Raw genomic sequence first — 57,671 nt, 5'->3', positions numbered from 1 at the left:
CCGCCACGCCCAATGGCCGCCATGCCTGGACTGCGCTTTCCGACGGTTCTTCCGCTTCGCACGGCGCGGACAAGAATGGCCCCACCGCAGTGCTGCTTTCCAACTACCATTCCAAGAACTACGGCATGACCAACCGCGCTTCCCGCCTGCTGAACATCAAGCTGTCGCCCAAGTGCGTTTCCGGCGATGAAGGCACCGAGAAGATCGTGAACCTTATCCGCACATGGTGCGACCTCAAGCTGTGGCACCTGCAGTTCAACATCGTGAACAGGCAGACCCTGCTCAACGCCCAGAAAGAACCCGACAACTACCGCAGCCTGCTGGTGCGTATTGCAGGGTACAGCGCGTACTTCTGCGATCTTTCCCGCGACTTGCAGAACGACATCATCGACCGTACCGAACACGCCCAGTTCTAACATATCGTCGCGAGGGGCTTTTGCCGGACTGCGTCAAGTTTCTTGCCGGATACCAAGGGCCCCTCGCAACGATACTCTCCAAAACCCTTAAAAGAACAGACCGTCTGGGGAGGGGGCAGCCCCCTCCCGCAAATTTTCAGCGCGGAAATCAGCCGTTTAACAGAGCGCAAGCCCGCCATCTGTTCCTGATTTCTGACCGCGTTGACCGTGCCAACGCTCCGGGGGGAGGGGAGCAATCCCTTCCCCCTTTGAATTTCCTCCAACGGCGCGCCAGGGCTGGCCGCACACCAAGGATGACCCCATGACTGACGCACAAGCACAAGGTGTTGTTTTTAATATACAGAAGTTCAGCGTGCACGATGGCGAAGGTATCCGCACCCTGGTTTTCCTCAAGGGTTGCCCTCTGCGTTGCCGCTGGTGCAGCAACCCCGAATCGCAGAATCTTCATCCCGAGCATGCCTTCAATCCCTCGCGCTGTCTTACTGCCCAGGTTTGCGGGCGTTGCCTCAACTCCTGTACATCTGGCGCGCTCAGCCTTGTGGATGGCCTGATCGTGCACGACCGCAGCAAGTGCAGCGAATGTTTTGCCTGTGTTCAGGCCTGCCCCTCAGGCGCGCAGAGCGTATACGGCGAGACCATGTCTGTGCGGCAGGTACTTGATAAAGTTGAAGAAGACGGCGTGTTTTATCACCGCTCCGGCGGCGGCATGACCCTCTCTGGCGGCGAAGCCCTCATGCAGCACGAATTTGCCAATGCCCTGCTGCGCGAGGCCCGCAAGCACCACATCAATACCACCATCGAAACCTGCGGCTGCTATCCCTACGAGCATCTGCATGAGGCTTGCAAGCACCTGAACAAGCTGATTTTTGATATAAAGAGCCTTGATCCTGTGCAGCACAAAAAACATACGGGCGTGGATAATATGCTGATTTTGCGCAATTTTGCACGAGTCTGCGAGGATTTTCCCCAATTGCCCATACTTGCGCGCACCCCGGTGGTACCCGGATTCAATGACACAGAGGACGATATCCTTGCTATCCGCGAGTCGATCCCCCGGCGGCCCAATATCCAGTACGAGCTGTTGGGCTACCACCGCATGGGGCAACCCAAGTATGGCTACCTTGGCCGCCAGTATGAACTGGAAGGCGCAAAGCTTGATGAAGAAAAGATGGAGCGCTTGAGAAAGATTGCTTCTTAGTGCTGAATTTATTGTGTTTTTATGGAATCACGCGCCAGGGCTGCAAGGCTCTGGCGCTCTGTTTTTAGGTGAATATTTGTGGTTGTGTAAAAATGCACAGCCAGCTATTGCGTGTGTGTTTTTTTGCACAGGTTGGCGATTTAATCTTTAGATAACATGCTTATTTGTAATGATAAAATATTGTTTTTTGGCTTGTTGCAATTTTGCAACAAGTGGATATGCGTGAGAGGCTTTGATAAACAATTCCTATTCCTGATTAAAATATATAATTATTTAAGTGTGTTATAAAATTATTTACGTCTCTTTTTGCCATTTGCAATCAAGGTGAGGGCAGTGTGCAGCTCTATTTGTGAGAGCAGTCAACAGGCACAGGTTGTCAGAAATATATTTTCCCGCAGTATTTTTTATAAAACATTGATATTATACATATTTTTTAATAATATCAATTGTTAACACTATTAGCTCCCCTGTTTTTGCACTCAATTTCACAATAGGCACGCTTCTTGCCTTTAGGGATGCATAGCCGCGAGGCACAATTTTTATTCCTAAAGGAATGTTTCATGAACATCATTGATTTCCGTTTTCGCCCCAGCACCCCTGACGCCGTTAAGGGAATGCTTTCCAACAAAGTGTTCGGCGGTATGTTTGAACTTTTCAAATACGCTGACCGGGCCAAGCCAGAGCCCATTGAAAAGATCGTTGCCGACATGGAAAAGCAGGGCGTGGTCAAAGGGGTTGTGACAGGGCGTGACGCTGAAACCACCTATGGTCTTGGATCTGCCAATCCCGGCATTCTTGAGCTCATGCGCCAGTACCCGGACAAGTTCATCGGTTTTGCTGGCCTTGATCCCCACAAGGGCATGGACGCCACAGCCGAGCTTACAAACATGGTGAACAAAGGCATGCGTGGCGCGGCCATTGACCCGTACCTTGCGCGCATCCCTGCCAGCCATGCCAAGTATTATCCCATCTACGCCAAATGCTGCGAACTTGACGTGCCCATCGTCATCACAACCGGCCCCGCCACACGGGTGGACGGCGCTGTGATGGACGATGCCCACCCCCGGCATATCGACCGCATCGCCGCCGATTTTCCCAAGCTCAAGATTGTTATCAGCCACGGCTGCTACCCCTGGGTGAGCGAGGTCATCATGACCGTGCACCGCAACCGCAACGTGTACATCGACCTTGCGGAATACGAGGAACAGCCTTTCTCCGAGGGTTACATCAAGGCCGCCAATACTCTCATCGGCGACAAGGTGCTCTTTGCCAGCGCCGCGCCCTTTATGGATTTTCAGGAGCAGATCGAGCTGTACAAGCGGCTCCCCTTTACGCCGGAAACGCTTGAAAACGTCATGTACAACAACGCGGCGCGACTGCTCAATCTTTAATGACTGCAGGCGCAAGCCGTGAGGCTGCGCATCTGCCCAGCGAGCTTTGACCGGGAGCGGAATCGGTTTCGTGTCCAGGTAATGAATATACGAAGTGGCTCAGGGAATGTTCCCCCCGGGCGCTAGCGCTTTGGCGCAAAGGCCAGTATGAACATCCAGGCAAAAGGATCAAAGGAAAACCATGCATAGCGAACAAATGACTCACGACCAGAAGAAGAATCTGCGCCGCGTTGTGGCTTCGTCCATCATCGGCGCCGTCATCGAATGGTACGACTTCTTCCTGTACGGCGTTGTGGCCGGGCTTTTCTTCAACAAGCTGTACTTCCCCGATTTTGACGCGCGTATAGGCACTATGCTTGCTTTTGCCACATTTGCGGTCGGCTTTGTGGCGCGGCCTTTGGGCGGCGTGATTTTTGGTCACTTCGGCGACAAGCTTGGCCGTAAAAAAATGCTCATCCTGACCCTGGAAATCATGGGTATCGCCACGGTCTGCATCGGCCTTATCCCCACCTACCACACCATTGGCATCTGGGCGCCTATCCTGCTGATCGTCTGCCGTCTTGCCCAGGGCATTGGCCTTGGCGGCGAGTGGGGCGGCGCGGTGCTCATGTCTTACGAATCCGCACCGGCAGACAAGCGCGCCTTTTACGCCAGCTTGCCGCAGATCGGCATGTCGCTTGGCCTGCTGCTTGCCTCGGGCATCGTGGGCTTTTTCTCCGTTACCCTTTCTGACGAAGCCTTCCTTAACTGGGGCTGGCGCGTGGCCTTCCTGCTTTCTGCCGTGCTGCTTGCCGTTGGCGGCTACATGCGCAGCACCGTTCAGGAAACCAAGGACTTTTCTGAAGCCAAGGAGAAGATGCCTGAAGCCAAGTATCCCCTGCTGGATGCCTTCAAGCGTTATCCCAAGATGATGCTGGCCTGCATGGGCGCACGCTTCATCGACGGCGTGTCCTTCAACGTCTTTGGCGTGTATTCGCTCACCTATCTTACCCAGCAGCACGGCATTAGCCGCTCCGCAGCCCTGACCGCCGTGATGATTTCCTCCCTCGTCATGTCCTGCTTCATCCCCTTCTGGGGCCATATGGCCGACAAGCACGGCAAGGCCAAAATTTACGGCGTGTGCGCTGTGCTGCTTGGCATTTCCAGCTTCCCGGCCTTCTGGGTGCTGCATAATTTCTCCGGCAACTACCTGTTCGTCGTGCTCTCCTTGGCGCTGCCCTTCGGCATCCTGCACGCCGCCGTGTTCGGCACCATGTCCAGCGTGTTTTCTGAAAGCTTCGACGCCTCGGTGCGTTACTCCGGCATCTCCTTTGTTTATCAGTTCACCGCCATCTTCGCCTCCGGTATGACCCCCATGGTTGCCACCATGCTCACCGGCATGGCCGACGGCGCGCCCTGGTACCTCTGCGGTTATCTGGCCGGCATCGGCGTGCTCAGCGCGCTTTCCACCCTGTGGCTCAGCCGCATGGCCCGCGCCCGCCGCAATGCCCAGGCCAGCAATACTGTTACCCAAACCCCTAAGACCGCAATGGTAGAAGCCACCAGCGCCGAAGGGTTCTAACAATGGAACACGCTGTCGGCTTTTGCCGGACGGCAGCGCCTTTCATTTGCTCCCATGCCCCTAAACCGGGCGTGGGAGCATACTTGCGCCCTGGGAGATAATGCATGTACAATCCCCACATGCTAGCAGACTATGTAGAACAACTTTGCGATACCTTCCGGGACGCCATCTGCGTTACTGACCGGGAGGGCATCGTTACGCTCGTGAACAAGCGCCATGCGGAACTGACCGGTATTTCCCGTGAAAAGATGATGGGGAGCCGCATTCAGGACATGGTGCAGAACGGCATTTTTGACGTTGTGCTTAATCCGCGCATTGTGGAAACAGGGCAAAAGGTCTCAAGTGTACAGAATCTCTACAACGGGCGCACCCTGCTGCTTGACGGGCATCCTGTAAAGGACGCCTCGGGCAATGTCGCCTACGTGGTGACGGTTATCCGCGACATCACGGCCCTGACCGAACTGCGCGAGGAAATCACCGCGCAGCGCGAACTGCTTGAAACTTTTCAGAATCTCAGCAGTGAAGGCGCCACGGGCAACCAGTACCCGCGCGTGGTGCAAAGCCCTGTCATGCAGCGTCTGTACGCCGAAGCCTCCGCCATTGCGGAAACGGACGCAACCGTGTTGCTGCTGGGTGAAACCGGCGTGGGCAAGGACGTTGTGGCCCGGCATATCCACCGCAACAGCCTGCGGGCCGATGCCCCTTTTATCAAGGTGGACTGCGGCAGCATCCCTGAAAACCTGATCGAAACGGAACTGTTCGGCTATGTTCCCGGCAGTTTTTCCGGCGCAAGCAAGCACGGCAAGGCCGGGCTTGTGGAGGCGGCCTCGGGCGGCACGCTCTTTCTTGATGAAATCGGCGAGCTGCCCATGACCATGCAGTCGCGCCTGCTGCGAGTGCTGCAGGACTGGGAAGTGCTGCGCGTGGGCGCCACAGTGCCCAAAAAGGTGGATGTGCGCGTTGTGGCCGCCACCAACAAGGAACTGGAGCGCGAGGTAGCCAAAGGCACGTTCCGCTCGGACCTTTATTACCGACTCAAGGTGGCGGTGCTGAACATCCCGCCCCTGCGCTCGCGCCGTGTGGACATTTTGCCGCTGGCGCAGAGCTTTTTTACTTTTTACGGCAAGAAGTACCGCAAGGCCGTGAACCTCTCTGACGAGGCCAAGCAGGTGCTGCAAAACCACACATGGCCGGGCAATGTGCGCGAACTGGAAAACCTCGTGCAGGGGCTGGTGGTAACGTGCAAGCACGGGCTTGTGGGCGTGCGCGATCTGGCGGGCATCCGCCCCTTGCCGCCGTGCGAATCCGGCGAAGGGCATTACGCCTTGCCCTCCATTGAAGGCCGCTCGCTCAAAAGCATCATGAAGGAAGTGGAAACTGCGGTCATTGAAAAAGGCATGCAGCGCTATGGCTCCATCAGCGAGCTTTCGCGTCAGTTCCAGATGGACCGCAGCACCATCTTTCGCAAAGTTAAGGAAATTGAAGCCATCAAGCATGGTTAGCGGCCGCGCCTGCCAGATCAATACATCTGGCGGCATGGTTTGCCGCAGGTTTTCGCAGTGGTGGCTGTTGCAATCTGCGCCATTGCAGCGCGACTGAATATTCTGGAGTATGCATGAAGGGTCTGAACCTTGCGCGTGAATTTTATGCGGCCTGCCTTCCCGCCTTGCGGGCGGAGATTCCCGACATTATGGACGTGGCCGCCGCTGGTCTGGTGGGGGAAGGCTCGGAATGCTTTGGCTGCGACGATGCGGAATCCCAGGATCACGATTTTGGCCCGGCCTTTTGCCTCTGGCTGCCGCGCCAGGTTCTGCGAGCAGAACTGCCGCGCATAGAGGCTGCCTTTGCCTGCTTGCCCCGCGAGTTTCAGGGCTTTGCAAGCAGGCTTGCGCCTGAACGCAGGCAGGGCAGGGTGGGGCCGCTGCCCATCGAAGATTTTTACGCCTTTTTTACCGGGCTGGATGATGTGCCCGCCACCTGGCAGCAGTGGCTTGCCATCCCCGAACATCAGCTTGCAGCCTGCACCAACGGTCAGGTGTTTGAAGACCGGGGCGGTGAATTTACACGGCGGCGCGAGGCCCTGCTGGCGTGTTATCCGCGTGATGTGCTGCTCAAAAAGATTGCGGCCCGCTGCATGATCATGGCTCAGGCCGGGCAATACAATCTGCCCCGCAGCCTCAAGCGTAATGATTCTGTGGCGGCCATGCTGGCAACGGCGCGCTTTGCCGAGGCGGCGCTTTCCTTCGTCTTTTTGTGCAACCGCCGTTACATGCCCTTTTACAAATGGGCGGGAAAGCTGGCCGCAACCTTGCCCGTGCTCGGCCCGCAACTGGCGCGGGCGTTGAGCCTTGTGGCGCAGACCCCGGCCAATCAGGAGCACGGAGCGCAGATTGTTGCGGCGGTGGAAGAATTTTGCGGCATGGCGGCGGCGCATCTGCGCGCTGTGGATTTGAGCCGCGCATCCGGCAACTGGCTCTGGGAGCATGGCCCGCAGATTCTGCGGCATGTGGAAGAGCCAGCCCTGCTGCATATGGATATGCTGCAAGGCTGATCCTGCCCCATGCCTTTTTGCCCTCTGGCTATGTTAGGATGCCTTTTTTACTCTGATTGAGTGATCTATTCCACGAGGAGTTGCCGATGGCCGCACAACGCCAATGGCTTGATGAACTGCGCCCCGCCCTTGATCTGATGAAGCAGGGCCAGCCGCAAAAGTGCATCGAAGCGCTTGAAGCGCTTGTTGCGCGCTATCCCGGCGATGACCTCTGCCGCGCGCTGGCTCTGGACGGCATGGGCCGCGCCAATTTTACCCTGCAACGCCCGGATGCCGCCGTTTTGGCTCTGCAGGAAAGCCTTGCCCTGCTGCGCGCCACCATGGGCCCCACTGCGCCCATGACCCTCGGGGCCATGCAGAACCTTGCCCATGCACTGCTTGGGCTTGAAAAGGTTGAAGAAAGCCTTGATCTTGGGCGCGAAGCCCTGCGCCTTACCATTGAGGCCTGTGGGTCGGATTCCCCACAGGTGGCGGAAGCGCAGTTGCGTCTTTCTTCCGCCTATTATCGCAAGCGCGATTTTGACCGGGCGGAATCCCTCATGCTCAGCGCCAAGGAAATATGGGAAAAGCAGGGCTTTTGCGTGCCGCAACTGGGCGTTTGCCTCAATAACCTTGGGCGCATCTGCGAAGAACGCGGCCAACTCGCCGAGGGCATCGCCCTGCACCGTCAGGCCGTGGCTTTGCGGCGGGAACTGCTGGGCGAGCACGAGGAAACAGCCTTTTCTCTGGGCAATCTTGGCGTGGCGCTGGCTTCTGCCGGGCAATGGGACGAGGCCGCCGCGACCTTGCAGGACTCCGTGAGCATGTATGACCGCCTTGGTCTTGGTATGGGCGCAGAAGCGCAGGGCTACAAAAAAAATCTTGAGATCTGCCATCAGGCCAGAGCGGCTGCGGCCCCCACGGTCTGAGCAGAAGGAGTCTAGGCTATGCAGGAAAATTTTGATCGGGAAGCAGCGCTTGCCGAGATCATTGAGCGCGAGCTTGCCATGTTTCTGGCCACCAACAACGAGGGCGGCGTTTCAGAATGCCAGACCCGGCCAGACACCTTTCGCGCCATGCGTAAAATGGCCCATTCCGCGCACGAAGACGCCGTGCTGGACTCGTACCTTGCCGATTTGCGGCAGGCGGAAGTGAACAGCCGCAATCTTATGGTTGAAAAATACGCCCGCATGGACGACCGACTGCCGCCCCTGAGCACAAGCCCGCTGCTGGATGAAATCGCCGATGCCGAAGAGGTTTTTCTGCATGAGGCGCAGGCGCGCTATCCGCACGTCATAAAAAGCAATGGTCAGGGAATGTTTCGCCGTTACCTGCGCTGCGAGCTTGAAACGCTTTCGGACAGAACGCTGGAACTCTACGCCGCGCAGGTGCGCCGGGCACAACAGCAGGGCCGCAACCTTGTGGTGGAGAGGCATGATTTTTTGATGCGCCTGCTGGGCAAGGGCGGCATTGACGCTTGCGAAGCCGCAGCGCAGGGTAAATAGCGGGGGCACGAGATATGGAATTTGGTTTTATCGGCGTAGGCGCGATGGGCGGGCCGCTGGCGCGCAATCTTATCCGCGCGGGCAAGACCGTGCACGTGTACAACCGCAGCGCCGAAGGGAGGGATAAAACCCTTGCCGCCGGAACGAGCGGAGTACCCGCCATGAGCATGGCGGACATGGCCTCCTGCAAGGTGGTTTTCACATGTCTGGCCCTGCCGGAACATCTGACGGAAAAAGCGCTCGGTTCGGATGGCCTGTACGCGCACATGCAGCCCGGTTCCGTGCATGTGGAACTCTCGACAATCGATTCCCAGACAGCCGTAGCCCTTGCCGAGGCCGCAGACAGGCAGGGCATTGCCTACATTCAATGCACCCTTGGCAAAACGCCTGCCCATGCGGAACGCGGCGAAGCTCCGCTCTTTGTGGGTGGCGACCAGCAGGCCATTGCCGGGCTGGCCGAAGTCTGGCCCGTTCTTGGCGTGTTCAACAATGTGGGCACGGTGGAAGCTGCCTGCGCGGTCAAGCTGGTCAGCAATCTTGTGGGTATGGCAAATCTTGCTGTTTTGAGCGAGGGGCTGCGCATAGGCGAGGCCGCAGGTGTGGAAAAAAATCTACTGCTGCAACTGCTTGGAGAAACTGGCGCGCACAGTTTTCAGCTTGATGCCAGGGGAAAATCCATGGCCCAAGGGGAGTATGATCCCCCAAGGTTCGCGCTGGATCTCGCCCTCAAGGATCTGCGCCTTGGCTGCGGCATGGCCCATGGCATGAATGTGGATGTGCCCCTGCTGGATCTGGTTTTTGCCCGCTTTGGGCGTGGCGCGGCTGCGGGGTTGGGCAAGAAGGACTGCGCGGCGGTGCACGAAGTTTAGGGGCTGACTCTTCATCATTCTCTTGTCGGGCTGGCAAGTATTTTCAGCTCGCACAAACGCGCTGGCAAACAGCGAGACGTACAATAGTAAAACCCCCATCAGGCGGGCAGAGTATACCGGAAGGAGTACCTGTTTTTGCCTGATGGGGGTTGTTTTTTTGGGGGGGGCCGTGCAGGGGTTCTGTGCGGCAACCTCCTGAATATTCAGGTTATAGGGCGTGTTGCCTCTGTGTTGGCTTACTTGAGCGCTGCTGCGCCAGCCTTGGAAACGGCGGTGTCTTCAGCCACGCTGCCGCCGCTCACGCCGATGGCCCCAACAATGACGCCGTTGCGGATCAGCAATTCGCCGCCGCCAAAGATCACAAGACCCCTGTTGGTGACTTCAATGCCATAAAGTTCCTTGCCCGGCTGGGAGGCAGCGCCAAGCTGGGCGGTGGACATGTTGAAATAGCGGGCCGTTATGGCCTTTTTTTGCGAAATATCGATGCTGCCAATAAAGGCTCCGTCCTCACGGACAAAGGCTTTGAGGTTGCCCCCGGCATCGACCACGGCAATGTTCATGGGAATGCCCTGTTTTACAGAGAAAGCCAGCGCGGTGTTGAGCACTGTCTGCGCTTCGGCCAGGGTAAGATCGCCAGGAAGCTGTTTGGCGGGTGCCGCAGCGTATGCGTTGAAGGCGACAAGTAAAAGGACAAGAAAAAGAGGCAGGATACGGCGCACGGTGCTACTCCTTAGTTGATGTTAAGGAAACAGAATTTCAACCGTGGGGGGGGGCGAAGCCGTCTTTGCGGATTCAGCTCCTGATGCTTGAGAGTAGACCTTTGTGTAAAAAAGAACAATATCGTTTTTCTGACTAACCGTGCTGCCGGATTGCCTGTCTGTGTTTGTCTTGATAGGGCAGTGCCGCCCGACACACCGAAAGTGCTGCTGTGTTTCTGATTGGAGGTGACGGCGCAGCTATCTGCTCCAGAGAACAAGCTCGCCGTCTTCCACATCTATGGTTTTGCCGCAGGGCGTAAAGCCGTTCTTTTCAAGTACGCACTGCGAGGCCCGGTTGTTAGTGGCTGTTTTGGCAATATAGCGCATTGCGGAATCGTGGGCCTGCGCCTCTGCCAGCATCAATGCAAGTCCGCGTGAGGCAATCCCCATTCCCTGAAATTCTGTTGCTGTGCCATAACCGATCTCAAAAACAGCAGGATCGTTTGTGGCCAGAAACGATGCGGTTCCCAAGGTTTGCCCTGTAGTGGCATCTATAAAAAGCCTCGGCGCGCACCAAAACCATTCAGTTCCCTGTGTATGGGCATCAAGTGCCGCTTGAAGAACAATACGTGGAAGTAGATATTCGGCACAGTCTATCTGCTTTAACGAAATCTTGCCTTCGAGCAGTGAATGAACGTCATGAAGGCAAAGTGACCTTACTATAAATTTTGTCATTGTAATCCTTACTCATTGCGCAGCATGTCAGGACAATGGAGATTGGTTACAAGCGCTCGGCCAGAATCTAGTCCTCATGTTTTTCATTGCTGCCGTGCGTATCACTTACTTCTTCAATGCCGATTTCAGATTTGCCCTTTTTATACTTCTTTAACTCTGCTCTCAAATCTTCAATTTCCAAGTCAAGACAGAGGTTTATTCGCTTTAGTTCAGAAATTGTTTTTAGGTTTAACCTGTACTTGCGGATAAACTGTACGGCGTAAAATCCCAAAACAGCGCCAAAAAGTATTGTTGCAGCTCTTATTATAAGCATATTATCCATCCTGATTTTTTGCTTTTGATATATAATAATTGTTTCTATATCAATGTATGATTCTAGCGCGTTAGTCCGCATTTTTCCCCGCAACATTAAGATTTGCCGACAAAGATTGTCCGCTTCCGTTGCAAGTCAGAATTTCAGAGCAGAAGTCGAAGTCAAAAAAGCAAAAAATTCATTAACATTATGTTATAATTGGATATTTATGCAGTTTGTGTGTGTAAATATCTCTTATGTGATTTTGAATAGTCAATTTTCATTAATTTTTTTATTTGTACTGGTTCGTATTTGGTTTCAACTATCTATAGTAAACCAACCAATCAACTAATATTTATATATAGTTGCATCTATTATCGGGTACTAGTATATCCTCGCGATGCAAAAAATAGCTGCATGCCTCACGGTGATTTTGTTGCTTATGCATAATGTGCATGTTGCCGCGTCCATGCCGCCTTTTTTCCTGATCGCGTTATCAAGTTACACGATCCGCGTCTGCGAAAACTGGATGGTAACCAGCGCCGCAAGATGCTTCTAAACCCGCCCGAAGAGTCGCAAGGCCAATCCAGGCCAGCGCTTAAGGAAACAGGCCCTTGCGCGCCCCATTGAAACAATCAGTGGGGAAGGAGCCGCGTTGCTTCCCTCGTATCTGGGCGGACAATCACGCAGGTTCATGAGGGGCAGTGTTTTACGCTGGGCACCATAATACGGTGCTGCAAGAACTCATCAATGCTATGTCCAGAAAGGCTATGTGCGTTCCTGGGCAGTGTTTGAGCCATAGGATTTTTCTATTCTCCATCAGCAGACTCAATTCGCTGCATGAAGTAGCGACTAGCCCGAGCGGTTTTTTAGCGGATATTTTGGGGCTTGGCAGGTGGCGATAAAAAGAAGGACAAAGCCAAGGGCAGCGGTGGGGCTGTCTGTGCCAGAAAACAAAGAAACAGCATCGTAACAGGTCTGACGAGATATTGGCACCACCCCTGGGGGGGCCAAACCGCCTTGAATGATAGATATGTTTTCATCCCCACCCACAAACAAAAAGTGATGCACTAGAGTTGTCCACAGTATGTTGTTTCAATACTGAAAAGTGAGAATTTCCATGTACAAAAACATTGCACTCCTCTGCCTGTTCACACTGCTCTGTGCCTGTGGCCCTTCGCCATCAAGAAACCAGAGCGGCCTGTTTGGCCGGTATCCTGAAAATTTTGTTGATACGGACGGCTTCACTCTCTGGATGCCAGATAATATGCATGCCCGCCAAGGTATGTACGCATTTGTTGTGCAGAAATATATCAACTACTGCGTAAACGGGGATTATAATGGCGGAAAGTTTGAATCAAAAGAGGTTTATAAAGAACTTCCAGACGGTTCCCGTGTGTATGCTTATTACTACTATTACAATCAAGATGAGTCTATTGGCGTTGATGCCCCTGCGTTCAATCTTTCCCCAATGTATATTAATGTTAAATATTATACTGTAATGAACTTTATAGTTAATAAAGACGGCATAATTACAAATTGTAAATACATGAGATTTAATTAAAAAAGTTGGCCAGGAAATTGTCAACAATTGCCTGCCGAAGCGGATTGCAGCAGTGCAATTTTAGCTGGAGTGCTTTTTTCAATTTTTTGCAGAACTGACTGAGGCTCAGCGGATGTGTGCGCATGGGGTGGGCGCGATGCGTAATGACAGGCAGCAACGACGATCTGCAAAGCTCCAGATGTCAACGGCGGCGGAGCAAACTTTTGTGCGCACGGGCAGGCCTCTTTGCAGTTGTGCAAAACGTGAGCGGGGCAGAGGCATGTTGGTAATAATGGCCCCAAAGCATTGCTCTGAACGGTTTGCCACTTTCAGGCAGTTATCTGATAAATGAGAAATTCCATGTACAAAAATATTGCCCTGTTTTGCCTGTTTGCCCTGCTCTGCGCCTGTGGCCCTCTGCCAGACAGAAGCCAAAGCGGTTTGTTTGGGCGCTATCCGGAAGATTATGCTGATGGAAAAGGCTCCTGGCTTTGGATGCCAAAGAATATGCACGCCCGCCAAGGCATGTATGAATTTGTTGTGCGGAAATATATGAACTATTGTGCCAATGGAGACTATAATGGGGGAAAGTTTAAGTCAGATGAAGTTTATAAAGAGCTTCCTGACGGTGGCCGTGTATATGCATATTACTACTACTACAATCAAGAGGAGAGTGCTGGAATTGATAACCCAACATTCAATACAAAAGCAATTAGATTTAAAGTCGATTATTATACTGTAATGAACTTTATAGTTAATAAGGATGGCATAATAACACGCTGCAAATACTTGCATTTTCATTAAAAGATGCAGCAAGTTATTTGCGAATAATCACCTGAATGAGAACTTCCATGTACAAAAACATTGCACTCTTCTGCTTGTTCACACTGCTCTGTGCCTGTGGCCCATCGCCATCGAGAAACCAGAGCGGCCTTTTTGGCCGGTATCCAGAAAATTATGATAACGGAAAGGGTTTTACGCTTTGGATGCCAAAAAACATGCATGCAGAGCAAGGAATGTATGCTTTTGTCGTGCAAAAACATATGGACCACTGCGCTAATGGCGACTTTGATGGAGGGAAATATAATTCTGACGATGTTTACAAAGAACTCCCTGACGGTGGCCGTGTATATGCATACTACTATTACTACAATCAAGATGAATCTATTGGCGTTGATGCGCCAGCGTTCAATCTTACACCAATGCATATTAATGTTGATTATTATGTTGTTATGAATTTTATAGTTAATAAGGACGGCATAATAACACGCTGCAAATACTTGCATTTTTATTAAAAAATGCAGAAAGTTATTTGCGAATAATCATCTGTTGGAGCGAATAGCATCGGTGAAATTTAAGCTAGCATGCATTCCCGCAATCTTTTTTGCTGGGCAGTCTGAAACGGACCAAATGTGCGCATGGGGTGGGCGCGATGCGTAATGACAGGCAGTAACGACGATTCGCAAAGTCCTAGACGCCAAAGGCTGCGGAGCAGCTTTTGTGCGCGCGGGCAGGCCTCTTTGCAGTTGTGCAAAACGTGAGCGGGGCAGAGGCATGTTGGTAATAATGGCCCCAAAGCATTGCTCTGAACGGTTTGCTACTTTCAGGCAGTTATCTGATAAATGAGAAACTCCATGTACAAAAACATTGCCCTGTTTTGTCTGTTTGCCCTGCTCTGCGCCTGTGGCCCTCTGCCAGACAGAAGCCAAAGTGGTCTGTTTGGGGAGTATCCAGAAAACTATGACAATGGAAAAGGCTTCACGCTCTGGATGCCCAAAAACATGCATGCTCGCCAGGGCATGTACGCATTTGTTGTGCAGAAGTATATAAATTATTGTGTAAGTGGCGACTATAATGGAGGAAAATTTAAGTCAGATGAGGTGTATAAAGAACTTCCTGACGGTGAACGGGTATATGCATATTACTACTACTACAATCAAGATGAGTCTATTGGCGTTGATGCCCCTGCGTTCAATCTTTCCCCAATGTATATTAATGTTGATTATTATACCGTGATGAATTTCATAGTTAATAAAGATGGCATAATAACACAGTGCAAGTACAAAAGATTTCAATAAATAATGGGCAGACAATTCCAGTTTTTGCCTATAGGAACGAATAACAACAATGGAATTTGAGCCAGCGTGCTTTCCCTCAATTATTGGGTTGCATGGTTGTAGGGGCATGTTGCGGCATGGGGCTAGCACGCCGCCGGGGCAATGAGGCGCAGGCGGATGGCAAAAGCCTTGATGAGCTTGGAAATCACGTCGCTGCCAGCACCAATACCATGAGTTTCCCTGTGCTCCCTTGATGGGAAACTCGCTCGTATCCCACACAAATCAACAAGTAGAGGGGCGCACAATTAATTAATCTTGCCTAACTTTATTTGACTATAATAACTTTTTGCGCCACTGTCGGGGCATGTCGCAATCATTGCCCGTCACAACGTGGGAAGTCCTGAAGCTCACCGTTCCTCAGATGGGCCTTATGCTGTGCCATCTGGCGGTTTCCATGACCGATCTTTGGGTATGCGGGCAGATCGACGGCCAAATCCTCGCGGTGCTTGGCGGCATCTCTCAGGTTTTCGCCTTTCTCATGCTTGTCACATCCATGGTTGCCAGCGGATGTATGGCTACTGTCAGCCGCGCTGTGGGGGCTGGGCTTTTTTTGCGTGCTCGGCGATATGCCGGGCTGGTCCTCTGCATATCGCTGCTTGCCGGAAGCAGTGTTGCCGCTCTGGCCCTTATGGTGCTGCGGCTCGTGCCTCTTCATGGTTTGTCTTCTCCGGAGCTTGCCCCTGCCGCCACCCTGTTTGCCCAAGCCTATGCCCTGCAATTGCCGTTTTATTACAGCATGATAATTCTCAATTCCACATTCCGTGCGCACAAAATGGTATGGCTGCCTTTTGCCACGTTGTGTCTGGTGGCGCTGGTCAATTATGTGGGCAGCGTGGGCTACGGGCTGGGCCGCTGGGACCTGCCCCAATTGGGCTATGCAGGGGTGGCGTGGGCAACCGTTGCCTCGTCTGCGCTGGGCTTTGCCTGCAATATTGCTCTGGCGGTGCGGCGGGGAATCATCAGCCGGTCATCCTTTGCAAGCTGGCGGTGGAACAGGGCCGCACTGCCGAGGTTGTGGCGCATTGGCATCCCCGCCGCCTTGGGCAGCCTGGCAGGGCAGAGCGGCAGCATGGCCCTGCTGGCCTGTGTTGCAAACATGCCCGGCAATGCTGCGGAAACACTGGCGGGCATGACGCTCGGCATGCGGATTGTCAGTATGCTGTATTTTCCTGTGGCGGCGATGGGTATGACCCTTGCCATCATGACAGGGCATTTGCTGGGCGCACGGCGCAAGGCTGAATGCTACGACATGGCCCTGCACTATGCCCGGCAGGTGGCTCTGATTGCCATTGTGGCGGCAGCGGCACTGTTTTTGAGCCGACACGCCGTTGCGCGCTGGTTCACCCACGACCAGGCCGCCGTAACGGTGGCGGGGATTTTTCTGCTGGTCGCCTGCGCAAAACTGCCGCTGGAAGTAGTGGGCATGCTGTTGCAGGCAGTGCTGGACGGCGCAGGGGCCACGCGGCTTACCAGCCGCATCACAGCCCTGACCCGCTGGGGCATCTGCGTACCCCTGGCCTATGCCCTGACCTATCTGTTGCATTGTGGGGCCACTGGCATCTTTGTGTCCATGGCCTGCGCCGAAGCAACCGGAACCCTGTGTCTGCTATACCTGTACAGGCAAAAAAAATGGCTTGGTAGCCTGTGATCTCTTTGATATACCCTACAAGTTAACAGCATTCAAAGAATGTTAGACAGAGGTATATCAAGGAGCCGCCCCCAATGCCCGAAGACGAAAAGCAGCTTTCGCCAGCGCTGGAAAATTATCTCGCCATTATTTTCAGGCAGGAATTTGCCGCCGGGGCCTGTAGGCCCAGCGACATTGCCGATGCCGCCGGAGTTGCCCGCCCCTCTGTAACCAACGCCCTGCGCGAGCTGGCAAAGCGCGGCTACGTGACCTACGCCCCATACAGCCTTGTAAATCTGACCGAAAAAGGGCTTCGTGCCGGGCAGGAACTGGCGCACCGCAACATGGTGCTGAAAGACTTTTTTCAGAATGTACTGCAACTTTCAGAGGAAAGAGCCGCAAGCGTGGCCTGTGAGCTGGAGCACGTCATTCCTGAGGATGTGATGCTGCGCTGGCGGCAGTTTGTGCTGTACATGCACCATACACAGAGCGAGTGGGAGCATTGGCAGCAAAAAACCGAAGCCCTGCGCGAAGAGCACGCCACAAAGCAACATGCGGCAAGCCCCAAGGCTCCGCCAGCAATCGTGCATCGCAAAGAGTTTGTAAAAGACTGACCGGCAGCCCAAAATCGGTGCGCCGTACAGGCATCCTGCAAGCGTCTGCAGGGCGGATTTTCGCACCATCAGCGCATGCTGGGGCACTCTCGGTCAACCCGCTCTAGTGGAGCGAGTATTCCACCGGCACCCGCACGCTAAAGCTGCTGCCGCGAACTCCGGTATCCAGACCTGCAAGCCTTGTACCCAACTGCTCCGTAGCCGAATCCAGCACGCCGTGGCCGCTGCCCTTGTGCAGCGAGGAACCAGTGACCTTGCCATCGTTGCCCACCTGCACCAGCAGAATGGCTGTGCCCTCGGCTCCGGTGCGCCGTGCGTGCTTGGGGTAGTTTTTATACTGTTCTATGGCCCCCAGCAATTTGTGCAGCACGCTTGGGCTGGCTGCGCCGCCTGATTCCGCGCCGTTTTTTCCATGCCCTGCGGTTCCCTTGCCGCCTGCAACGCCCCTGGCCTGCGCCTCAGCACCTGCACCGGGGGCAGCCTCTGCGGCGTTTTGCTGCGGCGTCTGCACGGCGGTGGTATGTACAGGTTTGACCGATGCGGCCCGCTGTACATCCCGCTGTATGGCCTGTTGCGGGGGCTTGCTCGTGCTGGTCTTCTTTTTGACTGGCGAAATAATTTTTTCAGACGCCTGCGCCATGGTGTTCACAGGCTGCGGCGGCTGAAGCTGCTTTTCCTGCGGCTTTATCACCTCTTGCGGCGTGATAGCCCTCGCCGGAGCTGCCGCGCCCCCATCCGGCAGGCCCGGGGCCGCAGCGGGGCGAACGCTGGCTGCCATCTGCGCAAGCGACACCTGATAGACCTTTTCCTGCGGCAAGGAGGCCTGCCCACCCAGCAGCAGGGCAAGGGCGATAAGGCCGCCGTGCAACGTCAGCGAAGCCATGGTTGATCCTGAACAACGACCGGGCAAGACTGAGAGTTTTTTCATGATGTTGGCCTCCATGCGGGCAAGGTCGCCTGCGGCAGGGCTTTGCGGCACCGCCGCAGGCGGGCCTGTTCTGTTATACCGTGGCAGCAAGGGCCGTGATGTATTCCCGCGCCTGTCGGCAGTCTTCCTCATCGGGATGCCTGGCGGCTTCTTCAAGGCGGGCGCGGCGTTCGTCCGTCATGGGGTGCGCGTTGTCGGCCATTTTCTGCATCATGGCCACCACCGCCGGGTCAACGCGGCCCTGACACAGGAAGGATCCAAGTACCCTGTTGCCGCGTTGCGGCTCGTTGAGCAGGTCTTCTCCCTTTTTTTTGCAATCTGCGGCGTGTTCCGAGTCCGGCCAGGCCCCAAGGGTGCCGAACAGGGCCACAGTGCTGTTTTCGATGCTCTCAAGATACCGTTTGGCATCGGCATCGGGCATACCTTTGTCCACCCAGTAGCCCACGGCCACAAAGTCATAGCCGCTGGGGTTCGGGGCATCCTTTACAGGGTAAATATCGCAGTTGTGCAGGCCCTCAGCCACGGCACGGGCCACTGTTTCCGTATTGCCAGTGCGGGAGGAGTAGACCACCAGAGTTTTCATTGCACATTCTCCTTGCCCAGCGCCGCGCGCAGCGCCAGAAAGCGTTCTTTGACCGAGGGGATGAGCGCGCGGTTTTCGCGCCCCACATAGATGGAAAACACAACCGCGCCCGCTGCATCAAAAAACTGGATGCTGTGACTTTCCAGCCCCATGAAGGGCAGGGACAAAAAAGCCATGCGGGCAATGTTGCTGCTGCAAATGTGCCCGCCCAGAGGGCAGCCGTGATCAAGGTTGAAATAGCCGCCTCCGTGCTTGCCCGCAGGAATCTGCCCCTTGATCTCCACAACGCTGCCGCCATGGCGCATGATGAACGTGGCGGATTCCCAGGCTGTAATGTCGGCCCATATGGCGTCAAAGTCCGCCGCTGCGGCAAAGGCCCGCATGGGTTGGGGCAGAGCTTCTGCCGCCTGAAGTTCGCTGACGCCGCAGGTCTGCGCCAGCGTGTCCAGCATGACCATTTTTTTCTCGGTCAGCAGGGCCGCTACCTTGTCTGCCAGTGTATTGCCGTTTGCCGTTGTCATGGCAGCTTCCTTTACACCGCCTGAGCGGTGGAGTTTTTGTGTTGGGCGGTGATATCCGTGATCTTGCCGCTCTGCTCGTGGGCGGGAATCTCCGTCTGCGGGGTTTCGATGTGCCGGGGGCTGACCAGCGGCAAGCGCAGCGCCTGCCGCCCCATGCCCGCCAGCAGCTCCAGATCGTGCGTGATGAGCAGCACGCTGCGTTCCTGATGGGCCTGTCGTTCAATGGCGGCTGCAAGCCTGTTCATGTTGGCCCCGTCAAGGCCGCTGGTGGGTTCGTCCAGAATGAGCAGGGAAGGGCGTTTTGCCAGAGCGCAGGCAACGACCAGACGCTGTTTCTCCCCGCCGGAAAGCGACTGAGGATGCCGCCCAGCCAGTTTTAGCAGGCCGAATTCTTCAAGCAGCATGCGCACATGGTCGGGATCTTTTTGCCCTGCCAGTTCCAGACAGGTCTGCACCTCCTGCTCCACGGTGCGCATGTGCAGTTGATGATCGGCATTCTGCAACACCAGGCCGCTATGGCGCATACGCTGTTTTGCATCGCACGGTTGGTCGCGAATGAGGATTTGGCCGTTCTGCTGCTGGTCGAGGCCAGCAAGAATCCGGGCCAAAGTGGTTTTGCCCGCGCCATTGTGCCCGATGATGGCAGTGACGCCGCCGGGCAGGTCAAAATTGACGCCTTCGTAGAGGGGCTTGCGTCCCTTGTGCGCATAGGTGAGGTCGCGGGCCTGTATCAGCCCGTGCGCGCTGGTGCAGCCGGGCAGGGTGCGGCGCGCATCGGGAACGCGGGCCTCGCGCAGGCCGAAGCGCCGCCGCAGTTCCGCATCGTGCAGCATGGCAAAGTCCCCCTCCGCCTCAATGCGCCCCTCGCGCATCACAACAACCCTGTCCACCACATCGGCCAGCCAGTAGAGCCTGTGGTCAACCACCAGAATCGCCATGCCGCGCTCCTTGAGCTGGGCCAGCTTGAGGGCCAGTTCGGCCGTGGATTCCGGATCGAGGTTGGCTGTGGGTTCGTCCAGCACAAGAGCCTGCGGGCGCTGGGTCCACAGGGAGGCAAGGCCGACCTTCTGCTTTTGGCCTTCAGAGAGCTGATGTATGGATGACCGGCAAATTTCCTCCAGGCCAAACTGCCTGACGGCCCCGGCAACGGCATGACGCATGCTTTCAATGCCAAGGCCTTGCCATTCCAGGGCAAACGAGAGTTCGTCTTCAACATTGAGGGCAAAAAACTGCTGCTCTGGATCCTGAAACAGGGTTCCGGCCTGCCGGGCAAGCTGGGGCGGGGTCTGCTCCGTGGTTGGCGAGCCGTTGACCAGCACCCGGCCTTGCAGCGTACCGCTGAAGTAATGGGGGCACAGGCCGTTGAGCAGCCGGATAAGCGTGGATTTGCCGCATCCGCTTGCGCCGGTGCAGAGCACAAGTTCACCCGGCTTTACGCTCAGGCTGAGGTCGCGCACGGCAGGGCTTTGCTGGTGCGGATAGGTGTAGGTGACGTTTTCACAACGCAGCATCAGCGCATTCCTCCAAGGCTGGTTCCGCCCAGATGCATTTGCAGCGCCAGAGCCGCCGCCAGCGCCGCACAGGCCGCAATCAGCAGCAGGGTGTCGCGCAGGGCCCAATGGCAGGTCTTATAGGGGGTCATGGTTTTGCCGTAGCCCAGTCCCTTGAGTTCTGCCGCGATGCCAAGGTCTTCTGATGTGCGCAGCGAGCGGAACAGCAGGGGAGTGAACAGCAAGCGCATGCTCTGCACCGGATGGCGGGTAATACCCCATGGTGAAAGTCTGTAGCCCCGAAGCCGCAGCGATTCCGTGACCTGCTGCACATCGGCCAGAAAGGTGGGGATAAAGCGCACCACAACCGCCGCGGGCAGATAGATGCAGAATGGCAGCCGCATGCCGCGCAAGGCGTTGAGCAGATCCTGCACACGGGTGGAGAGCGCCATGGGCAAAACCACGTGCAGCATGGTGAGCATGCGCAAAAAGGGAACAACAAGCCCTGTAAATCCGGCTTTGTTGAGCGACGGCATGAACTGCCCCATGATCCACATGCAGCCCATTGCCATGCCGCACATGAGGGTAAAGAAAGCATATGCCCAGAGCAGCGCCTTGGGCCTGCGCAGAGAAAGCGCGTAGCACATGGAAAATCCGCAGAGCAGCAACTGCCCCTGAATGTTTGAAACAACCAGGGAGCCGATTGCCGCCACCACGCTCAGGGCCAGCTTTGCGCGCGCGTCCACCTTGGGCAGCCAGCCTGCGGGGTCTGCCGCGTTACTGTCGAACAATGCCCGCATGGCGCAGCTCCTTTACAGCGTTGTACCCGGTAAACAGGCCCGCCGCCGCCCCCAGATAACCCAGTATGACCACCGGCACCGCCGCCATGAGCAGGGAAGGGTTTTCACGCATGAACAACCAGGAAATCCCCAGCGAACAGACCCTGCTCGCAATGTCGAACATGCCCACCGCCAGCACCGGCCCCCATGCCCGGCCGTAACCGCCGCAAAGGGCGACAATGGCCTCGGCCATGAGAGCGCCCAGCAAGATCGCGGGCAGCAGGGTGATGCTGGCCCCCAGCAGCAGGGCGCTCACGAGCATGCTCACCAGAGAGAACAGCAGCAAGGTTCCTGCCTTGCGCACCCTGTAGAGCATTACCACCAGCAGGGTCGTGTAGATCAGGTTTTTCAGCAGCAGCGAAACCGGATTCATGCCACCCCCGGCCAGAGCTACCAGCAGCGTGGAAACCTTGGCCGCAGCTGCAAAAACCCCAATGACAACGAGCTCGTGGGCACTCCAGTATCGATGGACCAGTTCACTCATGATGTAACTCCAATATCTGCCCTTGTATAGAAAATGAATACGAAATTCAATATCAATACAAGGGCAGATACCTGATTTAAAATTCCACACTCACCTTGATGTTGGCGTGAACCCCTGGTTCGTAAATGGCGGCATTGGGTTCAAGACTGTATTTTTGGTTAAAAATGTTAAGCACTTCGCCCACAACCATGTACTGCTTTTCTTTGCCGAATTTTACGCCCAGCATGGCGTTGGCCGTTGTCCACGCATCGTTTTTGTATTCAATACGGCTGGAGCCGCTTTCGGTCTGGGTCTGGCTGGCAAAGCGGGCGTAAACATCGCCGATGATGTCCACGTCGTCGGTGACGGAGTGGAGCGAGCGCACGCCTGCCCGGCCTGTCCATTCCGGCACGCCGGTTTTCCACGTGGTGTAGTCGCCGTTGTCATACTGGCGTTTCATCCATGTGGCGGAAACGTAGGGGGTGAAGCCGAAGGGCAGGTCATAGCTGCCGCTCAGTTCCATGCCGTGGGTTTTGGCCGTGCTGACGTTGCGGTAGCGGTAGGTATTGTTGCCGATCTGTTCGGTGGCAATGTAGTCCGTAGCCACGGTGTAGAAAAGCGACGCATCAAGGGCCAGCCCGTGAGCCGCGTAGCGAGCGCCCACTTCCCAATTGTTGGAGTGCTCGGGTTTGAGCGATGCGTTGGGTTCAACCGTGCCGCCGCCCATGCTGGAGATGATATATTTCTCCTGCAGGTTGGGCACCCTGAACCCCTGCGAAAAACCGGCCCGCAAGGTCATGTCGTCAATGCCCTGCCACATGAGCGAAAGGTTGAATACCGGCTGCGATTCCCATGAGCTGCCCTCGCCGCCAGCACTGGGATTGGAATACGCGGTGGTAGGCGGCCCCATCATCTGGGATGTGGTGGTTTTGTCGCCGCGCGCTGTGTTCATGGTTGAGCGCACCCAGGTTTGGCGCACGCCGTAGTTGAGGGTGAAGTCCCACGGCAGCTTGGTCTCCATGAGGCCGTACACGGCATGCGTGTCCATGTAGCCTTCATACTTGTAGTGCGTGAGGGAATTGATTTTTCTGGTCATGAAGGCGTTTATGGGAATGGACATGTTGGAATAGGTATTGGTGTCGGCATCCAGCCCGTCGCGGTTGAATTCATAGCCGGCAATGAGGTAGTTGCTTTCGCCCAGAGCCCAGTCGCTCTGCATGCTCGCGCCCCATTGCTCGTTGGTGTTGTCCGCGTAGTTGTTCATCAGCACGGAGGTCGTGCCGGACTTGGCCTCCACATGGTTGAGCATCTTTTTGTGGGTGTCTTGCCAAAAGGCGTCCAGCCGGAGCTTGGGCAGGAAGGACGTGAGGTTCCTGGCCTCCATGAAGACGGCGGCTTTTTTGCGCTCCCAGGGGGAGATATCAACGTAGAACGAATTGTCTTCCGTGGTTCCGGCCATGACATCGCTGTAAAACTGCTCGTAGGATCCGCCCATGGTGAATTTGTCGCTGAAGTCGTAGCTCAGGAATGCGGAACCTGACTGCTCCTTGAATTTTGAATGCGGGGCCTCGCCTTCAGGCGTGGAAAGGTTGTGCTGATAGGTGTTGAACCCCGTGGCGCGGTATTTGAACCCCTTGTACGCGCCGTAGATGGACAGGCTCTCGTCAAAGCCCTTGGTCGAGCCGTTGTAGCTGCTGGTTATCTGCCCTTGTATGGGCTTGGTGCCGCCCTTCTTGGTGATGATGTTTACAACGCCACCCAGCGCTTCGGAGCCGTAGAGCACCGAAGCTGGCCCCTTGATGACCTCAATGCGCTCAATGATCGCCGGGTCAACGAGCAGGGGCGTGCCGTCCATGGACTTGTTTTCGGCAATTTTTTGCCCATCGATGAGAATAAGCACGCGGGTGGGGTTTTCACCGCGCAGGGATATGCGCTTCAGCCCCTGCGCGCCCGAATTGACGACCTGCACGCCGGGCACGTCTTCCAGAAGGCCGCCGACAGTTGTCGCTGTTGATTCCTTGATCTGTTCCTTGGTGACAACGCTGACCGACATGGGCACGTCGAGCAGTTCCTTTTCCACTCTTGAGGCAGAAACCTTGACGGTTTCCGTCTCAAGGGTCTGTGCCGTGGCCGGTGCTCCCCAGAGCAGCAGCCCGGCAAGGCCCAAGGGCAGGGCCTGGGCGTTGAGTTTACGCAGCAGCGACATTCTTTTCCTCCAGCATCGCCTTGAGAAAATTGAGTAAAAGTTGTGTGAGGTTTACCTGCCAGAATTGTCCGGCCAGGGTGAGCACCACCCGGCCATCATGCCATTCAAGCAGTTGGGCGCGTTGCCACTGGGCAAGCACTGGCTCCCATATTTGACCAAGAGGCAGGGCAAAACGACGCTCAAGGCCTTTTACATCCATCCAGCCCTGCTCCATACACTCGGCAACCGACCTGTAGAGGAAGTAGTGGCGCTGGGGGCTTTGCACAAAGGCCAAGGGTTTGCGTCCGTCACGAACATCCTGCTGCCATTCTGCGTAGTTGCTGTTATTCATGTAAAAGTGCCCACCCAGATTGCCCCCGGCACCGGGGCCGAAAGCAAGGCAGTTGGCCGAAGCCTTGACGTACAGATTGTAAAGGTTGCGCTCGCGCGAGGTACGCGCCCAATGGCTGAGGGAAAGACGGCGGTAGAAGGCCCCTTCCATTTCTTCCACCGCTGCTGCGTACATGGCCGACTGAAGGGGAATATCCGCCGTGGGGGCGATTTTGCCCTGTTCTATGCCGCGCCCGAGCGGGGTCTGGCGGTATACGTTGAGCTGGTAGCAGTCCGCCCCGTCAAGGTTGAGAGATTGCGCAACGGCAATGTCTTCGCGCCAGAGTTCCAGAGTCTGATTGGGGAAACCGTAAATAAGGTCAACAATGACGGCGGCCTGATCGTAGCTCAAAAGCTGCTCAAGGCCGCGCTCCATGTCTTCGCGCGATCCCAGCCGCCCCATGGACTGCCGGATGGAGGTATGGAAGCTCTGCACGCCCAGCGAAAAGCGGTTTGCGCCGCCTTCAAGGCAGGCTTCCATTTTGCGAGGCCCGAAATTGGTGAGCCTGCCTTCAACCGTGATTTCGCAGTCGTTGGCCAGCGGCAACGCCTCGCGCACTCCTTCAAGAATGCGCTTAAGGTCTTCCGCTTCAAGGGCGGTGGGGGTGCCGCCGCCAAAATACACGGCGTGAACTGGCGTGCTCTGTACGGCCTTGCGCTCTCGCCACATTTGCAGCTCCGCCAGCAGGGCATCGGCATACAGGCGGCTGTCACTTTCGTGATAGGCCTTGTTGTAAAAGCCACAGTACAGGCAGTGCGTCTGGCAAAAGGGCACATGGATGTAGGCCACTGTTTTGCCCTTGAGGGGCGAGGCCAAAAGCAGATCCATATGACTCTGCATGCTTTCCGGCTCAATCATGCTGCCGCCAGTTCCGGGGTGCATGGCGATTTTGGCGTCAAAGGCGTGCGAGAGGGCGCATACGCCTTCTTTGGCAAAAAAAGCGGAGAGGTCTTTGGGCGCGCGCCCTGACGCCGCCGATACCTTGCCCGGATCGGGCATTTCGTAAATTTTCTGGTTAGGCTGGGGCTGCATCTACGTTCCTCGATTGCAAATAAAAGTTAGTCTAAACTAATTCTGTTAACTTCAATTAATTAAATTGAAAAAGAATGTCAATGCCAGTCTGAAAAAAGCTCGACAATTCGCGTCAACGCAGGGATGACAATGAAATAGCGGTGGGGGGAGGTAGCTGGGAGCCAAAGACCGTCAGCGTTGCTGGCTGCAATATTTGCGGAAAAAAAGGACGTGATTGCGGTCGCAGGTTGCGAGCTGCTGGCCTGACTGGTGTGTCCACACAAGACCTTTGCGGAAGAAAGCTGATGGAGAAATATCGGCAGTTCAATCAGAGAGGATGCATCTGGCTTACCCTGAGAGGCGGCATAGTCAATCTATCCACTCGAGTTTTGCCGGTGACTGGTCCAGAGGTGAGGCCATTTCTAACAATCTTGCAGTAGAATCGAGACGTGATTATAAACTTCCAACTGGTACAAAAAATGTGTACGTTTCAAGTCGTTGAAGATTTGCCTAAAAAATTCACTAAGTATTCTGGGGCACTCAACTGCAAAATCTCTTTTGCTAAAGTTTGCATGAATTATTTTTTCGTCCGCTCTACTCCGGGAGGCTAAATGAAAATATTGCTAGGATGCGTTAATAGCAGCGTATCACTTGTAGGGTTTGATCTCGAGAATAAAACTCCTTTCTGGTATTGCCCGGGCAATCGGATGCGTGTTTGTGGGATCCACGCCGCTCAGGATGGGCTCTGGATTGCTACAGACAACAGCATAAAATCTATAGGGGAAAATGGCTTGCGTGAGGTTAGTTTACCTGGGCCTCACGATAATTATGCACACAGCATAAAATCTTTTGGTCAAAATGGAATTGGAGTCGCAGATACAGGCAACTCACGCGTTCTCATCTATGCAGATGATAGGCTGATCATGAGTTATGATCCGTTGGAGTGCTGGAGTTCGCGTGTGCAGGATGCTATCCATCTTAACGATATGATTGAGTGGAAAGACGGACTGTTGGCTTCTGCATTTTCTCATCAGCCCTTTAATATATGGAAAAAGACTTGTCCTACTTGGCAAAGTGAAGGTCTGGGTGTGCTTTTTTACATGCGCCGTCACAACAGGCAGACCATCACTAAAGTTGTAGGCTCTGGGCTGAATTGCCCCCATTCTCTTGCACAGCACAATGGGGATATCTACTGCTGCTCATCGTCAACAGGGATGTTCTATAGATTGAGTGAGGCAGAAAACGGAGTTTTGCAACTAGCAGAAAGCTGGCACGTCACAGCATCTCATTTTTTGAGAGGTTGCTTGCGGGTGAGAGACGGCTGGATATTGGGAGGCAGCTCACGCCGCCACAGCCAGCAGGACGGTGGGGGAGGAATGGTTCTTTTTCATCTTGCTGACAGCGGAAATATTTCTACATATCCAGTAGCAGCAGTTGGAGAAATTTACGATATTATTCCATGGCCGGACACGATTATGCCCGCTGTAGCCCAACAGATATTGAATCTGCCGGACATGCCACTGGAAGGTGACTTTCCGCTCCCTTGCAGTGCGGAACTTGTTGGTTCAAACTAACAGTATTACTTAATCAGGAATAGTAAATGGCTAAAGCATATCTGCTAACTGGCCTTTCTGGCTCTGGAAAGACTACATTGGCACTGGAGATTTTTAAAAAAAATAGCCATTTTCCCCCCATTTTAGTTCTTGACGGCGATGAAATACGTTCGTCTTTGAATAAAGATTTGGGTTTTTCTGAAGCTGACAGGTTAGAGAATATTCGGCGTTGCGGAGAAGTCGCAAAAATTGCACTCCAGCAAGGAATCACGGTATTGCTCGCGTTGATTGCACCTTATGATAAAGGGCGACGTCTGTTACAACACATTTTGGGTGATTCACTTGAAATTATTTATGTCGAATGTCCTTTGAGGGAATGCCAAAGAAGGGATCCAAAAGGGAACTACAAAAAAGTATCTCGAGGTGAGTTGAAGAATTATACAGGCATTGATGATCGCTACGAAGTCCCCACTAATTACTCTCTCAAAGTAAATACGCATAGGCTAACAGTGCAAGAATCTGCTGAAATTTGTTCCAAATTTATTCTCGAACACAATAATTGATGCATTTAATAATTATTTATGGTTTTTTTAGAGAACAATGACCTTACCCCACTGCGTATGCTACTTGTAAGTCACTGGTTTCCAATGGGTTGCAGGTTATATTCTTTTCGCGAAATCCTTCCGGTGTCAGCCAGCCCAAGGAGCAGTGCGGCCGCCGCTGGCTATAATCCTGCCGCCAAGCTTCGACTGTTCTGCGGGCATTGTGCAGGGACAGAAATACGTTCTGTTTTAAGTACTCATCCCGGAATTTTCCATTAAAGCTTTCAATGTGCCCATTATCTGTGGGCTTCCCCGGACGAGTGCGCTTTATCTGCATGCCGTGCTTAAAAGCCCATGTATTCATGGCGTTACCGCTCAATTCTGGGCCGTTATCAACCTTGGTACGCTACGGCAACTGACTTTGAAGGCGTAGTCTTTCAAGAGCGCGTACAACTTGAACTCCAGGCAACGACATATCCACTTCGTGAGTCAGACTTGAGCCATCCTATAGATCGGCAATTGTCAAAATTCGGATGCGTCGCCCACCCATAAGGTCATCGCTTACAAAATCCATCGCCTGTTCATCTGGGCCATCAGGGCCAGCCTAAGCAATACGGGCAAAGCTGGGACTCTTCACGCGTTTATGGGTACGCAACGAAAGTTTTTCTTTCTGGTAAATCCTTTCTGTCGGCTTGTGGTTCTGCACCAGATATTTTCGGCGTAATAATTCATGCAATCGCGGAGAACCGAAAGGCCGCCGGTCATTTGCCAGTTCCAGCACTCAAGTCCGTAAAAGAAGATCTCGGTCTTCAGATGGTGCCCGTCTGGCTGAACAGCGATTAAACTGAATCACTCGGCAATCCCGCCGCTCTGAGTAACCAAGCGCAGCCTGAATGTGATGCACGGCTTCCCTGTTTCGGGGTGAGGGTCAGCTTAGCAATCATGTTCTCTGTTCATGTCCTTTATAACATTGATATACGCTTGTTCGATAATAGTAATTTTACTGAAGGTTTGGGAAATGCTATCGGTTGGCCCACGAGAGTTTCAATTTCGTGAAACTTGAAAATGATTTGTTCTTGAGCGAATATTTTTGACCCCGCTCATGCCTTTCATGTCTCTATCAGATACTAGCTTTGGGGCAAGCTCCGTTAGTGGTGGGAGGTAAGAACCCTAAAAAGTTGCCACTAGCGTTGGGCTTGGTAAGAAAGCGAGGTTGGTCAACGCCATTTTGCGTTCTGACGCTTCCTACACGGTCTGCGGAAATATTCTGGCAACCAGAGTCGCGCACCCCTGTGGCAGCACGAACATGGGGGACGCCTTCACTCTATGATAAGTAATTATTGTATTTTATATCGTTGCCAATATAAAATGTAGAGTAGGTGGTTTTCAACAGGTTTAATTCAATGATTTTATTTGCTTGGCAGGCTTGCGAGATAGCTCAGGTGCTGCCTGCCAAAAGCAATCTGTTGCCTCAAATACGCCGAATGCGCAACGACATGGCTTATCTTGGGAGGATAGCGGCATCTGTCTGGCGACTCTGGATGGAGTTATGTCGCGTAGACGAGATATCTGTGCCTCAACTCAAGTTTATAACGGTGCAATAAGCCAGAAAGGCTGTCAATACTGCCTATTGGGGGATTGGATGACCAGAAAATCACGGGCGATAGCTATAACCATCTTTTTTGTCACTATCTGGTTTGCAGGCATGGTGGGCTTTCTTATGTCCGAGAATAGGTTGGAAAGCTTACCCGACACATGGTCGAGCTTGGCCGATCTGTTGTTTGATGCTGGATACCGGTCGCTTCAGATGTTTGTTCTCAATTTTGAACTTGAATCAAAATGTCGGGTTCACTGGCTGCTTCAAGTAACCCGTTTTGCCGCCCCTATCTTTGGAGCCTCTGCCGTGCTGTGGTCCTTGAGCCATCCTTTGCGGCAGTTCGTTCATCTTTGTTGGCAAAGGTTTTTTTACTCTTCAAAGCGCGTAATTGTTTTTGGCTACGGGCCAGTCGGCCAGGCTGTTGCGCGTAGATATGCGCATGCTGTCACAGCGGTTGACCGCACGGTAGATGCACAACGGGCCAATCAGGCGCGTACAGACCATATCCTTTTAATTGAAGGTAATGGCACTTCTGATGAATTGATGGTGAAGATCGGCCTGAGTCATGCCCACCGCGTGTTTATTGCGTTTTCTAATGATATGGAGAGTCTGGATGCCGCCCGTGCTGTGCAGGCGCATGTCAGAACACATATGGCCAAGACTGGGGCGGGGCCTGATATCCGAGTTTTGCTCCGCGACCCTGAGATCGTGCGTGAGATATCGGACGAAAGCACCTCATGCACGGGGACATGGAAAGAAATATCTGCCTTTGCATTGCCGCAGATGGTTGCCGAGGAGCTTTGCCAGACGGCACGCTTTGATCGCGCGGCGCTGGATGCAAAACAGGAAAACGCCCATCTTGTGTTGTTTGGTTATGGTGCTCAGGGGGAAGCCATCGCAGTAGAATTTTTGCTGACTGCATGGCGTGTTGGCCTTAAACCCCCGGTGATAGACATCTGCGATTGCAAGGGCGATGAAATTCGCAGTCGATTTATCCGTCTTGCCCCTGCATTGTTGTTGGATGCAGGCAACACAGGGGCTCTGCCCGAAAATTCCGCACCGCAAGTTTATTTTCATACCATGGATATAAAATGTGCTGATTATGCGTCTGATCCCTGCATGGCCGAAGTGCAAAAAACACCCGTCACTGCCTATGTTATCACCACTAGCGACGATACCGTCAACGTTAAGGCGGCACTAGCGTTAGAAACAGCCATGCAACTGCGAAGGGTCGATGCAGCCCCTATTTTTGTGCGTATTTGGAACGGCAACCTGGGTAATGAGGCAGACCCCGGTTTTGATCCTGTCGGCATGATCCGGTCCTTTGGTTCACTTGAAAGGATCGTCGCCTACGGCACGGCGTTTGAAGACGATCCCGATTTGTTTGCGCGTACTATGCATAAGAGATACCGTATTGCTGGCCAGATTATGCACCCTGATGACCCAAAATTCTCCTTTAACGAAGGGGAGTGGAACACCTTTGACGAAACTTATCGCGTTTCCAACCGTCGGCTGATCCGTCACGCGGAGCAAAAACTTGAGGATTTGGGGGTACAGTGGCGGCGTAAGAGTAAACTTCTGCCGGTCGTTGACCCTGAGGCATTCATGAATAACGCACAATCTTTGGAACAGCGCGTTATTCAGGCAGCCATTGTCGAGCATGACCGCTGGATGACAGACCGGGCACTTGACGGTTGGTTTTCGGCTGGTCGGTATGATGCATCGCTCAGAGACAATCAGAGACGGATCCATCCCTGTATTACAGAGTGGAATAATCTCGACGAACACATTCAAAACTACGATTCCATTTTTTTGCGGGCTCTCATCGCTGGTGGAAAAGAACCGCAACTCCCAGACGCTGTCCCCTCGGCAGGTGCGTACAAGTGCGCATACATATGGCTTGCAGCCGGGGAGCAGGGCGATGGCCCGACAATTATTGAGTCCCTCCCCGTAACGGAGTCCACCACCGAGGTTATTGTAGGATTTGGCAATAAGTTTCTGAATATTAAGGATGCCACCGCTTCAGTAATCAAGACTCAATTGCGGCAAATCTTTGACAGAACAAAGAATCTTTGTCGGCTACGTATTGTCTTTTGGGAACCTCCCAAGCCGACTTTGTTGCGGATGGTCAAGGCCTTGTTCGATTTTGACCGTAAAATGTTGGTGGAAATCTCAACAACCTGGAGCTGGAAGAGAGGTGAAGGGCCAGCCGTCGCCTTTGCTGGGCATCGGGACCTGACTCGTCTGGGCAGCATTACTGACCTAAAGCGTGAAATACAGGCTGTGTTTATTCGAGCAGTGTTCGAAAATAACTGCTGTCGCTTGGTAGTCGGTTATGCGCCCGGTGCAGACAGAATGGCGGTTGCTTGCTGGAACGGACTTGGTTTGCCTAAACCTCAGCTGGTTTTTCCTTTTGGCGCAGGACCTCTAGGAACAGATTTTGCCACTGAGGATCCGAAGGTCAACAGCAGTGCGGAAATTTTTGACCAGACAGATCTGCAGCAGCATGCTGGGAATCTCGTACTGGCCCAGCCCGCAGAAGATGAAACTGGCCATCAGGCGCAGGCCCGCATGCTGCTTGATCAGGCAACTATACTTGTTGCCTTGTGGGATGGCGTGGGGTGCGATCAGCTAGGCGGTACCGGCGACACCGTGATGAAAGCGCAATCCCTGGGTATCCCCGTTTGTCTGGTCACGGAAAGTCCGCCCAATAATAAGCCAATTTATCATTACAACATCGAAAAAGCGCAATAGTAGATGTCACAGAGGGGCCGATTCCATGCCATTTGACGAACAAGAAAAGTGTCATGTGCTGATATGCTACAGGCGTATTGATACGGGCCTTGCACAGGCCGTAAAAACTCGACTGGAAACTTCCTTCAATCTCAAGGTGTTTCTGGATGAAGATTGCCACCGGCCTGGTTACCCCTGGCGAGAAATGTGGAAGGAGCAACTCTATCAGGCGGTTGACAGCGATGTGGCACCCAATCTTGGGCCAACAGTTGTTGTCATCGCCACAGCATCCGCCAGTCAGCCCCGTGATCCGGATATTGTGGTAGAGGAAATATTTGATGCCCTCTATCCCCAGAGAGGCATTACCGACGTGCCGATAGTCCTGCTGCGTTTTGGCGAGGAGGGGTGGAAGGAGCTAGAGCGTCGTCTTGTTATACGGAATACTGGTCATTCAGGTGGGCGCGATCCTGAAACCATCGCCACCCAACTTCATCAGCCGGAAATATTCAAATCGATCACAAGCTACGACAAGGACAGGGAATATATTGAAACTGTCCTTGATAGCTGTTGTGCCTCCATCGTGAAGAGCGTTCGCGCCTATTTTATCAGACGCCTCGTAAAAGAGCGCGAGCGCACCCTTGCTTGGGCTAAGCGTATTGTTGGGCGCCAGCTCGTTCCTAAACAGCGGTTTGACAGGGACGAAATAAGCAAGGCGGTCAGCGATCTTGTTTCGAAACCGGAATTGAGATCAGTTGCCTTTGTGGGGCCGGGCGGAACAGGGAAAACGACCGCGGTGGCGCGAGCTCTTGTTGAAGCACTTGATCTGCCAGATTCAAAGTGTTTTTTCCCAATTTTACTTACGGATGAGGATATTCTTGATATCGATTCGGCGCTCAAAAGGCGTCTGGGGTTGAACTGGGTATCAAAAGACAAGGTTATATCATTGGCAGAGGAGGGCCTGCATTGGTTCAAGGATATCATCTGTTTTGTCACGGACAGTTTGGAACATGCCGACGACCCCAAGGAAACTGCGCAAAAACTACGGCGGCTTCTTGGCACCTGCAAACTTGTCCTTACGTCCCGTCCTGGTGCCTGGTCGGCAGCTCGTTCTGCATTTGCCCCCACCGACACGAGTGAAACACCGGCTGATGCCAGAATTATAGAACTCACGGATCTTAAAAGCAAAATTGTGGCAGATGTCCTTGATATTAAAGGGAGTGATCTGGTATCTCGGCCTTTTCTGCGTAACCCGGTATTCCTAGACATATGCCTGTATCTTGCTGCGCAAGAACAGGGCAAAACCTCCTCCCTTCCTGATACCGAAACGGCTTTGCTCGACAGAATGCGTAAATACTGCCTGGAACCGAATGAAGGTTTGACAAATGTTGAACGCAGACTGAAGGGTGAAGCAAATGAAAGAATAATGAAAGATCTGTCTAGGTGCCAGATAGAGCGCGGATGTTTTTATGTGCCCAGAGAAAAAATAGACGGGCACTCTGATTTGTTGAATGTCCTTATTGATAATGCCAATTATGTTGTTGAAGAGGATGGTTTGATCAGGCTACGTCATGATATTATTGATAGTCATAATATTGCAGTGACAAGTGAAATGTGTAGCAATGTAGATGTGTTAAATTCAACTCTTATGTTGCTTGTTAAAGGTTTTGGCAGGGTGCTGTTTGAAACTGTGATGCAAATGGCGCATGACAGAAATGCTGTATCAACCATAGATCGTTATTTTGAACAATTTCTATTTGTGGTAGATAATAAGATGACGCGCCATTCGGAAAGCTGGAACGCTGGATATGTTATCACGGCACGATTGAAGGTATTTCTTGGTCAAATCCGTAATGTGCTCAATGGAGAGTATCTGGGGAACAGGTTGCCCGCCAGCAATGGCGAGAAATTGAGCAGTCTGCACCCGCCCAAGCTCACACAGCTGGCTTTAAGTTCTGTCGCTGCCATGTTTGGTGGTGCTGCATCGTTTTCTATGGATGACGAGGATGGTTGTATACTTAGTGCATTGCGGCGCTATATCTCCTCTGTGAGTTTGCGCGCCAGGTTGATTGAGGCACTTCCTAAAATCAACCGTCCGCAGGAAGTTGAGAATGCTCTTGAATTCTTTGCAGATGACGCGCAGCTTGTAAAAGATGATCCTGGAATCGCGCAATATCTGTCCTCTGCCATTGTTGAAGCAGCTCTTGAGGACAGGGATTTTGAGCAACGAGCATATGTTGCCTTGCAAAAACTGTTGAAACCGGTTGAAGAGCTGCATCCACCGTCTCATGTATTGTTACGTACAGTGCGTCATGCCATCGGTGAGGTCGAGCGTCTTTTGGGAATTGATATGCAGCAGCGTATTGCTCCCTCAACGGATGGAGCGTTTACTGTTGAGGAACTGGAAGAAGGGCTGGCTCTTTGTGACAGGTTTTCTCTTGGACGAGCCTCGGATTGGACCATTGTCGAGCGCTATCTTGCGATTGTTGGTATGCAGCGGCAGCTTCAGTCCCTGCCGCTTGTCACGATGCTGGTGGCCAGATCACTTTGGCATCAACATGGGCGTATTCATCAAAAAGCATATGAAATTTTGGGAATACTGGACAACAGTCGTGCCCGTGCCGCGCTCCTGTATGCCCTTACTTTTGAGACGGACGACGTTAGTGAAACGGCTCTGATCGCAGCGCTTGAGCGGCAGATGAATGCTGTTTCTACAGATAGTCAACGGGCAAAGTGTTTTCAATTGGCTTTAAGACGAGCGCTAGCAACCCGTATTGGCAATGCAGGGCAGCAGCGCCTTGTGGAACTTGGCAAGATTGTTGAAGGGAGCGGTGTCGACCGCTCGATAGTTACCTCCGAGTATGTGGAGTTACGGCGGTATAAGGTTTTGCCGGAGCTGATTCTTGATCAGCCCGCTGCTTCCTTGCCCGAATGGTTAACAGCTGCCGAACGGACTCGTGATGTTGGAGCGGAACTTGAACAAAAGCTGTCATTTGTGGCAGGTCAGGTTGACACCATCCTGTGCAGTGGCTCTACCTGGGCCACGCCGCGCCGCCTCCACTTAGCACTGCATGAGCGGCAAGCCTTTTTTGATGGAATATGCAGGGAGCATGGCATAGCGCCAATCATGCGTCCGCCAAGTCACGACTGGAAGGAATCCCCTGATTTTGCTGCCCATCTCGAAGCGATAATGTCACTTTATGAATCGTTTGAGAGTGAATCTCCCTTGCCATCAATAGGTTGTGTCCACGCCTTGCTTGTTACAAAAGATAATCAGCTTCTACAGGCTCGCCGCTCGTTGGGTAGTGCGTACTATCCTGGTGCATGGAGCATATCTTTTGAAGAGCAGATGCGGAAGGAAGACCTTGATGGCGGCCGGGGCGTGCAGACCTGTCTTTTGAGGGGAATTTTTGAGGAATTTGGGGTTCAGTTGGATTTGTCTCTAGTCACGCCACTTGCGGCGAGTTTTGGTATCGAATGGTCGGCGGCAAATCGGGTATTGCTTATTGTCTGCCGACTGGAGCAGGATGCCCGGTCTTTTATGGAAATCGCCGACATATCCTCAGGGGACAGAGAAATCACAGAGTTCGGATTTATTCCGATGGAAAGCGTTCGCAATTCCCTGACGCATCATCAAACCGGATTTTGGTGTTTTGCTGCTCGCAATTCACAACACCCAACAAACGCTGCACGGCTTGCGTTATTGTTTAACTCTGTAGGGTAAATGACCCTCACCCCGAAAAGTAAGCCAGCAAAAAAATTAGTGTTCCTGACATAGGAGCACAAGGATGAAACGAAGTAGATTCACCGAAGAACAGGTTATTGGGATATTGCGGCAAACCGAGGCTGGCGTTCGCGTTGTCGATCTATGCCGTCAGAATGGCATTTCGGATGCGACCTTTTACAAATGGAACCACAAGTTCGATAGGGTGAACATCTCTGGCACCATGCGGTTGCGCCAGTTGGAGGAAGAGAACGCCCGGCTGAAAAGACTTGTAAGCGGACAAGCGCTTGATATCGTCGTCCTGAAGGACGTGATCTCAAAAACTTTTGAAGCCCGCAATCAACAGGGAAGCCGTGCAACACTTTCAGGCTGCGTCTGGCTACTCAGCGCGGCGGGCTTGCCGAGTGATCAGTTTAATCGCTGTTCAGCCAGACGGCCACCATCTGAAGGCCGTGATCTTCTTTTACGGGCAGAAGATCGACGAAGTTTCGGTTCTCCGCGCCTGCATGAGTTATGGTGCCGGGAAGGGCTGGTGCAGAACCACAAGCGGACAGAAAGGATTTACCAGAAAGAGAAACTTTCGTTGCGTACCCATAACGCGTGAAGCGTCCCAGCTTTGTCCGTATTGCGTAGGCTGACCCTGATGGCCCAGATGAACAGGCGATGGATTTTGTAAGCGATGACCTTATGGGGGGCGACGCATCCGGATTTTGACAATTGCTGATCTGTGGGATCGTTCAAGCCCCGCGCTCGAGGTGGATATGTCGTTGCCTGGAGTTCGAGATGTACGCGTTCTTGAAAGACTACGCCTTCAAAGTCAGTTGCCGTAACGTTCCATGGTTGATAACGGCCCAGAATTTAGCGGTAAGGCCTTGGACGCATGGGCTTTTGAGCATGGAGTACAGATAGAGTTCACTCGTCCGGGGAAGCCCACAGATAATGGGCACATTGAAAGCTTTAACGGAAAATTCCGGGATGAGTGCTTAAATCAGAACGTGTTTCTGTCCCTGCACGATGCCCGCAGAACAGTCGAAGCCTGGCGGCAGGATACACCAACGGCGACCGCACAGTTCCTTGGGTTGGCTAACTCCGGAAGAGTTCCGTGAAAAGAATATAACCTGTAACCCATTGGAAAACAGTGACTTACAAGTAGCATACGCAGTGGGGTAAGGTCAGTCTATCTTAGTTTTGACGTTGGCCGGTCCGAAGAAGTGAACCCAATTATTGATCAGTATGTCTATGCACGTGTTATGCATTACATATGCCCAATTTAATTCTGCGATTAAGCCATAAAGTTTGCTATGAACTGATTTTTTGGGCTATGAAATAGCTTTGTGTGCACCAAAATGGGAAAAGCTGCGAAATTAATGTATCTACTGCATTAAAGACAGAAACAAAAAAATGATTATTTGTTACGCTCACAGGCAGGATCTCTGTAAAATTTCTCGGCAATATATTATATGTCCCCCATTCTTTTACTTCTAAGCAAGAATTACTTGCAAGACGTAAAACATCTTCCTGAGAGAACCGCCTGGTGTGAACATAGGCCTTGCGCTTGAAAGGCATGATTGCATTGTGAATGATTTCTACAAGACTACCACTGTAGGGAAAATGGAAGCAAAGGAAGTAACCATGCGGCTTAAGTATGCGATGTATCTCTTTGAGTGACGAGAGCTGATCGCCACCAGATTCATGAACATGTTCCAATACCCCCATGCTGAAAACAATATCAAAAGTTTGGTCTGCAAAAGGTAGCTTTGTAGGCTCATGGGTATTGGCTGCAACAAAGTTGAAAAGTTTGTTGTCTGTGAGCAAGGGAATTGCAGATGTTTCGCCAAAGCCAAAGGCAGTAGTCATTTGCTTATTATGCAGAAGAAAAGATGAGAAGTGACCGTTGCCACATCCCCAATCAAGGGCTCGTGTGTTTGGATCAATGTAATTAGCCGCTTTTGTAAAAGGAAGATAGTATTGCCACGCTTTGATTTTGTTGGAAAAATGATAAAAATTATTTAAAATGTAGCCATGCTGAAGAAATTCTTCAAATTGATTGTTCATGCGAAGGTGATCCTTCCACAAGAGTTGGCGGTTGGTATCGGCCTGCCAGCCTTGATGAGGGGCATTCAACGCCCCGCAAGAATGCAGGGATCGTTGTGTTCCTCTTACATAGAGGCGTTAAGATGCGGCGACATAATTTCAAATATAAGCTGTGGACGCGATTTTCTCAAGACATTCTTAAGGCAGATGGTTTTGCAAAGTGCCATCCTAAAAGCTGGCAAGCGTAGTTGTTGCTCTGCCTCATTTGAGCTAGTTTATACTTGATCTGACAGGTCCCTGAAGGAAAGGGGAATCCCCGTTTTGATGGAAATGTAAACGCACCATCAAACCGGGCACAAGCCCACGGAGAATTCCCGTAGAAAGTTTCAATCAAAACGTCATCAAGCACAAGACCGGGCTTCTCAATCTCGCTGCGGAATTTGGCAATATTTCGGACGCCTACAAGATTATAGGGTTTTCACGCGGTACTTTTTATCGGTATCAGGCTGCGCGTGGTGGAAGAATCGTGTTGAAGAGTCTACGGAGCTAGCTGTTACTGCCTTTGCTCTTGATTTTCCTGCATATGGGCAAGTACGGGCCAGTAACGAGCTCCGCAAGCAAGGCATATTTGTTTCCCCATCCGGATACGGTCGATCTGGTTGCGTCACAGCCTTGAATCAGTAAACCGCCGTTTGGCCGCACTTGAGAAAAAGTCAACTGAAGCGGGGGGCGGCTGACCTTGCCCCATACCACTTGTAAGTTATTTGTTCCCAATGGGTTGCATCCCGGCCAGCAGGGCCAGTCTGGACAATATGGGCATGGCTTGGACGCTTCACGCGCTTGCGGGTGTGCAGAGAAAGGCTTTCTTCTACAAGCCTTTTCAGGCGGGCGTTTCTTTCCTCCAACTGGTGCAACCGCGTGGCGTCAGAGATGTTCATCCTACCGAACTCGCGGCTCCATTTGTAAAAGGTCGCATCTGAAATGCCATTCTGACGACATAGATCGACAACGCGAACGCCAGCCTCGGTTTGCCGCAAGATCCCAATAATCTGTTCTTCGGTGAATCTGCTACTCTTCATTCTTGTGCTCCGATGTCAAAAACACTAATTTTTTTTGCTGGCTTACTTTTCGGGGGGAGGGTCAATTGTGCAACCCCAGTCAGAAGGGCTGGCGCAGGGTTTTTTGCTAGTAGAAAAGCAAATTGCTGGTTGTAATGTCTGTTTTGTGCTGGGCGAAACGCGTTTTTGAGTCATGTGTTGCCAATCTTGGCATATGAGGCAATGCAGCGCAACAGTGGGAAACAGTATTGGGGTGCCATGTTCATGCCCTGGATGAGACCGATTGTTGAATTTGATGAGCAATTTAGGGTAGTGGGAGAAGGAAAACCAGCCAGCCCAAAGTCTAATTCTGAGATCACCGGCCTTTATTTTTATGACGGAGATCTACAGAAAATTGCCAAGGCGATGAGCCCTTCGCCAGAGGCGAACTGGAAATCACCGAAGTAAACAACGCTTACATCAACCCGGCGATTCTGCATGTAGAGCTGATGGTGTGTGGTATTGCTTAGTTGATACAGGGACGCACGGCTCATTGATAGGCGCCGCTTCTTTGTGTTGGCCCTTGAAAACCGCCAGGGGCACAAGTGCGATATATCAGTGCTGATGATCTGCGTGCCTTGGCCAAACACATGATCAAAACGGGATATGGTCAATATCTCATAGAATACGCAGATACGGGATCGAACAGTGGAAATAGTGCGAACGCAATTTCGAGAGTGATGCTGATCAAACCCAAAATGTGCGGTAATGTGCGCGGGTATTTAGTAGAAATCTGACAGCAAAAACGATATGGTTCTGTGGGCATTAAGCTTCCATTTGTGCAAGATCACCACTTCACGTCTAAATGTGGTATTATGCGGGGCCTCATTTTCAGGAAATAGGCCAAAAGGAAAGCTGGTAAGAACCACATGGCAGCGTTTTTGATGTTGCCGTTGATATGCGGCAGAGTTTTCCGTCATTTGAATAGCAGTCTGGTGTTGAACTTGCAAAACAAAACCCGTGGGAGGTGTGGACAGAACATGGGACGGTGCAGGGGGGTGTGGTCACCAGTGAAACTGTGCATTTGGGTTATGAATGAACAGACTATTACTCCTGAAAGATGACGGGGCATTCGCTGGGGTGATCCTGAAATTGGCATTCACTGGTCAGTGCAGAATCCTTCGTTGTCGCAAAAGGACAGTAATGAGCCGTTCTTGATTGCAATTATGAGCAGTCAAGTCGCAGCTGTTTTTTTGACTTTTTATTATAAAATATCAGCATGTTGGATGTATGAGGCGAAATATGCAGACTGCGCACCCAAAAAAAATATCTATCAAGACTGTAAAAGATGGCACTAATGGCGCGCTGAGCGTAATTGAATCCAGCACGGATCTGCCGTTCACAATAAGGCGCGTTTATTATATCTACGGTGCTGAAGCCTCAACACATCGGGGGTTTCATGCACACAAGAAATTGCAGCAATGCTTTGTGGTTGTTCATGGATCAGTAACTCTTATACTTGAAGGCCCAGGCGGAAAATTCCGTTTTGAATTGGCGTCGCCTAATGAAGCTGTGCTTATCCCTGCTGGCTACTGGCGCGAAATGATGCATTTCAGTGATGATACCGTCATTATGGTTCTTGCATCGACCAACTATAATGAATCGGATTACATTCGAGACTACGACGAATTTCAATCATGGCTGGCCTCATTGGATGAAGTAGATTCTGTGCCATATATAGATTTTTCTCGCTATCATGACAGTGTGGGAAAAGAAATAGAGCACGCAGCTTTAAGGGTAATTAGATCAAATTCTTTTATAAATGGCTGCGAAAAAAAGAAATTTGAAAAGTCTTTTGCCGAATATTGCGGCGTTCGGCATGCCATAACCGTAGGCAATGGACTCGAGGCTCTGGTCATGATTTTGGAAGGCCTTGGCATTGGGCAAGGGGATGAGGTTCTTCTTTGCGCAGCGGGGTTTATAGCCACTCCTTTGGCTGTCAGCCGGGTAAAAGCTAGGCCAGTGTTTGTAGACTGTGGGCCTGGCGGCAACATTGATGCCAGTAAACTTAAGGACGCAGTTACGCCTGCAACAAAGGCCATCTTGCTCACGCACCTGTATGGACTGCCCGCAAATATGGATGCCATTAGCAACGTTGCAAAAGAATTTGGCCTGAAGGTAATTGAAGATGCCTGTCAGGCACACGGTGCATTATATAAGGGGAATAAATGCGGAAGCATTGGAACTGCTGCAGCCTTTAGTTTTTACCCCACAAAGAATCTAGGCGGATTCGGAGACGGTGGTTGCGTAACAACAAATGATACAGATCTTGCAAATAAAATTAGTAAACTAGCTAACTACGGTTCAACAGTTAAGTATGATCACGAAATGCTCGGTGGCAATTCGCGGCTAGACGAAATTCAGGCTGCCATGCTCAGCGAAAAGCTTTCTCATCTTGATGAATGGAATGAAAAAAGGCGCCAACTAGCAAAAATTTATTTCGATTTATTAAGCGATGTTGGCGAAATAGAGCTGCCCAGTACTTTGCCAGATACAGTACCCGTTTGGCATGTATTTGCCGTACGTGTAAAAAACGGCAGGCGCGATGAGTTGGCCAACTATTTGTCCCAAAAGGGTATTGGCACCAATATTCACTATCCGTCCGCATTGCACCGGCAGAAGTGTTATGCGAAGGAGTATAGCGAGCTAAAATTTCCCGAGGCAGAGGTGCAGGCAGCAGAAGTGCTGAGCTTGCCCCTTGATGCAATGCACACAAAGGCAGAAATAGAATTTGTGTGTATGCAAATTCGCAATTATTGGGGGAAATAAATTGTCACCCACTGTCCTGCCCTTTGCAGAATTGTGTCAAACTGGGCTTAGTGAGCAACTTGAGCAGGCAGGTGTAGCTCCTGTCGAGGTCATTCGTTATTCAAAGGGAGACCATGAACAATGGGATGCCTGTGTTGCTAATGCGGTAAATGAGCATCTTCTTTTTTATCGTAATTTCATGGACTATCATTCGGATAGGTTTTGCGATCACTCATTACTTATGATGCGTAATGGGGCTTTGCTTGGTGTGTTTCCTGCCAACGAGCGAGATAACACACTGTATTCGCATCAAGGGCTAACCTTTGGCGGGCTCGTTCATGGACCCAAAGTGTATGCGTCCGATATCTTAGCTTTTTATGTTGCGCTAAAAAAATACTTAAAGAAGAATCAATTCCAAGAATTAGTTTGTAAGCCCACTCCTTACCCTTATCACGAAGTGCCATGTGAGGTACAAAGCTATGCTCTATCTATGATAGGGGCAAAAATAATTGAGAGGCATATGTCTACAGGTATTTGTTATTGTGCACCGTTGCCAATGACAACTATGAGAAAGCGTGGCATCAACAAGGCCCAAAAAAATCGCATTGAAATTTTGGATAGTGAAGATTGGAATCAATATATACAAGTGCTTAGTAAGACGTTGCGTAGGCATAATACAACGCCAAAGCATTCCGCCGCAGAGTTAGCTCTGTTGCATGAGCGATTTCCTGAACGCATAAAGCTTGTCACAGCACAAAAAGACGGAATAATCCTTGCTGGAATTTTGCTTTTTTTGACAAAGACTGCCGCCCACTCCCAGTACATTTGTGCTAGCCAAGAGGGGCGAGAACTTGGCGCTCTCGACTTGTTGATGAGCAGCGTTATAGAAGCACAGGCAAATCAAAAAAGATGGTTTAGTTTCGGAATTTCAACAGAGCAAGACGGTTCATGCATTAACTTTGGTCTGTTGCATCAAAAAGAAGGTTTTGGTGGGCGTGTTTTTTTGCATGACGTTTACCGCCTATGATAAGTATTTTTATGCAATACTGTGGTATCATATTCCCCAAATGAGCAATCGCGCTTAAGAAGCAAAGCCGGTTATAAATGTGCAAAAATACTTTTTTGATTTTGATGGAACTTTGGTCGATTCAAAGAAAAGAGTATATACTCTATTTCGAAAAATTGTTTTGGCTATGAGGCCTGGCGATGAAAATTTAATTCCTGATTTTAATACGTATTGGTATTATAAAAGAAATTTTATGAATCAATCAATGTTATTGCAATTCTTTATGAAATTTACAAGCACTGAAGTGCAGATGTTCAAGAATAGGTGGCTTGATGAAATAGAAGAATTTGAGCTGCTTAAATTAGACACGCCGTTTGAGGGTATCAAGGATGTGCTTGAGTTGCTAAGCGGTAACAGCGATTTGATTTTAGTCTCGGCTCGACAGTTTTCTGATCGTCTTATCGCCCAGCTGAATTGGTTAGATTGGCGGAAGTATTTTTCTTTGGTATTAGTGACCAACCAATTAAGATCTAAAGATAGCATCATACGGGATACTGTAGATTTTTCATGTGATGATTTTTTTTTCGGGGATACAGGTGAAGATATAGACGCAGCAAAAAGCCTGGGAATTCGAAGTATCGCTGTAGATACAGGTTTTATTGCGTTAGATCGACTTCAAAAACATTTACCATGGCGTTGTGCCAATAGTGTTTACCATTATTTCATGCTAAATAATTAAGTATGGCACGGGTGCGAGATGTCACTACCATCAGTTTCTGTAATCATCCCAGCCCATAATCATGAATTATTCGTTGAAGAAACACTACGCTCTGTTTTTCGCCAAGAATATCAGAATATAGAATTAATCGTTATTGATGATGGATCAATTGATAATACACTTCAAATAATCAACAAAGTTAAAGCGAACAGCGGACATAGATTTAATAGATTTGTTGTCTGTGGGCAAAAAAATTCTGGAATTACTGCAACGTTAAACAGTCTTCTTTCACAGGTTCGCGGTGATTATGTTCAATTTTGTGCATCCGATGATTTTCTTGAACCATCTATTGTAAGAATATTTGCTAGCTTTTTAGCTAATAATCCAGATTATAATTTTGTTGTTGGTGATAATTACTTTGTTGATGAAGGTTCATGTAGGGTGGCATGGAACTCGTGTGGTCAGGTTGTGCCTTTAGGCACGCCTCGATCCTATGCGACATTTTGTCAGTTCCTGCAAAAGATCAATCAACATGCTGATTTTAAGACCAATGCTTTTGGCACATATGCTTCTTTGCTTTTGGGAAATTATATTCCCAATGGTTTTATGATTCGCACATCAGCATTGACTGAAATTGGTGGCTTCAAAAAAGAGGCACCTCTTGAGGATTGGTATCTCGTTATGCAAATAGCTAAACTTGGAAAGTTAAAGTATTTAGATGAATGCTTATATAACTATAGGTCTCATGCTACAAACACTATAAAGAAACATGGTATTATGGATAAGTATTTTATAGATACACTCAAGTACGAAATAGCTCTTGTTGCTCAGAGTAAGGATGAGAAAATGATAGAACTTGCAGAGGCTGCAGTTACAAAGAATAAAAAAATTTTATCAATGTGTAGTTACATTTTAGTCTATTTTAGGAAGCGAATCGACAAATATTATTTATGTATCTTAGTAAATAAACATGATTATGTTGTTGAGATTACCAGATTTATTTCGGCTAAAAAAATTTTTGCAATAAAACGCTTTTTAAAATTTTTTTGGTTTAAAATTGCGATTTTTACAAGTAAATAATTTAATATATTAGGAGAGTTGGAGGAAGTATGAAGCAAGTTTTTATAAAATTCGCCAAATTTATGATGCGCCAACTGGTATTCTATCGTTTCATTCATGGCATCTCTATATGTTTACCGCATTGTCGCATAACTGACTATGAAAGATTTCCTTTTTTACTAAAGGTTTTTTATGCTCTCTCGGGTCACATGCGAAACTCAGTGAATTTGTTTTGTTCATCCGACCGCGAGCATTGTGTACATTATTCCCTTTTACCCACCATAAGAATTTTATTTGAAAAAAATTATGTTAATTATGCGCAAATATTACTTTTCGTGTGCGAAGAATATTTTCTGTCGAAGCGCACTGAAAAAGACTTTGAAGACGTTCTAAAAACGTTTTCTGATTCTGCCATTAATGCCGGCAAACGCTTTCGCGAGGCCTTTCCCCTACAGAAAAGCTCAGGCAGTCGTGTAAGTTTTGTTTCGCCATATGTGGCATATTCTGGATATGAGGTAATCTTGGGTCTTGGGAAATCTCTTGCGCGCTTCAAGCCTAGAATGACTTGTTTGGGAGCATTTGATGTGCGGGGTCAAATAAAAATCTCTGATCTCTTTAAAATTTGTGGGTATGAATATATAGAGGCTCATTCCTCAACATATAATCTTTTTACGTTGAGAAATCTTGTCCAAAAAGAGAAAATTTCTTGTGCGATTTGGTGCTTGCCGCCTTTTCATATGTTTTTCTTATTCTCCTTTGGCTTGGCAGAAAAACAAATTTGGTTGTCCCAATATTTACGGCCGAACATAAATTTTGAGTATTTGGACGATGTGGTCACATATGGTGGAGCTGGAACAATATTTTCGAAAAACTTTAATGAAAAAACATGGAAAGTACTCCCTCAAACTAGCGTAATTGATGGTATAAATTTAAATCCCAAAAAATATTTGTTTACTCCTGCGCGTACTGAAAAAATTAAGCAGCCTGAGTTCCTCCAGTGTGTTACGAAAATCCTTAAAATGGATAAAAGCACACATTTCCTGTGGACTGGATATCATTTTGATCGCGAGATAGATCAATTTTTTTGTGACAACGGACTTTCAGATCGCAATTCATATATCCCCTGGATGGATCAGATTCAGCTAATGATGGCAATCAGATTTAGTTCGCTTATTTTATCTTGCTTCCCCCTATCATTAGGTACTGTTGAAGAGATTGCGGCGTATTATAAGGTGCCGATTGTATCGATGTATGATGATGAGTTTAACTTGTATTGGCGTGATATTTACTGGGAGGCTTTGAATGGGAATGAATATTTAAAAAAGATTTGTATAGATGATGATGGAATTTCCAAAATTTTTGTTTGCAATAATAGCGATGATTATGTTGCGGCTGCGCTGAGTATTCTTACAAACGAAAAAATTAGAGAGCAATACATTAATGTTTATTACGAATCATATATGTACACTTACATTAATAATAACAATGATCTCTCTGGTTTTTTTGAATCATTAATTAATGGAGGCTCCTGTGAAATGGTTAAAGAAGGGTAAAATTTGTGATGCCAATAGTTTTGATTTGAGTTGGTACAAAAAGAATACAATGGTTCCTTTGCCATATCAGATAAGCAAAGATGTTATTAGGGTTTATGTAACATTTTGTGATGATATGAATATTGGCAGGATCGGTTATGTTGATGTTAGTGCAAATAATCCTTCTGAAATTTTGTCTTACAGTCAAAAGCCCCTTGTAGATATCGGGAATATTGGTTGTTTTGACGATAATGGAGTTGTCACGGCTTCTGTGCTTAGAGATGGTGATATTTTATATCTTTACTATTCTGGATATCAATTATGTGTAAAAGTGCCATATTTGATTTTTGCTGGGGTGGCTGCAAGTCATGACAATGGGAACACTTTTACAAAGATCACAAATTCTGTTCCAATGTTAGATCGGATTTCAGGTGAATGTGGCACCCGTTGTGTTCCTTTTGTTTTGAAAGATAATTCTAAATATAAAATGTGGTATACAGCTGACTTTGGTTCTGGCTGGGTAAAAAAAGAATCTAAATTGATGCCTCTATACGACATGAAATATTGCGAGTCTTTTTCCCCTGTGAATTGGGCAAATGTGCCGGTGAGTACTTCTGTTTCCTTCAAAAATGACGATGAGCATGGAATTGCTAAATGCACCGTATGGCAAGAAGATGGCTTGTTTAAAACAATCTATTCGATTCGTTCTCTTTCAAATGGATATCGCCTTGGATACGGTGAGAGCACCGACGGACATTCATTTGAGAGAAAAGATGAATTGATTGGAATAGATGTTTCGCCTTCAGGATGGGATTCTGAAATGATTGCATTTGCTGAGAGAATTGAATGTAATGGAAAAGTTTATTTGTTTTACTGCGGCAACCATTATGGTCTAGCTGGAATGGGCTATGCAGAATTGTTAGAGAAGTAATATGAAAAAAATTATTATCACTGGTGCCGGAAGTGCTCAGTCCAATGGTGTAATAAATAGTTTACTCATGGGTAATGGCGGTGAAGAAATTATTGGCTTGGGGGCAATGCCAGAAGAATTGGTAATGTGCAACGCACATAAAAAATATTTGATGCCATACGCTAAGGAAGAGTGCTATAAAGAAAAGTTGCTTTCAGTCCTAATTAAAGAAAAGCCGGATATGATTCATTTTCAGCATGACTTTGAACTTTCTGTCGCCGTACGCTTTCGAGACGAAATTGAAGCGATTGGCGTGCGGATGCTTGTTCCAGATAACGAAACAATTGATACATGTGTCCATAAATATAAGAGTTGGCTTAAGTTTAAGGCTGCCGGAATAGTTGTTCCAGAAAATTTGGTTTTGAAAAATAAGGCTGACTTAAAATACGCCTTTGATCACTTGGGCAATGAGGATGGAACCATCTGGCTTCGTTCCATGTCTATTGGTGGTGGAGGGAAAGGTTCTTTGCCAACAAGCGACCTGGAAGAAGCCTGCGATTGGATTGACCGCTGTCATGGATGGGGTGATTTCGTAGCCGCCCAGCTATTAACAACGCAGACTGTTACTTGGCTTTCAATTTGGCATGCTGGTTCACTCGTTGTCGGGCAGACGCGCCGAAGGAAATCATGGGCACATAGTTCGCTCAGTCCATCAGGCATAACAGGTGTTACAAAGGTTGGTGAGACTTGGCATGATGAGTCTGTTGACTCCGTAGCCATTAGCGCGGTTAAGGCTGTTAGCGCAGTTCCTCATGGGATTTACGGTGTTGACATGACATATGACAAGAATGGTATTCCCAATCCAACAGAGATTAATATCTCAAGATTTTTCACTACCGTGCAATTTTTCAGTGAAGCCGGACTGAACATGCCTGTAATTCTCAAGGACATTGTTCTTTACAATAAATTTCCTAATCTTCCCAGGGTGAATAATCCTTTGCCTGATGGGCTGTTGTGGTTGCGGGGCATGGACTGCGCCCCAATGCTCACGACAGAAAAAAGAATCAATGAGCAGCTTCTAATAGCATAACACAATAGGACTGCGTCATGAAAATATCTGTAGCCGAGTATGTTGCAAAATTTATCATAAGCAAAGGTGTAAGGCATTTTTTTGGATATCAGGGTAGCGCGGCCCTCAAGCTTATCGATGCTATGTGTACTGAAGGTATGACCTACTGCCAGTCATATCACGAGCAGGCTGCCGCTTTTGCTGCTGACGGCTATGCTCGAATATCTGGTAATATTGGTGTAGCCGTTGCAACATCTGGTCCAGGCGCTACAAATTTGCTCACTGGCATCGCAGATGCCTATTTTGATTCAGTTCCATGTATTTTTATTACAGGTCAAGTTGACTGTAAGTATCTTATAAGGGACAAGCGCATACGGCAAAGCGGTTTTCAGCAAGTAGATATAGTCTCTATAGCTCAGCCTATTGTTAAATATGCTGTAACGGTAATGGATCCAGAAGATATTTACTTTGAGCTAGATAAAGCTTGGAATATTGCAACTAGCGGTCGTAAAGGGCCAGTATTGATTGATATACCATTGGACATTCAATTTGCAAATATTGAAAATAAGCAGATTGAAAACGCCGCTCCTATTGCAACGATGGCTGCGATCCCAGACGTAGAAGATGTTTTAAATGTATTGGCAAATTCAAATCGCCCCTTGATACTTTGTGGGGGAGGTGTACGCCAAGCCAACGCTTGTGGATTGGCAAGCAGTATTATTGCTGCAACAGGAATTCCAGCAATTTCCACGCTGTGTGGGCTTGATGCAACAAGTGATATCATAAGTTTCTCTGGAATATTTGGGCGTTCGGATGCAAATTTGCTTCTGGATAACGCGGATACGATTTTGGTGTTGGGATCTCGATTGTCTGTGCATCAGTTAGGGAAACAAGTTAAATCATTTCCCAGAGGCAAACTGATTCAGATCGATATAGATCCTGATGGGTTATATAAAAATACTTTGCAAATGCAGACTATTCGCGCGGATTTGTACGATTTTTTGTCGCAGATGGTGGCACTGCAGCTCTCACGGTCAGTGGTTTCACCTGATAGGTTTAGTTGCTGGCGGGCTCAAGCAAATATCTGGACACAACGTTATGCAGATAATGTGCTTGTGAATGGAGCTGGTGCGAACGGCATTGATCCCGTTTTATTTTGTCGCCAGATTTATAGAATGATGCCAGAGGATACAATCTACTGTGCAGATGTAGGACAAAATCAGATGTGGGCTGCCCAGGCATACATTGCAGGCGGATCCCGTCGTTTGCTCAATTCTGCAGGGCATGGAAGCATGGGTTTTGCATTACCAGCGGCAATTGGGGCCAGCTATGCAGCTCCCTCTCGCACAGTTGTTGCATTTATTGGTGATGGTGGCTTTCAAATGAATTTGCAAGAGTTGCAGTTTATACATGATAAGAATATGCCAATTTTATGTATAGTTTTTAATAACAACACGCTAGGGATGATGAGAGCACAGCAAAAGAAATACTTCAGTGAGCATTATATTGGATCTTCAACGGAGTATTATAGTTGCGTAAATCTTAAAAAAATCGCAGATGCATATGGCATAAAGTATTTTCATGTGACTGAGCACTCGCATGTTGAGATGCTCCAAAGCTTTATTGGGAAGACTCCTTGCCTCATTGAGGTCTCTCTACATGCTGATGCAAAACTGCTCAACAGGTATGACGAGCCAGAAATTTTTTCGCAGAATTCTATATGCAACCAAGTTCATTTTGAGAAAGCAGTTCGTTGCTGAGTTAGATGTAATGTTCCGGTAGATTGTTCACCCGCAAACTATCCAAAAGATATACCCATGCCTGCATCATTTTACGCGCTTAGGAAGATATTCCGCCTAATTTATATAATTTACTCTAACGCTATTGCGTTCCTTGTGGGCAAGCTGGCGCTCTAAGAAGTGGGTTCACTTCTTCGGACCAGTCAACGGCAACACCAAGGAGGACAGTTTCATTGGTGTTGCCGCGCATATAGGGCTAATCAGAGGTGGCACTCCCTCTGGTTTGTGCTGCTGATATATCTCCATCGGCTTTCTGCCGTCAAAGGTCTTCGGACGCCGGTTATTGTAGAAGCCAAACCACCATGCCAGGATCCGCCTGAGCTCGCTCCCTGTCTCTATCTTCCGCAAATACAGGCATTCATATTTCAGAGAACGCCAGAGACGTTCGAACATCACGTTATCCATCCAGCGGCCTCGGCCATCCAGTGAGATGCGTGCTCCGGTCTCCCTGAGCGTCTTCGTAAACTCGTAGCTCGTAAACTGAGAACCCTGATCCGTATTGAAGATTTCTGGTACACTGTAGCGGTTCATTGCATCCTCCACCAAGTCGGTCACACAGAAATCAGCACCCATGGCGTTCGACACGCGCCAGGGAGCATCGCTCGGCTATGCCAGTCCATAATCGCCAAAGGTACAAGAAACCGCGCTGGAGTAGTCCCCATTTCGACCGGCTCCCCCTCTAACTAGGGAGGAGGTGCTGGAATTATGTCTGGAACTATTGCTAAAATAAGCTCAACGGTGGAGATAGTAAACATAACGCCTCGTCGCCGTTGGTCTGTTGGCGAAAAAGTTCGCCTGATAGAGGCCAGCATGGCCCCAGGCCAGTCGGTTTCCCTGGTGGCACGAACGTATGGCGTTGCTCCGAATTTGCTTTACCGCTGGAGAAAGCAGATGAGTGAAGGCGGCAAAACAGCCATTGAAGCAAATGACGAGGTTGTCAGCGTTGCTGAAGTAAAGGCTCTTAAAAAGCGAATCCGTCAGTTGGAGCGTGTTCTCGGCACAAAACACTGGAAGTGGAAATCCTCAAAGAAGTCGTTCGCATTGGCCGCGAAAAAAACTCATCTCGCGACTGCCCTTGTCCGGCGTGGAGGATTTCCAGTGAAACGGGTCACAGACGCCCTGGCGGTGTCCCGATCCAACACATACGAGAGTATCTGCAGCCTGCGGCCTCGTCCCGAACGATACAACAAAGCGGAAGACGCATTCCTTCTACCGCTGATCGTCGAACTTTTGGGCGGACGCCAGACCTGTGGCTATCGTCGTATCCAGCTGCTGCTTAATCGGCAACTGATTGCCGGTGGGAGCACTCCGGTCAACCATAAACGTGTATACAGGATAATGAGACAGAACAACCTGTTGCTGGCACGGTTTGCTGGCAGCCGGCCTGACAAAGCTCACACGGGCAATGTTTCCACACTACAAAGAAATCAACGTTGTGCTCTGACGGGTTTGAAATTGCCTGCGGCAACGGTGAGCGGGTGCGTGTAATTTTTGCCTTGGATACATGCGACCGGGAAGTGATGGCCTATTCCGTCACCACTGGCGTGTATAGTGCTGACATGGCGCAAAGCGCCATGTTGGCATGCGTTGAAAAACGATTTGGAGATGTCAAAACATTGCGGCCAGTTGAATGGCTCTCCGACAACGTCTCCTGCTACATGGCAAGAGAAACAATAACTTTTACCGCTGCGCTGGGCGTCGTCAGCAGGTTTACTCCAGCTCGCAGCACCCAAAGTAACGGTATGGCTGAAGCTCTCGTCAAAGCATTCAAAAGGGATTACGTCTTCTGCAATAATCGACCGGATGCCAAAACTGTGATGGCGCTACTCCCTTGCTGGTTTGAAGACTATAATGAAAATGCCCCCCACAAGGCCCCTGCGGATGCTTTCTCCTCGTGAGTTCATCCGTTCATTGCAAAACTTGGAGTGTCCGGTTTAGCGGGGGCAACTCCAGTGTGGAGGGTCGTATTCCTTTTGTCGAATATAGGTCGCTCTTGGGCTTGTTATCAGCGGTGCACTGGCACGGGGCAAGACAGAGAACACGCGATTGAAGCAAAAAGAACCCTCTACCAACCCACATGCTATTTTTTGACAGTCCATCCCCAACGCTACGACTGGAACGCACGAGCTTCAAATATTATTACTTTCAAGATAATATTTCCGACTTGGCAAATCGAGTAGGAGTTAATTCTGCAATGAAACGAAGCCAGCTAATGCAAAACAAATGCAAAATATATTCAAAGATGATACTAAGCTCATTACTCATTGTTTTTATGGGAATTACTGCTTGCGGTGTGCATGTTGCTGGTGGAAGAAAATTAACACCAAGTGTATACTATACTATTGAGAGTGACAATGGATGGTATATATTTCAGCACACTAAAGGTGAATGGACATATGGACAGAGTTTTTATTATTTAACTAATGATTTTTCAAATAAAGATTTGCTTGTTATTGGTAATAAGCACACGAATAACGCATTCCTTGCTGAATACTCAGATCCCACTTCTCGGGTGGTTATATACGTGGCCACTGGTGGGTATGAGCCAAGGCAAGGGGTAAAATATGATATTTTTGATAATGTAATTGACACAAATTTGTATGATAATTCCGAGTTATGCAAAGAGCTAGATGTAGAAAGAATAACAGTCGCATTTACCCCAGTTGATATGATGTTTGACAGCGGTTCGGTTAAGTTTGAAGTAAAAGGCCAAAGTATTCAGGGCGATGAGATCGCAACTCCTTTTAATGGAATGCTCAGTAAGGCAAAAAAATATCCGCCACAAACGTATAACCTCAGCACCCTTAGATACTCTGAAAGATTTGAGCCCGTCCTTGGTGGTGGAACCATAAACAGGGATTTTAACCATCCAACATTTAGCTATAGATTCAATCTGACATGCAGAGATATTGAGAACTCAGTATTTATCATTGATGGATTATCAAGTAATGGGGAAAAGGTGCCTCCACTTAAAGTTCGCATAAGATACTATGATTTTTCAAAAGTTCCCTCATATGATGGAATGAGACAACAGGCTCAATAAGCAGCTCATAAGTGCAATCTAGCCCCCATCAAAAAGCTTGAGGGCTTTGTCTTGCGCTTTAGCATGCGAATGCTGGTATCAGAAAGAGGCATGGGGATCGCCATCACAAGGGCTGGCAAAGCAGGAAAAAGAGGGCGGCGCCTGGAACAAGGTTTCTGTTGGGGGGCAGAATCTTGCTCTACCGCAAAAACGGGGGCATAGCGTCCTCAAGAAAGAAGAGCAAGTCAGAATCGTTTGAACTGAACAGAAGGCAGAAAAGAAGAAAGCCCGCTAAGCTGTCAGCTTAACGGGCTTCTTTGAACTCTTTCTGAGTTCAAATGGTGCCGAGGGCGGGACTCGAACCCGCACGAGAATCCTCACTACCCCCTCAAGATAGCGTGTCTACCAGTTCCACCACCTCGGCGCGAGAAGATGTACTACGGCAAACTGAAACACTTGGCAAGCTTTTTTTTCAAAAATTTATCAAGACTTGCGCTTGAAGGTTGATACAGGTAGATTTTTTCGTTCAGGAGAGGTGAGTATGGACGAGATAGTGCAAAAGTTTTTGCGTGGCACAGGGCCTGTGCTGTGCGTGGATATAGGCAGCGGCACGCAGGATGCCCTTTTGGCCCGCCCCGGCCTTGAGTGCGAGAACTGGCCGCGCTTCGTTTTGCCAGCGCCAGCGCGGCTCGTTGCGCAGCGCATCCGCGAGTTGACCCTGCTCAAGCGCAATATATGGCTTTACGGCGCCAACATGGGCGGCGGCTTTACCCAGGCCATCAAGGAACACCTTGCAGCGGGCCTTTCTGTCAGCGCAACAGCGGCGGCCACGCGCGGCATTCATGATAATGAAGAAGTCGTGCGCAGCATCGGCGTTGAGGTGCGCTCCAATTGCCCTGAAGGCAGTGTGCCGGTTTTTCTCACCGATTATTCGCCGGAATTCTGGGGTGGGCTGCTGCGTCATGCGGGGCTGCCCCTGCCGCATCTGGTGCTGACGGCTGCGCAGGATCACGGCTTTCATACCCACGGCAACCGTCAGGCGCGCATGCGCGCATGGACTGAACTACTGGGCGCATCTTCTGATCCCCGGCGTTGGATATACGAAACGCCCCCGCCATCGTTGACGCGTCTTGTGCCCCTGCACGATAAAACAGGCGGCCCGGTTGCGGACACTGGGGCCAGTGCGCTGCTCGGCGCATTGTGCGACAAGGAAGTGATGGACCGCAGTTATCGGCAGGGCATCACGGTCATCAACGTGGGCAACGGGCATACCGTGGCCGCGCTGGTATACAAGGGACAGGTGCGCGGAATTTATGAGCACCACACCGGCATGCGTACTCTGGAGCAGTTGCTGGGTGATCTTGAACAGTTCCGCAAGCATTGGCTGCCCACAGAAGAGGTGCAGGCCTCCGGCGGGCACGGCACTGCTTTTGGCCCGTACTGTGAAGAAGCCGGCGGTTACGAGCCAACCTACATCACCGGGCCAAAGCGCGCATTGCTGCAAGGGCAGGGGCGTTTTCTGGCCCCTCACGGCGATATGATGATCGCCGGATGTTTCGGCCTTATCTGGGGATGGGCGCACACCCGGGCCGGAGGGTAGCTTTTTGTTCCCGCCACGGCGGGTGATTACGCATTATAAGCTGGCGCGCCTCGGGGGCGTTGCGGCATGAAGCTGAGGAGGCGGCATGGAATTCTTTGATGAGGCGGAGTGTTGGAGCAGGGATCAGATTGAACAGACCCAGCTTTCGCGGCTGAGAAGCACAGTGGCCCAGACGCGCAAGTGCGACTTTTATCGTCAGCGCCTGGACGAAGCGGGCGTCGGGCCGGATTCCATCCGCAGTCTGGATGATCTGCGGCGCATCCCCTTTACCACAAAGCAGGATCTGCGTTCCCAGTATCCCACGGGGCTTTTGTGTGTGCCGCAGTCCGAGATAGTGCGCATGCACTGCTCCAGCGGCACCACCGGTTCGCCCGTGGCCATCTGCCACACGCAGAACGACATCAATTCCTGGGCCGACCTCATGGCGCGCAGCATCCACATGGTTGGCGTGCGCCGGGACGACGTTTTTCAGAATATGTCCGGCTATGGGCTGTTCACGGGCGGCCTTGGCATCCATTTTGGCGCGGAGCGTCTGGGCTGCATGACCATCCCCGCCGGTGCGGGCAACTCGCGCCGCCAGATCAAGCTTGCCAAGGACTTCCGCACTACGGTGGCTCACATCCTGCCTTCGTATGCCCTTATTCTGGGTGAGCATCTGCGCAACATGGGCGAAGACCCGCGCCAGTTCCCCCTGCGCATAGCCCTTGTGGGCGCGGAACCGTATACCGAGGAATTCCGCCGCCGCATCGAAGACCTTTTTGACATGAAGGCCTACAACTCCTACGGCCTGTCTGAAATGAACGGCCCCGGCGTGGGCTTCGAATGTCTGCATCAGGCGGGCATGCACCTGTGGGAAGACGCCTATATCCCTGAAATCGTCGATCCCGAAACTGGCGAGCCCATGCCCGAGGGCGAAGTGGGCGAACTTGTCATGACCTGCCTGTGCCGTCAGGGCATGCCCATCCTGCGGTACCGCACCCGCGACCTTACGCGCTTTTTGCCGGGCGAATGCGCCTGTGGCCGCAAGCACCGCCGCATAGACCGCATCCTTGGCCGCGCGGACGACATGTTCATCATCAAGGGCGTCAATATCTACCCCATGCAGATTGAGCAGGTCATCATGACCTTTGCCGAAGTGGGCCAGAGCTACCTGATTCTGCTTGAGAACGATGGTCTTGGCGACGTCATGCGCGTGCAGATTGAAATCCGCGACGAGCATTTTGTCGAAGACATGCGCGTATTGCAAAACCTGCAAAAGGCCATTGCCGCGCGTCTGCGCGACGAAATCCTCATCACGCCCAGGGTGGAGCTTGTGGAAAGCAACAGCCTGCCGCGTACCGAGGGCAAGGCCGTGCGCTTGCAGGATATGCGCAACAAAAACTAACAGCGACCGGAGTGCCGCATGGATTTTCTGCCTTTTCCCCTGGCTTCATTGCTGGCCGGGGCATTCATAACGCTGCTGTGCTTTGTGCTGCTGCTCAACATCTTTGGGCTGCCCGCCAACTGGGTGCTGCTGGGGCTTGTGGCGTTGTGGAAGGTGGTGCATCCCGGCGCGACCTCCATGGATGTCTGGTTCTGGATCATGATGGTGGGCATGGCCCTTGTGGGCGAAGCCCTGGAAATGGGCATGCAGATACTCAAGGCCAAACGCTATGGCTCCAGTTCTTCCGGCACATTTGCGGGGATGATTGGGGCCATAGCCGGGGCCATTCTGCTTGCGCCGCTCTTTTTTGGGCTTGGGGCGCTTATAGGCGCGCTTGCTGGGGCGTGGACAGGCTGTTTTGTTGTGGAGCACCTCAAGGGGCGCCCCCTGCGCGAGGCTCTGGACGCGGCCTTTGGCGCCATGATGGGCCGGTTCCTCGGCACAGTGTGCAAGTGCGGCGCAGGCGGGGCCATGCTGGCTCTGGCTGCCGGACGTATCTGGCCCAAGCTGCCGCCGGAGCTTTCCCCGGCTTTTTCTCCAGAAGCTCCCACGCAGGTTTTTATGACGCTGCTGCGGGGCCTGTGCTGAGGTTATGATGCTGCTGCAAGGTCTTGAAGTTGTATTGGTCAAAACGCGCTTTCCTGAAAATATAGGCATGGCTGCCCGCGCCTGCGTCAACATGGGCTGCCCCGCATTGCGCCTTGTTGATCCGGAACGGTGGGACAGGGAAAAGGCGCGTCCTCTGGCCACGCCCAAGGGGCAGGATATTCTGGATGCCGTAGAAGTGCATGAAGACGTGGCGCAAGCCGTAGCCCAAAGCGCATTGGTGTTTGGCACCACCGCGCGCGTAGGCGGCTGGCGTCAGGCGCTGCTCTCGCCGGAGCAGGCCGCGCGCGAGGCCGCAGCCGTGCTCGCCAAGGGCGAGAAGGTTTCTTTTGTTTTTGGCCCGGAAGACCGCGGCCTTAACAACGATGAGATCATGCATTGCCACCGCTTGGTAACTATCCCCACGGATCCGGCTGCCAGTTCGCTCAATCTTGCCCAGGCCGTGCTGCTGCTCAGTTACGCCTGCGCCAATGCCGTGCGTGCCCTGCAACACGGCGAAAGGCAGATAGAAATGCCGCGCGGCGGCAAGGTGGCAACTGCGGCAGAGCAGGAGCGCTTGGTGGAATCGCTTAAGGATGTGTTACTGCGTCTTGATTATCTGCACGGTGACAACCGTGATTATTTTTTGATGCCCTGGCGCAGGCTTATTAGTCGGGCAGGACTATTACGGCACGAATATGATGCCCTCATGGGACTGTGCCGTCAGGTGCGTAACAAACTGCCAGACTGATTTTTTTTATGCAGGCTTTTCAAAAGCTCGTTCTTGCTCCCCATACATGGCACAATGCTGTGGGGACGCAGGAACGGGCTTTTTTTATTGAGCGCAATGCTGACTTGCAACTTTTTTTCTTTTTTCTACGACACAGGGCAGAGCCCGCTAATGGCTCAAAAAGTCTGACTAGTTGAAAAAAAATTCACAATCATTAGAGCGAAGGGTTAGCGCTAACACACCAGATTTAAACGTGATTTTTTTTCTACGCAACAAGCAAACAAGTTGAACCCATTGACCATACTCAAGTATCTGATACCATAAACGTATATTTTGTGTTATCTGTTTTATGCAGAGGAAATCGTTTTTTCGTAATTAACTTGACCTGTGGCCTATTAATTTTTTTAACCATGCCGTTAAGGAGAGTGAAGATCACTTAGTCTCTAATGAAGCTGGCCGTAAGCCCCGTGCAGAGTTTTTGCACTCTGAGGGTGAGCGCTGGCGGCTGGTTATGCACCGGCCACATGGCGTTATGATACGGTAAATTTTGTGGTGGACGTTTCTGGCAAGGAGAATGGCATGCGTTGGACTATTGCGCACACATATGTCGGATCGCTATTCGGCGCGCTGATTACATGCTGTGGCGTTGTGCTTTTTGTCTCAATCTACTTCATGAAAGTTCCGAT

At 50.8% G+C, this 57,671-nt stretch carries 46 protein-coding genes, 1 tRNA gene and 4 pseudogenes (1 of these 51 running past the window's edge); 35 read left to right on the top strand and 16 right to left on the bottom strand.

What is annotated here, in order from left to right; translation table 11 throughout:
* The 9 genes from hpsG to VEZ52_RS11635 form a co-directional block, all read left to right on the top strand.
* Positions 1-416: the final stretch of a (2S)-3-sulfopropanediol dehydratase gene (gene hpsG, locus VEZ52_RS11675; protein ID WP_324836966.1), read on the top strand. Its footprint begins 2,059 nt before the window's first position; 416 of the gene's 2,475 nt are visible here — the last part of the coding sequence; the start codon falls outside the window, past its left edge; the stop codon is at positions 414-416.
* 301 nt (positions 417-717) lie between these two features.
* A complete protein-coding gene (hpsH, locus tag VEZ52_RS11670) occupies positions 718-1,614 on the top strand; it encodes a (2S)-3-sulfopropanediol dehydratase activating enzyme (RefSeq protein WP_324836965.1) in 897 nt (298 codons plus the stop codon).
* Between the two features lie 560 nt (positions 1,615-2,174).
* Positions 2,175-3,005 (top strand): amidohydrolase family protein, encoded by an 831-nt coding sequence (locus VEZ52_RS11665; protein ID WP_324836964.1) that lies wholly within the window; start codon positions 2,175-2,177, stop codon positions 3,003-3,005.
* Between the two features lie 181 nt (positions 3,006-3,186).
* Complete coding sequence (locus VEZ52_RS11660) at positions 3,187-4,566, top strand: MFS transporter (protein WP_324836963.1); 1,380 nt, start codon at positions 3,187-3,189, stop codon at positions 4,564-4,566.
* Positions 4,567-4,670: 104 nt separating this feature from the next.
* Entirely contained in the window at positions 4,671-6,068 is a 1,398-nt protein-coding gene (locus VEZ52_RS11655; protein WP_324836962.1) for a sigma-54 interaction domain-containing protein, read from the top strand.
* 113 nt (positions 6,069-6,181) lie between these two features.
* Entirely contained in the window at positions 6,182-7,117 is a 936-nt protein-coding gene (locus tag VEZ52_RS11650) for a DUF4037 domain-containing protein (protein ID WP_324836961.1), read from the top strand.
* Between the two features lie 86 nt (positions 7,118-7,203).
* Positions 7,204-8,025 carry a tetratricopeptide repeat protein gene (locus VEZ52_RS11645; protein WP_324836960.1) on the top strand — a complete coding sequence of 274 codons (822 nt, stop codon included), beginning with the start codon at positions 7,204-7,206 and terminating at the stop codon, positions 8,023-8,025.
* An 18-nt stretch (positions 8,026-8,043) separates the two neighbouring features.
* Positions 8,044-8,601, top strand: coding sequence for a DUF4125 family protein (locus VEZ52_RS11640; protein ID WP_324836959.1), 558 nt, complete (start codon positions 8,044-8,046; stop codon positions 8,599-8,601).
* Positions 8,602-8,615: 14 nt separating this feature from the next.
* Positions 8,616-9,470: an NAD(P)-dependent oxidoreductase gene (locus VEZ52_RS11635; RefSeq protein WP_324836958.1), complete on the top strand. Its 855-nt coding sequence runs from the start codon at positions 8,616-8,618 to the stop codon at positions 9,468-9,470.
* Between the two features lie 236 nt (positions 9,471-9,706).
* Here VEZ52_RS11635 and VEZ52_RS11630 read toward each other — a convergent pair whose 3' ends face one another.
* The 3 genes from VEZ52_RS11630 to VEZ52_RS11620 form a co-directional block, all read right to left on the bottom strand.
* Positions 9,707-10,189 carry a GlcG/HbpS family heme-binding protein gene (locus VEZ52_RS11630; protein ID WP_298996946.1) on the bottom strand — a complete coding sequence of 161 codons (483 nt, stop codon included), beginning with the start codon at positions 10,187-10,189 and terminating at the stop codon, positions 9,707-9,709.
* A gap of 237 nt (positions 10,190-10,426) precedes the next feature.
* Positions 10,427-10,903, bottom strand: coding sequence for a GNAT family N-acetyltransferase (locus VEZ52_RS11625; RefSeq protein WP_324836957.1), 477 nt, complete (start codon positions 10,901-10,903; stop codon positions 10,427-10,429).
* A 67-nt stretch (positions 10,904-10,970) separates the two neighbouring features.
* Positions 10,971-11,216 carry a hypothetical protein gene (locus tag VEZ52_RS11620; protein WP_324836956.1) on the bottom strand — a complete coding sequence of 82 codons (246 nt, stop codon included), beginning with the start codon at positions 11,214-11,216 and terminating at the stop codon, positions 10,971-10,973.
* 1,099 nt (positions 11,217-12,315) lie between these two features.
* Here VEZ52_RS11620 and VEZ52_RS11615 point away from each other — a divergent pair.
* The 6 genes from VEZ52_RS11615 to VEZ52_RS11590 all read left to right on the top strand — a co-directional run bounded on the left by VEZ52_RS11615 (position 12,316) and on the right by VEZ52_RS11590 (position 17,096).
* On the top strand, positions 12,316-12,759 hold the full coding sequence (locus VEZ52_RS11615; RefSeq protein WP_324836955.1) for a hypothetical protein: 444 nt from the start codon (positions 12,316-12,318) through the stop codon (positions 12,757-12,759).
* A gap of 339 nt (positions 12,760-13,098) precedes the next feature.
* A complete protein-coding gene (locus tag VEZ52_RS11610; RefSeq protein WP_324836954.1) occupies positions 13,099-13,542 on the top strand; it encodes a hypothetical protein in 444 nt (147 codons plus the stop codon).
* A 47-nt stretch (positions 13,543-13,589) separates the two neighbouring features.
* Entirely contained in the window at positions 13,590-14,033 is a 444-nt protein-coding gene (locus VEZ52_RS11605; protein ID WP_324836953.1) for a hypothetical protein, read from the top strand.
* Between the two features lie 339 nt (positions 14,034-14,372).
* A complete protein-coding gene (locus tag VEZ52_RS11600; RefSeq protein ID WP_324836952.1) occupies positions 14,373-14,816 on the top strand; it encodes a hypothetical protein in 444 nt (147 codons plus the stop codon).
* 343 nt (positions 14,817-15,159) lie between these two features.
* Positions 15,160-16,503: an MATE family efflux transporter gene (locus tag VEZ52_RS11595; protein ID WP_324836951.1), complete on the top strand. Its 1,344-nt coding sequence runs from the start codon at positions 15,160-15,162 to the stop codon at positions 16,501-16,503.
* 74 nt (positions 16,504-16,577) lie between these two features.
* Positions 16,578-17,096 (top strand): metal-dependent transcriptional regulator, encoded by a 519-nt coding sequence (locus tag VEZ52_RS11590; protein WP_324836950.1) that lies wholly within the window; start codon positions 16,578-16,580, stop codon positions 17,094-17,096.
* A gap of 103 nt (positions 17,097-17,199) precedes the next feature.
* On the opposite strand, the gene VEZ52_RS11585 is transcribed toward VEZ52_RS11590, so the two are convergent.
* The 8 genes from VEZ52_RS11585 to hutW all read right to left on the bottom strand — a co-directional run bounded on the left by VEZ52_RS11585 (position 17,200) and on the right by hutW (position 25,528).
* Positions 17,200-18,024 (bottom strand): TonB family protein, encoded by an 825-nt coding sequence (locus VEZ52_RS11585; RefSeq protein ID WP_324836949.1) that lies wholly within the window; start codon positions 18,022-18,024, stop codon positions 17,200-17,202.
* Between the two features lie 73 nt (positions 18,025-18,097).
* A complete protein-coding gene (locus VEZ52_RS11580) occupies positions 18,098-18,607 on the bottom strand; it encodes a flavodoxin family protein (RefSeq protein WP_324836947.1) in 510 nt (169 codons plus the stop codon).
* The gene (hutX, locus tag VEZ52_RS11575; RefSeq protein WP_324836946.1) at positions 18,604-19,128 is read right to left on the bottom strand and encodes a heme utilization cystosolic carrier protein HutX; all 525 of its coding nucleotides are present in this window, start codon (positions 19,126-19,128) and stop codon (positions 18,604-18,606) included. Before hutX ends, VEZ52_RS11580 begins: the two co-directional genes overlap by 4 nt.
* An 11-nt stretch (positions 19,129-19,139) precedes the next feature.
* Entirely contained in the window at positions 19,140-20,639 is a 1,500-nt protein-coding gene (locus tag VEZ52_RS11570; RefSeq protein ID WP_324836945.1) for an ABC transporter ATP-binding protein, read from the bottom strand.
* Entirely contained in the window at positions 20,639-21,418 is a 780-nt protein-coding gene (locus tag VEZ52_RS11565) for an energy-coupling factor transporter transmembrane component T (RefSeq protein ID WP_324836944.1), read from the bottom strand. The genes VEZ52_RS11570 and VEZ52_RS11565 overlap by 1 nt, the downstream gene beginning before the upstream one ends.
* Entirely contained in the window at positions 21,396-21,941 is a 546-nt protein-coding gene (locus tag VEZ52_RS11560; protein WP_324836943.1) for an MptD family putative ECF transporter S component, read from the bottom strand. Before VEZ52_RS11560 ends, VEZ52_RS11565 begins: the two co-directional genes overlap by 23 nt.
* Positions 21,942-22,017: 76 nt before the next feature.
* On the bottom strand, positions 22,018-24,126 hold the full coding sequence (locus VEZ52_RS11555; RefSeq protein WP_324836942.1) for a TonB-dependent receptor: 2,109 nt from the start codon (positions 24,124-24,126) through the stop codon (positions 22,018-22,020).
* Positions 24,110-25,528 carry a heme anaerobic degradation radical SAM methyltransferase ChuW/HutW gene (hutW, locus tag VEZ52_RS11550; RefSeq protein ID WP_324836941.1) on the bottom strand — a complete coding sequence of 473 codons (1,419 nt, stop codon included), beginning with the start codon at positions 25,526-25,528 and terminating at the stop codon, positions 24,110-24,112. Before hutW ends, VEZ52_RS11555 begins: the two co-directional genes overlap by 17 nt.
* Before the next feature lie 590 nt (positions 25,529-26,118).
* On the opposite strand from hutW, the gene VEZ52_RS11545 reads away from it, so the two are divergent.
* Positions 26,119-27,081, top strand: coding sequence for a hypothetical protein (locus tag VEZ52_RS11545; protein WP_324836940.1), 963 nt, complete (start codon positions 26,119-26,121; stop codon positions 27,079-27,081).
* Positions 27,082-27,107: 26 nt separating this feature from the next.
* Complete coding sequence (gene cysC / locus VEZ52_RS11540) at positions 27,108-27,623, top strand: adenylyl-sulfate kinase (RefSeq protein WP_324836939.1); 516 nt, start codon at positions 27,108-27,110, stop codon at positions 27,621-27,623.
* Between the two features lie 43 nt (positions 27,624-27,666).
* On the opposite strand, the gene VEZ52_RS14655 is transcribed toward cysC, so the two are convergent.
* Positions 27,667-27,939 carry an integrase core domain-containing protein gene (locus tag VEZ52_RS14655; RefSeq protein ID WP_414649517.1) on the bottom strand — a complete coding sequence of 91 codons (273 nt, stop codon included), beginning with the start codon at positions 27,937-27,939 and terminating at the stop codon, positions 27,667-27,669.
* Between the two features lie 1,305 nt (positions 27,940-29,244).
* Here VEZ52_RS14655 and VEZ52_RS11535 point away from each other — a divergent pair.
* The 3 genes and pseudogenes from VEZ52_RS11535 to VEZ52_RS11525 all read left to right on the top strand — a co-directional run bounded on the left by VEZ52_RS11535 (position 29,245) and on the right by VEZ52_RS11525 (position 36,823).
* Positions 29,245-31,953, top strand: a complete 2,709-nt coding sequence (locus VEZ52_RS11535) for an NAD-binding protein (RefSeq protein ID WP_324836938.1) — start codon at positions 29,245-29,247, stop codon at positions 31,951-31,953.
* 25 nt (positions 31,954-31,978) lie between these two features.
* Positions 31,979-35,653 carry a hypothetical protein gene (locus VEZ52_RS11530; protein WP_324836937.1) on the top strand — a complete coding sequence of 1,225 codons (3,675 nt, stop codon included), beginning with the start codon at positions 31,979-31,981 and terminating at the stop codon, positions 35,651-35,653.
* A 64-nt stretch (positions 35,654-35,717) separates the two neighbouring features.
* Positions 35,718-36,823 (top strand): annotated as a pseudogene (locus VEZ52_RS11525) (IS3 family transposase).
* 129 nt (positions 36,824-36,952) lie between these two features.
* Here VEZ52_RS11525 and VEZ52_RS11520 read toward each other — a convergent pair.
* Positions 36,953-37,708, bottom strand: a complete 756-nt coding sequence (locus VEZ52_RS11520) for a class I SAM-dependent methyltransferase (protein ID WP_324836936.1) — start codon at positions 37,706-37,708, stop codon at positions 36,953-36,955.
* Between the two features lie 349 nt (positions 37,709-38,057).
* Here VEZ52_RS11520 and VEZ52_RS11515 point away from each other — a divergent pair.
* A pseudogene (locus VEZ52_RS11515) lies at positions 38,058-38,415 on the top strand (IS481 family transposase); the annotation flags it as partial.
* On the opposite strand, the gene VEZ52_RS11510 reads toward VEZ52_RS11515, so the two are convergent.
* On the bottom strand, positions 38,401-38,766 hold the full coding sequence (locus VEZ52_RS11510) for a transposase (protein ID WP_324836935.1): 366 nt from the start codon (positions 38,764-38,766) through the stop codon (positions 38,401-38,403). The pseudogene VEZ52_RS11515 and the gene VEZ52_RS11510 sit on opposite strands and share 15 nt — an antisense overlap.
* Before the next feature lie 1,260 nt (positions 38,767-40,026).
* Here VEZ52_RS11510 and VEZ52_RS11505 point away from each other — a divergent pair.
* The 8 genes from VEZ52_RS11505 (at position 40,027) to VEZ52_RS11470 (ending at position 49,586) form a co-directional block, all read left to right on the top strand.
* Positions 40,027-41,553, top strand: a complete 1,527-nt coding sequence (locus VEZ52_RS11505) for a DegT/DnrJ/EryC1/StrS family aminotransferase (protein ID WP_324836934.1) — start codon at positions 40,027-40,029, stop codon at positions 41,551-41,553.
* Position 41,554: 1 nt separating this feature from the next.
* A complete protein-coding gene (locus VEZ52_RS11500) occupies positions 41,555-42,559 on the top strand; it encodes a GNAT family N-acetyltransferase (protein ID WP_324836932.1) in 1,005 nt (334 codons plus the stop codon).
* 79 nt (positions 42,560-42,638) lie between these two features.
* Positions 42,639-43,277, top strand: a complete 639-nt coding sequence (locus VEZ52_RS11495; RefSeq protein WP_324836931.1) for an HAD family hydrolase — start codon at positions 42,639-42,641, stop codon at positions 43,275-43,277.
* Between the two features lie 18 nt (positions 43,278-43,295).
* Positions 43,296-44,336 carry a glycosyltransferase family 2 protein gene (locus VEZ52_RS11490; RefSeq protein ID WP_324836930.1) on the top strand — a complete coding sequence of 347 codons (1,041 nt, stop codon included), beginning with the start codon at positions 43,296-43,298 and terminating at the stop codon, positions 44,334-44,336.
* A gap of 29 nt (positions 44,337-44,365) precedes the next feature.
* Positions 44,366-45,868 (top strand): hypothetical protein, encoded by a 1,503-nt coding sequence (locus VEZ52_RS11485; protein WP_324836929.1) that lies wholly within the window; start codon positions 44,366-44,368, stop codon positions 45,866-45,868.
* Entirely contained in the window at positions 45,846-46,778 is a 933-nt protein-coding gene (locus tag VEZ52_RS11480; protein WP_324836927.1) for a hypothetical protein, read from the top strand. The genes VEZ52_RS11485 and VEZ52_RS11480 overlap by 23 nt, the downstream gene beginning before the upstream one ends.
* 1 nt (position 46,779) lies before the next feature.
* Positions 46,780-47,847 (top strand): hypothetical protein, encoded by a 1,068-nt coding sequence (locus tag VEZ52_RS11475; protein WP_324836926.1) that lies wholly within the window; start codon positions 46,780-46,782, stop codon positions 47,845-47,847.
* Positions 47,848-47,864: 17 nt separating this feature from the next.
* Positions 47,865-49,586, top strand: coding sequence for a thiamine pyrophosphate-binding protein (locus VEZ52_RS11470; RefSeq protein WP_324836924.1), 1,722 nt, complete (start codon positions 47,865-47,867; stop codon positions 49,584-49,586).
* 165 nt (positions 49,587-49,751) lie between these two features.
* On the opposite strand, the pseudogene VEZ52_RS11465 reads toward VEZ52_RS11470, so the two are convergent.
* Positions 49,752-50,277 (bottom strand): annotated as a pseudogene (locus tag VEZ52_RS11465) (transposase); the annotation flags it as partial.
* A 53-nt stretch (positions 50,278-50,330) separates the two neighbouring features.
* On the opposite strand from VEZ52_RS11465, the pseudogene VEZ52_RS11460 reads away from it, so the two are divergent.
* A pseudogene (locus tag VEZ52_RS11460) lies at positions 50,331-51,563 on the top strand (IS3 family transposase).
* A 256-nt stretch (positions 51,564-51,819) separates the two neighbouring features.
* Positions 51,820-52,668, top strand: coding sequence for a hypothetical protein (locus tag VEZ52_RS11455; protein WP_324836923.1), 849 nt, complete (start codon positions 51,820-51,822; stop codon positions 52,666-52,668).
* A 318-nt stretch (positions 52,669-52,986) separates the two neighbouring features.
* Here VEZ52_RS11455 and VEZ52_RS11450 read toward each other — a convergent pair.
* Positions 52,987-53,071: transfer RNA gene (locus VEZ52_RS11450), tRNA-Leu, on the bottom strand.
* Between the two features lie 117 nt (positions 53,072-53,188).
* Between VEZ52_RS11450 and VEZ52_RS11445 the strand changes: the two genes are divergently transcribed.
* From VEZ52_RS11445 to VEZ52_RS11430, 4 genes are all read left to right on the top strand, one after another.
* Positions 53,189-54,247 (top strand): DUF1786 domain-containing protein, encoded by a 1,059-nt coding sequence (locus VEZ52_RS11445; protein WP_324836922.1) that lies wholly within the window; start codon positions 53,189-53,191, stop codon positions 54,245-54,247.
* Positions 54,248-54,332: 85 nt separating this feature from the next.
* A complete protein-coding gene (locus VEZ52_RS11440) occupies positions 54,333-55,631 on the top strand; it encodes a phenylacetate--CoA ligase family protein (RefSeq protein WP_240825551.1) in 1,299 nt (432 codons plus the stop codon).
* An 18-nt stretch (positions 55,632-55,649) separates the two neighbouring features.
* Positions 55,650-56,258, top strand: coding sequence for a DUF456 domain-containing protein (locus VEZ52_RS11435; RefSeq protein WP_324836921.1), 609 nt, complete (start codon positions 55,650-55,652; stop codon positions 56,256-56,258).
* A gap of 7 nt (positions 56,259-56,265) precedes the next feature.
* Positions 56,266-57,006, top strand: a complete 741-nt coding sequence (locus VEZ52_RS11430) for an RNA methyltransferase (RefSeq protein WP_324836994.1) — start codon at positions 56,266-56,268, stop codon at positions 57,004-57,006.
* Positions 57,007-57,671 lie beyond the last annotated feature (665 nt).

The sequence above is a fragment of the Desulfovibrio sp. genome (genome assembly GCF_035644575.1).
In the GTDB taxonomy this organism is placed as follows: Bacteria; Desulfobacterota; Desulfovibrionia; order Desulfovibrionales; family Desulfovibrionaceae; genus Desulfovibrio.
This window is presented reverse-complemented; position numbering and strand designations above follow the sequence as displayed.

Bases quoted from the DNA above. Each gene is read 5' to 3' on its own strand.
- hpsH (WP_324836965.1), top strand. From the start codon at position 718: ATGACTGACGCACAAGCACAAGGTGTTGTTTTTAATATACAGAAGTTC.
- VEZ52_RS11665 (WP_324836964.1), top strand. From the start codon at position 2,175: ATGAACATCATTGATTTCCGTTTTCGCCCCAGCACCCCTGACGCCGTT.
- VEZ52_RS11660 (WP_324836963.1), top strand. From the start codon at position 3,187: ATGCATAGCGAACAAATGACTCACGACCAGAAGAAGAATCTGCGCCGC.
- VEZ52_RS11655 (WP_324836962.1), top strand. From the start codon at position 4,671: ATGTACAATCCCCACATGCTAGCAGACTATGTAGAACAACTTTGCGAT.
- VEZ52_RS11650 (WP_324836961.1), top strand. From the start codon at position 6,182: ATGAAGGGTCTGAACCTTGCGCGTGAATTTTATGCGGCCTGCCTTCCC.
- VEZ52_RS11645 (WP_324836960.1), top strand. From the start codon at position 7,204: ATGGCCGCACAACGCCAATGGCTTGATGAACTGCGCCCCGCCCTTGAT.
- VEZ52_RS11640 (WP_324836959.1), top strand. From the start codon at position 8,044: ATGCAGGAAAATTTTGATCGGGAAGCAGCGCTTGCCGAGATCATTGAG.
- VEZ52_RS11635 (WP_324836958.1), top strand. From the start codon at position 8,616: ATGGAATTTGGTTTTATCGGCGTAGGCGCGATGGGCGGGCCGCTGGCG.
- VEZ52_RS11625 (WP_324836957.1), bottom strand. From the start codon at position 10,903: ATGACAAAATTTATAGTAAGGTCACTTTGCCTTCATGACGTTCATTCA.
- VEZ52_RS11620 (WP_324836956.1), bottom strand. From the start codon at position 11,216: ATGCTTATAATAAGAGCTGCAACAATACTTTTTGGCGCTGTTTTGGGA.
- VEZ52_RS11615 (WP_324836955.1), top strand. From the start codon at position 12,316: ATGTACAAAAACATTGCACTCCTCTGCCTGTTCACACTGCTCTGTGCC.
- VEZ52_RS11610 (WP_324836954.1), top strand. From the start codon at position 13,099: ATGTACAAAAATATTGCCCTGTTTTGCCTGTTTGCCCTGCTCTGCGCC.
- VEZ52_RS11605 (WP_324836953.1), top strand. From the start codon at position 13,590: ATGTACAAAAACATTGCACTCTTCTGCTTGTTCACACTGCTCTGTGCC.
- VEZ52_RS11600 (WP_324836952.1), top strand. From the start codon at position 14,373: ATGTACAAAAACATTGCCCTGTTTTGTCTGTTTGCCCTGCTCTGCGCC.
- VEZ52_RS11595 (WP_324836951.1), top strand. From the start codon at position 15,160: ATGTCGCAATCATTGCCCGTCACAACGTGGGAAGTCCTGAAGCTCACC.
- VEZ52_RS11590 (WP_324836950.1), top strand. From the start codon at position 16,578: ATGCCCGAAGACGAAAAGCAGCTTTCGCCAGCGCTGGAAAATTATCTC.
- VEZ52_RS11585 (WP_324836949.1), bottom strand. From the start codon at position 18,024: ATGAAAAAACTCTCAGTCTTGCCCGGTCGTTGTTCAGGATCAACCATG.
- VEZ52_RS11580 (WP_324836947.1), bottom strand. From the start codon at position 18,607: ATGAAAACTCTGGTGGTCTACTCCTCCCGCACTGGCAATACGGAAACA.
- hutX (WP_324836946.1), bottom strand. From the start codon at position 19,128: ATGACAACGGCAAACGGCAATACACTGGCAGACAAGGTAGCGGCCCTG.
- VEZ52_RS11570 (WP_324836945.1), bottom strand. From the start codon at position 20,639: ATGCTGCGTTGTGAAAACGTCACCTACACCTATCCGCACCAGCAAAGC.
- VEZ52_RS11565 (WP_324836944.1), bottom strand. From the start codon at position 21,418: ATGCGGGCATTGTTCGACAGTAACGCGGCAGACCCCGCAGGCTGGCTG.
- VEZ52_RS11560 (WP_324836943.1), bottom strand. From the start codon at position 21,941: ATGAGTGAACTGGTCCATCGATACTGGAGTGCCCACGAGCTCGTTGTC.
- VEZ52_RS11555 (WP_324836942.1), bottom strand. From the start codon at position 24,126: ATGTCGCTGCTGCGTAAACTCAACGCCCAGGCCCTGCCCTTGGGCCTT.
- hutW (WP_324836941.1), bottom strand. From the start codon at position 25,528: ATGCAGCCCCAGCCTAACCAGAAAATTTACGAAATGCCCGATCCGGGC.
- VEZ52_RS11545 (WP_324836940.1), top strand. From the start codon at position 26,119: ATGAAAATATTGCTAGGATGCGTTAATAGCAGCGTATCACTTGTAGGG.
- cysC (WP_324836939.1), top strand. From the start codon at position 27,108: ATGGCTAAAGCATATCTGCTAACTGGCCTTTCTGGCTCTGGAAAGACT.
- VEZ52_RS14655 (WP_414649517.1), bottom strand. From the start codon at position 27,939: ATGCAGATAAAGCGCACTCGTCCGGGGAAGCCCACAGATAATGGGCAC.
- VEZ52_RS11535 (WP_324836938.1), top strand. From the start codon at position 29,245: ATGACCAGAAAATCACGGGCGATAGCTATAACCATCTTTTTTGTCACT.
- VEZ52_RS11530 (WP_324836937.1), top strand. From the start codon at position 31,979: ATGCCATTTGACGAACAAGAAAAGTGTCATGTGCTGATATGCTACAGG.
- VEZ52_RS11520 (WP_324836936.1), bottom strand. From the start codon at position 37,708: ATGAACAATCAATTTGAAGAATTTCTTCAGCATGGCTACATTTTAAAT.
- VEZ52_RS11510 (WP_324836935.1), bottom strand. From the start codon at position 38,766: ATGAAGAGTAGCAGATTCACCGAAGAACAGATTATTGGGATCTTGCGG.
- VEZ52_RS11505 (WP_324836934.1), top strand. From the start codon at position 40,027: ATGCAGACTGCGCACCCAAAAAAAATATCTATCAAGACTGTAAAAGAT.
- VEZ52_RS11490 (WP_324836930.1), top strand. From the start codon at position 43,296: ATGTCACTACCATCAGTTTCTGTAATCATCCCAGCCCATAATCATGAA.
- VEZ52_RS11485 (WP_324836929.1), top strand. From the start codon at position 44,366: ATGAAGCAAGTTTTTATAAAATTCGCCAAATTTATGATGCGCCAACTG.
- VEZ52_RS11475 (WP_324836926.1), top strand. From the start codon at position 46,780: ATGAAAAAAATTATTATCACTGGTGCCGGAAGTGCTCAGTCCAATGGT.
- VEZ52_RS11470 (WP_324836924.1), top strand. From the start codon at position 47,865: ATGAAAATATCTGTAGCCGAGTATGTTGCAAAATTTATCATAAGCAAA.
- VEZ52_RS11455 (WP_324836923.1), top strand. From the start codon at position 51,820: ATGAAACGAAGCCAGCTAATGCAAAACAAATGCAAAATATATTCAAAG.
- VEZ52_RS11445 (WP_324836922.1), top strand. From the start codon at position 53,189: ATGGACGAGATAGTGCAAAAGTTTTTGCGTGGCACAGGGCCTGTGCTG.
- VEZ52_RS11440 (WP_240825551.1), top strand. From the start codon at position 54,333: ATGGAATTCTTTGATGAGGCGGAGTGTTGGAGCAGGGATCAGATTGAA.
- VEZ52_RS11435 (WP_324836921.1), top strand. From the start codon at position 55,650: ATGGATTTTCTGCCTTTTCCCCTGGCTTCATTGCTGGCCGGGGCATTC.
- VEZ52_RS11430 (WP_324836994.1), top strand. From the start codon at position 56,266: ATGCTGCTGCAAGGTCTTGAAGTTGTATTGGTCAAAACGCGCTTTCCT.